A 56,291-nucleotide genomic window follows, 5' to 3' on the forward strand; every position below is an offset into this window, starting at 1 on the left:
CACTGTTGATCTGGGGATGAGTGCGGTCCGCGTAGCGGACAGAAAGCCCGTGAGCCGGGCAGCAAAAAGGGGCCTTCCGGCCCCTTGTTCATTTCCGCTTCGGCTGTGGATCACGCAAAGCCGGTCTTGGTGTACTGGCCGGCGACGCGGTAGCGCCACAGATAGGATGGCAGCACGGCGTCGACGCTTTCCGGCGTGATGCCCATGCCCTGCAAAGTGCGGCCTTCCTTGATGGCTTTTTCCGAAACCACATTGTCGAATTTCAGCAGCGTCACCTGATCGTTGGTGAGCATCGGATTCGGCAGCAGGCCGAGGATCGATGCCTGCAAACGGGCAACCCACCAGGGCATGGAAACGATGAGGCGCTTGCGGGCGATCACGCCGAGCATGTCCTTCATCCAGTTCCTGAACGGCTGCACATCGGGGCCGCCGAGTTCATAGACGCCGCCCGGCATCAGCTTGCCGTCGACGGCACGCGCCACGGCTTCCGCCACGTCGCCGACATAGACCGGCTGGAGCTTCGTTTCGCCGCCGCCGATTGCAGGCAGGAATGGCGAGAAGCGCGCCATGTTGGCGAAGCGGTTGAAGAAGCGGTCCTCGGGACCGAAAATGATCGACGGGCGCAGGATGACGCTGTCCGGCAGGAGCGAAAGAATGGCCTTTTCGCCTTCCGCCTTGGTGCGCGCATAATCCGACGGCGAATTGGCGTCGGCTGCAAGCGAGGACACATGCGTCATGCGGATGCCTGCGGCCTTGGCGGCTTCGGCAATGTTCTTCGCGCCGAGCACCTGAACCGTGTTGAAACGCTGGCGACCGCTTTCGGACAGAATGCCGACGAGGTTGACCACATGGTCGGAACCCTTGATGACATGTTCCACGGAGCCGCGATGGCGCACATTGGCCTGCACCATCTGGATCTGGCCGACATTGCCGAGCGGCGCCATGTAATAGGCAATTTCCGGCTTGCGCACGGCAACGCGCACGCGGTAGCCGCGCTTGGTGAGAGCCGCAACCACTGCGCGCCCGACAAAGCCTGAGCCGCCGAAAACGGTGACCAGTTTCGGCCTGTTATGGACTTCGTTCGGTTCGGTCTTCATCCTAAACTCCTGCATGAAAGCACGCTATTCGAGCGGTGATTTATCGCCTTTTTGCCACAAGGCAAAGGGGACTTGTTGTCACGATTGCGAAAGCTGCCGGTTTTCCCGCCTTTTGGCGCGAATACTCCTTTGAAATTTGGCGTCTTGCTGTTAAATCGCGCGCATGAGCACACCACTTGACCATATTCGCAATTTTTCGATCGTCGCCCATATCGACCACGGCAAATCGACGCTGGCCGACCGCCTCATCCAGTTGACCGGCGGGCTGGATACGCGCGAGATGAAGGATCAGGTTCTCGACTCGATGGATATCGAGCGGGAGCGCGGCATCACCATCAAGGCGCAGACCGTCCGTCTCTCCTACAAGGCGAAGAACGGCGAGGATTACGTGCTGAACCTGATCGACACGCCCGGACACGTCGACTTCGCCTATGAAGTCTCGCGCTCGCTGGCCGCGTGCGAAGGTTCGCTTCTGGTGGTGGACGCTTCCCAGGGCGTGGAAGCGCAGACGCTGGCGAACGTTTATCAGGCCATCGACAACAACCATGAGATCGTGGTCGTGCTGAACAAGATCGACCTGCCCGCCGCCGAGCCCGAGCGCGTCAAGCAGCAGATCGAGGAAGTCATCGGCATCGATGCGGCGCAGGCCGTGCACATTTCCGCCAAGACCGGCCTCGGCATCGAGGATGTGCTGGAAGCCATCGTCACCCAGCTGCCCGCGCCGAAGGAAGGCGACCGCAATGCCCCGCTCAAGGCCATGCTGGTCGACAGCTGGTATGACTCTTATCTCGGCGTCATCGTTCTGGTGCGCATCATCGATGGTGTCCTTAAAAAGGGCCAGACCATCCGCATGATGGGTACGGGCGCGAAATATCCGGTGGAGCGCACCGGTGTTTTCACGCCCAAAATGGTTCAGGTGGACGAACTCGGCCCCGGCGAGCTTGGCTTCATCACCGCTTCGATCAAGGAAGTGGCCGACACCCGCGTCGGCGATACGATCACCGAAGATCGCCGCCCGACGGAAAAGATGCTGTCCGGCTTCAAGCCCGCGCAGCCGGTGGTGTTCTGCGGCCTGTTCCCGGTCGATGCGGCTGATTTCGAGGACCTGCGCGCCGCCATGGGCAAGCTGCGCCTCAACGATGCGTCGTTCTCGTTCGAAATGGAAACATCCGCCGCGCTTGGCTTCGGCTTCCGCTGCGGTTTCCTCGGCCTTCTGCATCTGGAAATCATTCAGGAGCGTCTTGAGCGCGAGTTCAATCTCGACCTCATCACGACCGCGCCTTCGGTTGTCTACCGCCTCAACATGCAGGACGGTTCGCAGAAGGAACTGCACAATCCGGCCGATATGCCGGATATCGTGAAGATCAACGCGATTGAAGAGCCATGGATCAAGGCAACCATCATGACGCCGGATGATTATCTGGGCGCAATCATGAAGCTTTGCCAGGAGCGCCGCGGCATCCAGATCGACCTGACCTATGTCGGCCCGCGCGCCATGATCACCTATGATCTGCCGCTCAACGAAGTGGTGTTCGATTTCTACGACCGGCTGAAGTCGATCTCGAAGGGTTATGCCTCGTTCGATTACAATCTTTCGGATTACCGCGAGGGCGATCTGGTCAAGATGTCGATCCTCGTCAATGAAGAGCCGGTCGATGCGCTGTCGATGCTGGTGCACCGGACGGCAGCGGAAAAGCGCGGCCGCGCGCTGTGCGAAAAGCTGAAAGAGCTGATCCCGCAGCACATGTTCAAGATCCCGATCCAGGCGGCCATCGGTGGCCGCATCGTGGCGCGCGAGACGATCTCGGCGCTGCGCAAGGACGTGACGGCCAAGTGCTATGGCGGCGACGTGACGCGCAAGCGCAAGCTTCTGGAAAAGCAGAAGGAAGGCAAAAAGCGCATGCGCCAGTTCGGCAAGGTCGAAATCCCGCAAGAGGCCTTTATTCAGGCGCTCAAGATGGGTGATGATTGAGGCAATGGATCGTCCATTGCGTATATGAACGTCGTTCACAAATTTACCACTGGAATTTAACTTTCTTTTCCCGCACCCTATGTAAAATGATTTGGGTGCGGGCGGTGATGCTGTCTCAATTGGACAGATAGGAGTTAGCGATGACCGAAGCTTTGAAACGACTGATAGAGGCTGCTAAAACAATAGAGCAGAGTAAACAGGACTTGGAGCAACAACGTCGCAGTTTTGCCTATGGCAATACCAAGTTTGAAAACGAAATGATCACCCGGGCTATGATCGATGATCAGGCCGAAAAGTTGCGTGCTGTTGGATCGAAGTAATTAGTATTGATAAGAGTGAAGCGCTATGGCGGTAGATGAAGAGCGGGAAGAACGACATAGCGTAGCTCTTGAAGCAGAAATTATCAGTGATCCGCTTCAGAAAGCTGAGGCTGAAGCTCGAAATGGGCTGAAGCAGTATGATTTTGGCATGCAGGTTGTCCAGCAGGCGCTTGATCGCGGTTTTTTTAAACTTCGAGTATCTGTTGTTCTGGCACTTCAACGCGAAGCATTGGCGGGGATCAGTGCTTATGCTGGTAACTTTCGCCCAGCAGGTGTTGAGATACTTGGGAGTAAACATAAGCCGGTTGAAGCGCATCTTGTCGCGGAACGTATCGAAGAAATGTGTGATTATGTAAACGATCATTGGAACGATACTACTGCCATTCATTTAGCATCTTATATTATGTGGCGCCTGAACTGGATACACCCCTTTTCGGATGGTAACGGGCGCACATCGCGAATTTTATCGTATGTTATACTATGCATTAAGACAGGAAGTATACTTCCTGGAACGCCAACTATTCCAGAGCAAATTGTTGAAAATAGAAACCCTTATTTTGCGGCGCTTGATGCAGCTGATGAGGCGTTTGTTAATGGTGGGATAGACTTGTCTGTGATGGAAGAGCTTCTGTCGGGTATGCTCGCCGTTCAGCTTAAGAATGCTTACGAACGTGCTGGTGGTAAGATTTAGCTCAACATGGTAACGCGAAGTAGCATCTCCATTACCTACTGCACCCAATGCAACTGGATGCTGCGGGCAGCATGGATGGCGCAGGAGCTGTTGCAGACTTTCGGGCAGGATTTGGCGGAAGTGGCGTTGCGTCCGGGGACCGGTGGGGTTTTCGAAATCCGCGTTCATATGCCGGATGGCAGCGAAGAACTCATCTGGGAGCGCAAGCGCGATGGCGGCTTTCCGGAAGCCAAGGTGTTGAAGCAGCGCGTGCGTGATCTGGTCTGGCCGGAGCGCGATCTCGGTCATTCGGATCGGCCAGCCAATTCGTGAGGGCTTCTTACCCCTGATCCTTCGAGTCTACGCTTCGCTCCGCACCTCAGGATGAGGGCGGCAAGCCCGATGTTCTGAGGCCAACGATGTTAAACATCGATGCAAAGGATTACAAAGGCACTGATATTAACAAAGGCACCGACTTTTTGAACGAGAGCGGATACGCGCTTCCCTCATCCTGAGGAGGTGCGCAGCGGCACCTCATCCTGAGGAGGTGCGAAGCACCGTCTCGAAGGATCGAAGGATCGAAGGATGAGGGAAAAACAGGGTCAATCCTCGTCCACCACGCGCAGGCGTAGCTGGCTGGTCGAACCGTCCGCCGGTCGGGGTTGCGAGCGAGGTGTTTCCTCGGCAGGCTTTTCGCCGAATTCCAGCGCCTCGATCTTCGCGCCGCGTTTCGTGACCTTGGCTGACGACACAAGAATATCGTCAATATCCTTGTTGGCCTGCACGAAATGGGTTTGCAGCTTGCGCACGCGCTCATCCAGACGGCCGACATCTTCCATCAGGCGGATCACCTCGCCTTGAATCACATGCGCCTGCTCGCGCATCCGTGCATCTTTCAGGATGGCCTGAATGACCTGAATCGACAGCATCAGCAGCGACGGCGAGACGATGACGACCCGTGCCCGGTGCGCGCGCTGGATCAGCGCCTCGAAATGTTCGTGAATATCGGCAAAGATCGATTCCGAGGGCACGAACAGGAAAGCCGTGTCCTGCGTTTCGCCGGGGATCAGATATTTGTCGGACACGTCCTTGATATGAATTTCCATGTCGCGGCGGAACTGGGCGACTGCCGCCTTGCGCGCCTCCGGCTGTTCCGTCTCACGCATCGAATTCCAGGCTTCGAGCGGAAATTTCGCGTCGATCACCAGCGAGGGCGCATTGTTCGGCATCCGCACAAGGCAATCGGGACGGGTGCTGTTGGAAAGCGTTGCCTGGAACTCGTAGGCCCCTTGCGGCAGGCCATCGGCGATGATCGCCTCCATGCGCGACTGGCCGAAAGCGCCACGCGTCTGCTTGTTGGCGAGGATCGCCTGCAACTGCACCACCTGTCCGGCGAGCGACTGGATATTGTTCTGCGCCGTGTCGATGACGGCAAGGCGCTCCTGCAATTTGGCGAGATTCTCATGCGTCGAGCGGGTCTGCTCGGTCATGGTCTGGCCGATGCGATGCGTCATGCCGTCGAGCCGCTCGCGGATCGACTGGTTAAGCTCGGCCTGCCTTGAGCCGAACACTTCCGCCATGGTCTGCATCCGGCCCTGCATCTCGGCCTGCGCCTTGAGGATTTCCGCCATGCGATATTCCGCATCGCGGGCACGGTCCTCGGCCTGCGCTTCCGCAACCGCGCGAAGCCGGGCGGAGCGCGCTGCCGCGATCAGAAAAATGGCAAGACACAGCACCAGCACGACGATACCCGCCAGCAGGATATTGCCGAGCGTGAAGGATGTGGCGCCGAACTGCAGAAGCGGCTCATTCAAGAGATTCTGGTTTTCCATGAAGTGAGCTTAACTGATTCGTGTCGCCTTGATGAGATCAAAACGAGAACATTTTGCAAAGTGTAATTGACGATTCTCACGCGAGCCATTACGTGAAAGCCCATGTCAGTAAAACCGCTTGTCATCCTTCCCGATCCCGTCCTGCGCCAGGTTTCCAAGCCTGTGGAGCGCTTTGACGACCAGCTGCGCAAATTTGCCGGCGACATGTTCGACACCATGTATGATGCGCCGGGCATTGGCCTTGCCGCCATTCAGGTGGGCGAGCCGATCCGCATGCTCGTCATCGACCTCGCCAAGGAAGGTGAACCGAAAGCGCCGCATGTCTTCATCAATCCCGAAATCGTCGGCGTGACGGATGAAGCCAGCACCTATGAGGAAGGCTGCCTTTCGATCCCGGATTATTATGCGGAAGTTGAACGGCCAGCCGCCATCAAGGTCAATTATTTCGATGCTGACGGCAAGCCGCATGCAATAGAAGCCGACGGGCTGATGGCCACCTGCCTGCAGCATGAGATCGACCATCTGAACGGCGTGCTCTTCATCGATCATATTTCCAAGCTGAAGCGCGATATGGTCATCAAGAAATTCAAGAAGCTCGCCAGCCAGAGCGCGCCTAAGAAGGTTCTTTAATGCGTGTCGTTTTCATGGGGACGCCGGAATTTTCCGTGCCGATCCTCACCGCCATCATCGGTCACGGTTATGAGGTCGTTGCGGTCTATACGCAGCCGCCGCGTCCGGCGGGCCGTCGCGGGCTGGAGCTGACCAAGTCGCCGGTGCATGAAAAAGCCGAGCAGTTCGGCATTCCGGTGTTCACGCCGAAGAGCCTCAGAAGCGCGGAAGAGCAGGACGTTTTCGCTAGCCTCGAAGCCGATGTCGCGATTGTCGTGGCCTATGGCCTGCTGCTACCGCAAGCCATTCTGGATGCGCCGCGCCTCGGTTGCTATAACGGCCATGCCTCGCTTTTGCCGCGCTGGCGCGGTGCTGCTCCCATCCAGCGCGCCATCATGGCAGGCGATGCGGAAACCGGCATGATGATCATGAAGATGGATGCGGGGCTCGATACCGGGCCTGTTGCAATGGCTGAAAAGGTTGCCATCACGCCTGACATGACGGCAGGTGAGTTGCATGATCGCCTGAGCATGATCGGGGCCGACCTGATGATCCGTGCGCTGAGTGCGCTTGAGCGTGAAAGTCTTGCCTTGCAGCCGCAGGCGGAGGAAGGCGTGACCTATGCCGCCAAGATCGACAAGGCCGAGGCGCGCATCGACTGGTCGAAGCCTGCGAAGGACGTCCACAACACCATTCGCGGCCTGTCGCCCTTTCCGGGTGCTTGGTGCGAAATGGAAATCAACGGCGCTGTCGAGCGCGTGAAATTGCAGCGCTCCACCTTGGGCGAGGGCAGGGGCGAACCGGGCACGGTGCTGGACGATCGCCTGACGGTTGCCTGCGGCGAGGGTGCCGTTCGGCTCGTCACGCTGCAGCGTTCCGGCGGCAAGCCATTGCCTGCGCAGGAGTTTCTGCGTGGCGCACAGGTCACGAAGGTTCTGTAGGCGGTGCCGCGCTACAAGCTCACTGTCGAATATGACGGCACGCCCTATGTCGGCTGGCAGCGGCAGGAAAACGGCCATGCGGTGCAGAATGCAATCGAACTGGCGTTCAAGAAGTTCTGCGGCGAAGACCTGACGCTAAGCGCTGCGGGCCGTACCGATGCGGGCGTTCATGCGACGGCGCAGGTTGCCCATGTCGATCTCACCAAGGATTGGGACGCGGGCAAGGTGCGCGACGCGGTGAATGCGCATCTGGTCATGGCCGATGAGCGCGTCAGCATATTGAACGTCGAGAAGACGACGGACACATTCGACGCGCGTTTTTCGGCGCGTAGCAGGCATTATCTCTACCGCATCCATAATCGTCGTGCGCCTCTGGCGATCGACTACCAGCGTGCATGGTGGGTGCAGAAGCGGCTCGATGCCGAGGCAATGCATGAAGCGGCGAAGCGGCTTCTGGGTGAGCACGACTTCACGACGTTTCGCGCCACGCAATGCCAGGCCAAGAGCCCGGTCAAGACGCTCGACCGCCTCGATGTCACCCGCAATGGCGACATGATAGAGATGCGCGTTTCAGCGCGGTCCTTCCTGCACAATCAGGTGCGCTCCTTTGCCGGCAGCCTGATGGAAGTGGGCGTCGGCCGCTGGACGGCGGATGATCTGCAAGCTGCTTTGGAAGCGCGTGATCGCAAGGCCTGCGGGCAGGTTGCCCCGCCCTATGGGCTTTATCTGATTGGTGTGGACTACGCCTTTCCGTTTTAAGACCCGAAGCGCGCTCTAGGGGATCAAAAGCAAACTTCCGGATGATTTTCCCGTCTCCAGCGCACGATGGGCCTGTGCTGCTTCGGTCAGCGGATAGGTTGCCCCAATCGTTCCAGTCAGTCCCTTTTCCATGATGTCGAAAAGCTGGGAAGCGGAGTTCCGGTAATTATCCACATCGTTGATGTAAGCGATCACACTTGGCCGGACGAAAGAAAGATCTGCTTGATTGCCAAGTGCATCAATGACGGTCTGGGAGATTTTTCCACCGGCCTGACCGATGCTCGCCAGAGTTCCGAGATGGCGCACGCATTGCGCGGTTTTGGACAGAATTTCTCCGCCGATGCCGTCATAGGCGACGTGAACCCCCTGTCCGTTCGTAAGACGTCTGGTAGCGGTGATAAAATCACAATCGCGCCCAACGAGCACATGATCCGCGCCGTTCCTGCGCGCCGTTTCGGCCTTTTCTTCCGAACTGACTGTGCCAATTACCGTTGCGCCGAGAGCCTTGCCCCAGCGGGTCAACAGAGTACCCAGTCCGCCTGCGGCTGCATGCACCAGCATGACCGTATCCGGGCCAACGGGAAATGTATCAGTCAGGAGCATATGGGTGGTAAGACCGCGCAGCATTGTGGCTGCCGCCGTCTGCGCGGAAATTGTATTGGGCAGCATCAGAGCCCTTTGGGCGGGTAAAAGCCGGGTCGAGGCATAGGCACCCACGGGGAGGCCTGCATAGGCCACCCGGTCACCCGGTTTGAGATCAGTTACGCTCGATCCGACGGCTTCCACCACGCCTGCGCCTTCGACGCCGAGCACAGCCGGAAAGGACGGCAGTGGATAAAGGCCGGTACGGTGATAGATGTCGACGAAATTCACGCCGATTGCCTCGTGGCGGATGCGTATCTCACCCGCACCAGGGCTTCGGGGTGTCTGCGGGACTGTCCGAAGCAGCCCTGCTTCACCGGTCTCGTTCAGAATGATCTCGTGGTCCATCGGTTTACCCTTCGTTGCAATCCGGGGCAGTATCGGGGATAGAGAAAGGGGAAAAAATTGCTGTTTTGATCGCAACGTATGGGAAAAATTTCACAATGGTGAACTGGGAGAGCGTACGTTACTTTGTAGCTTTGGCCGATAGCGGCACTCTGTCGGGCGCGGCGCGGATGCTGAATGTAGAGCATGCGACGATAGCGCGACGTGTGGCTGCCCTGGAAAGCGAAACCAGTTTGAAATTGGTTGACCGTCGGGGACGACGTTTTCTGCTGACGGAAGACGGTGAACGGATCGCTGCAATTGCCCGCAAGATGCAAGATGAAGCGCAGGCTATCAGTCGGCTGGGCGCAGTCCGCGATACTGGTATAAGCGCTACCGTTACACTCACGGCGCCGCCCTCTTACGCGGTTGCGAGACTAGCCAGGCCGCTTGCTGCAATATCGGCGCAGTATCCGGGTATCCATATGCGTGTGATGGGGGAGGCGCGCTTCAGTTCCCTGAACCGTCGGGAAGCGGATATAGCGATACGCCTGACACGTCCGACGACCGGCGACCTCACCATTCGCAGGCTTGGCGAGGAAGCCTTTCGCCCTTACGCAAGTCGACACTATCTGGCGCGAACCCGCCCAGAGGAATGGCAGTTCATTGCCTATGATGAAAGTTTGGAGGACGCGCCGCAGCAGGCTTACCTGCTTGCCTTGGCTGGCACCCGGCCAATTGCCTTGCGCGCCAACACGCTGGAGATACAGCTTGCGCTCGTGAGCGAGAACGCAGGCATCGCCATGCTGCCGGACTTCATGGCTGAAACACAGGAGCATCTCGTGCCAGCGCTGCCGGATCATGCTCCGCTTCTGCGTGAGGTTTGGATGGTTGTTCACTCCGACATGAAGGCCGTCCCGGCTCTGCGCGCCGTCATGGCCGAGATTGGTGGTGCCCTCAATCATCACGTGCCGATATAACGGCTATCGTATTAGTAAGCGTGGGGTTCGAAGCCGATTCCGAGTAAATTCTGCAACAGGACGGTCAGGAACAGCGAGCCGAAGAAGATGCAGGCGAAGAACGGTGCTGCATAGGCATGCGGGCGCTGCAGCGCGATGAAAGTCAGCCGGTAGCTCAGCACGACGGATATGCCGAACATGATGAAGGCGAACAATGTCGCCACGTCGGTGCGTCCGGGGAAGAAAAGTTGCAGCAGCGTGATCGGCGCGAAGATCCATGAAATCAGCGCGCTGCCCCAATTGGTGGCAATCACGAACGCAGCATAACGCTTGGCGATGCCGATGCGCTTGGCGATAAGCCCGATGACGACGAGCGGCACGATCCATGCCGCTATGTCGACGAAGGCGGCGCGGGTGACGATGGCGAAGCGCAGGCCCGCCTCCTCGCGTCCTGCCGTCAGGTTCGCCGCATAAGCGACCCAGCTTGCGAACATCGGCGGCAGCGCAATGGCTATCGCATAGAAGGACGACCAGAAGCCCTCGGCGGAAATGTCGAGATGATCCAGTCCGTCCTTGCGCCCGAGCATCATTTTCCAGACGCCCCAGAAATATCTGAAAATATCGTCCAGGCTTGGCATGAGATTCCCAATTTTTCGCATAATCCGGGCGGACACGTCATGCGACTGTCCGGGGCTATGCTCTACCCAAAGAAATCGGCAATGAAGCGTTCATAAATCTGTGTCAGGCCTTCAAGGTCGGCAAGGGCCACGCGCTCATCGACCATGTGCATGGTCTGCCCGACGAGGCCGAACTCGACCACCGGGCAGTAATCCTTGATGAAGCGGGCATCGGACGTGCCGCCGGAAGTCGATAGTTCCGGGCGCTTGCCGGTGACGGCCTCCACTGATGCGGTCAGCGTGCCGATCAGCTTTTCGTCGCGGGTCAGGAACACATGGCTCGGATGCTCGCGCCATGTCAGCTCATAATTGATCGGCGTTTCACGGCCCGGGCGCAGGCGATTGTCGCGGGCGGCCTTTTCGAGGCGCGCCACGATTTCCGCTTGCAGGCTCTCCGCGGTCCATTTGTCGTTGAAGCGGATGTTGAACGAGGCGGTTGCCTTGTTCGCAATGACATTGGTGGCCGTGTTGCCCACATCGATGGTGGTGACTTCCAGATTGCTGGCCTGGAAATCGGCAGTGCCTGCGTCGAAAGCCGGGTAAAGCAGGCTGTCGACCAGCGTTGTGATGCCGCGCACCGGATTTTCGGCCAGATGCGGATAGGCCGCATGACCTTGCACGCCGTGGACGGTGATGGTGCCTGACAGCGACCCGCGCCGCCCGATCTTGATCATGTCGCCGAGCGCATTGGGATTGGTCGGCTCGCCGACGATGGACGCATCCCAGCTTTCGCCGCGCTGTTTCGCCCAGTCGAGAAGCTTGACCGTGCCATTGATGGCCGGGCCTTCCTCGTCGCCGGTGATGAGGAAGGAAACGCTGCCCTTGAGGCTACCGTGCTTTTCGATGTGGCGGGCAACGGCTGCGACGAAACAGGCGACGCCGCCCTTCATGTCCACCGCGCCGCGACCGTACATCACGCCGTCTTCGATGGCGGCGGAGAAGGGCGGGTGTTTCCAGTCGCCTTCATTGCCGGGCGGCACGACGTCGGTATGGCCCGCGAACATCAGGTGCGGGCCGTTGCCCGACTTGCGTGCATAGAGATTTTCGATGTCGGGCGTGCCTTCATCGCGGAAGACGGGCCGCTCCACCGAAAACCCCATGGGCTTCAGCATCGCTTCCAGTGCCGTCAGCGCGCCGCCTTCGGCGGGCGTCACGGATGGGCAGCGGATGAGGGCGGCGAGATTTTCGGCGGGATTGACGGCTAAGCTCATGTGATCGGGACTTTTTGAAAAGGGAATCGTCTGATGGCGAGATTATCGCGCATCCCGAAAAGTGCGAAGCGGTTTTCGGATCAAGATGCGCGAGAAAACAAAGTGGCATCCCGAAAAGTGCGAAGCGGTTTTCGGATCAAGATGCGTGTGAAGGGCGGCGGTTGTGCATGGCGATGATGTTTCGCCTTTCACTTGTTTTTCTCAACCGGTTTCAATTTGGGAACGAAATTTCCTTGACCGGAGGGCCCCTGTCATCGTTAGTTAAAAATAAGTTGATAACGAGACCCGCAAAGGGCCGGTCAACGGGGACTCTTTTAAAAATGGGAAATTGCGCATGCGTTTTGTCACTTCTGCGATAGCAGGCATGATGGTGCTCTTCGGGGCGGCGGCGATACCGGCCAAGGCCGCGCAATGGAGTGAAGCAGGCGGGCTTACGAGCATTCCTTACGGGCACAAGGATTATTGCGATCGCAACAAGCGCGATTGCGGCGCGCATCGCGTCCTGCCGCCGATGAAGCTCACCCCACAGCGCATGAAGCTGCTGCAATCGGTCAGCAGCTCCGTCAATCACCGTATCAAGCCGGTCTCCGATCAGGAGAATTACGGCAAGCGCGACTACTGGACGCTTCCCGTCAACGGCAAGGGCGATTGCGAAGACTATGTGCTGATGAAGCGGGCGCAGCTCATGGCGCGGGGCATCAGCCCGTCATTGCTGCTCATCACCATGGTGCAGGGCAGCGAGCCGCATGTCATCCTGACTGCCCGCACGGATCACGGCGATTATATCCTCGACAATCTGCGCGACGAGGTGCTGCCCGTCGAGAAGACGTCGTACCGCTATATCAAGATGCAGTCGCCAGCCAATTCCGGCCAGTGGGTTTCCATCGCCGGGCGGTCGGTCGCCGTCGCGAACAACTGACCGGGCGTACAGCGTTCAACGCCGAACGCTGCGAGGCCGTTTGAATATCATCAAGCCGCATTTCGATGCGGCTTTTTGTTTTTGCGGTTGCGCGATGCGGGGGATGGAGGGCGAAAACCGCCCCATTGTTCACTCTCATTGGACAATATATCCGGACAGACTGTTCGCGCTTCTTGAACAAAGACACCTTTGTAACAGCCGTGTGATTGCTGGTATATCAATCAATCTATTGTTTTTATTTGATTTTTCAAATCAGTTTGGCTCAAATTCAAAAAATTGGGCGCACAAATGTGTGATCAAGAAAACATTTTCGTGACTGGAACTTTTGCTCACTGTCACCCATTTCAGCTGCATCGGAACGACGAACAAACGCCGCTCCACTTTCCAAGGAGATAGGAAAATGAAGAAGATTGTTCTTGCTGCCGCTGCTCTTGCTCTTACCGCCGGTGCCGCCTTCGCAGAAAACCCGCATGTTGGCGAACCTGCCGATCTTTATGTAAACGACCGCACCCCGGTCGCTGCCCAGAAGCTCGACTACACGGCTCCTGCCTCGATCAACAAGGCAACGGTCTATCAGGATGGTTCGGCTCACCGCTTTGGTGATGCATCGCCTTCCTCTTACCAGAACTAAGAGTCCTCCCGGACTTTTGGTCTTTCCGGTCCCGATGGGCCGGGCATGAATACCCACATTGCATGTAATCCCGAAGGTGTCGGGGCATTTCCTCCCAGATGTGCCTGACACCGTAGGGCGGGCCACGAAGGCCCAGCCAACCGGCGGATTGCCGTTAGACAACCGCCAGATAACCGCCAGTTACCTACCAAGTAACCGAATGTCCCCCCTGAGCCCGAACACGAGCCCGAAATTGAGGTTCGACCGGTGAAAGCCATTGTAGGGGGACGCTATGGAAAAGGAATAGAGACATGAAAAAGTTTGCTCTTGCCGCCCTTGCTGTCGCTCTCAGCGCCGGTGCCGCCTATGCCGAAAACCCGTTTGTCGGCCAGCCTGCTGAAATGGCTGCCCAGGACAAGGCCTTCGTGCTTCCCGGCGAAACCCCGGTCGCTTCGACCCGCAGCAACATCGACTATACGGCTCCGGCTGCCATTCGCCAGTCTGCGCCGGTCAGCCAGGATGGTTCGGCTCACCGCTTCGGCGACGCTTCCCCGTCCAGCTACCAGAACTAATCGGTTCTGATAGTTGAGACTCCCGGTCGTCCTGCGTGGCTCTGCGTTCGTCCCCCTCACGCATCAGCCATGCAGGGCAACCGGAAAGCTTTAAAACTATCTCCCCGGAGGATGGCGTCAATGTCTCCCCGGATTGCCCGGATCAGAGGCATTGCGCCATCCGAAGGGGCGACCAGTTATGAAAAAGGCGACGCCAGCGGCGTCGCCTTTTTCCTTGATATGTCTGCGTTTCAAAGCGCATCCCGAAAAGTGCGGGCCGGTTTCGGCGATCCGCTCAAATGGACGATGCGTTCTAGAGCGGTTCCTATTCTAACAGAATCGCCGGAACCGCTCTAACTATTTGTTTTATCGCATTATCCAACGCATCGAAGCGGCATAAGAAATCAGTCCAGTGAACTGATTTCCCCGCGTAGACGTTTCACACTTTTGCTGGAAATGCTCTAATCTCGTCAGTTGAGCCACTTGTCACGGATCGCCTCAAAGTTGCCATCTCTTTTCGACAGGTCGATCCACTGGTCGACGAATGCGGCCCAGTATGGATCGCGCTGTATCCAGTAAGCCTTGTCGATATGGTTGAATGGCTTCTCCACATCAACAGCGCATAGAATGCCGGGATGCTGCTTCTGCTGATAGTGCGTTTCCGCACCGTCGGTAATCATCACATCGCCCTCTCCGGCGGCAAGCGCATCAAAGATGCTCTTATTGTCCTTCCACGGGATGATTTGCGCCTGTTCGATATTGTCATGGACGAAGATCGAATTCGTTCCGCCCGGGTTGGCGATAACCTTGACGCCGGGCTTATCGATCTCGGCAATTGTCCTGAATTTATACTTGTCGGCGCAGCGTGCAATCGGGGCCTTTCCATCCTCCAGATAGGGACGGGAAAACAAACCGATCTTCTGCCGCTCCAGGGTGATGGAAACACCACCCATCGCGATGTCGAACTTGTCGTCGCGAAAATCCTGCGTGAGTGTTGGCCAGGATGTTTCGACGATTTCCAGACGCACACCCAGAGCCTTTGCCAGACTTTGGGCCTGATCAATATCAAGTCCAGTGAACGCTCCGGTCTTCGGGTCCTTGAAGCTGAACGGGCTGTAATCGCCCGGTGTGCCGACTTTCAACACACCGCGGGCAATGATTTCATCCAGCCTTGATTGCGGGGACGCCGTACTGAAAGACAACCCCGAAAGAGAAAACAAAAACAAAATGAGTACGGCCTGAAAATAGCGCATATCTATCCTTTTCCGGCAATTATAAATTCAAAAATATATTGCATAATTCCACGATCATATTTCAGAATGCAAAAAGCGCCAGCCCGAATTCATCAGGCTGGCGCTTTCAACTTCATCACATGGCGGTTTTACCCGCGAAGAACGCCGCCGGTTTGCTTGGCGACGCTTGCCACGACCTGTTTCGACAGCGCTTCCAGATCTTCATCCGTCAATGTGCGGTCTTGGGGCTGCAACAGCACTTCGACCGCAATGGACTTCTTGCCTTCGCCGAGCGATGCACCCGTGAACACGTCAAAGACCTGAACGCCGACAATCAGCTTCTTGTCGGCAGTCGAGACTGCCTTCACGACATTGCCCGCCTCCACATCTGCATCCACCACGAACGCGAAATCGCGCTTGAGGCTCTGGAACTGCGAGAGGTTGAGCGCAGGCTTGGTGCGTGTGGATTTCGCCTTCGGCTCAGGGATCGCGTCGATATAGACTTCAAAGCCGCAAAGCGCGCCCGAAACATCGAGTGCTTCCAGCGTATCCGGATGGAACTCGCCGAAATAACCAAGCACGACCTTGGGCCCGAGTTTCAGCGTACCCGAGCGGCCCGGATGGAACCATTCGGGCCCGCCAGCCTCGATCTGGATGCGGTCAACCGGCGCACCGGCGGCCTCCAGTGCTGCGAGCGCGTCGGCCTTGGCGTCGAACACGCCGACGGGCGCTGCATTGCCGGCCCAGAAACGGCCCGAGCCGTCGACCTTGGCCGTGCCGCGACGCACGCCACCCGCAACGCGACGCTGGCTATCCGGTGTGTCGCCTTCATAGATGCCCGAGACCTCGAACAGCGCCGTATCGCCAAAACCGCGATCCGCGTTGCGCTGGGCAGCGGCAAGCAACCCCGGCAGCAGCGACGGGCGCATGTCCGACATATCGGCTGCGATCGGGTTCGCCAGTTTCAGTTCCGGCTTACCGCCGCCGAAGGCCTTCGCCTGCGCTTCAGAAATGAAGGAATAGGTCACAGCTTCCATCATGCCGCGCGAGGCCAGCATGCGGCGGGCATGACGCGTCCTGATCTGCAATGTCGTCAGGATACGGCCGTTGACCGCGCCGTGGCTTGGCAACGGCTGTGGTTCGATCCGGTTGATGCCGTGAATGCGCATGACTTCTTCAACGAGGTCGGCCTTGCCTTCCACATCGCCGCGCCATGACGGAACAATTGCCTTGATGACCTTGCCATCGCCTTCGACACCGAAGCCCAGGCGCTTCAGAATATCGAGCGACGTTTCGTAAGGCACGTCGATGCCCGTCAGGCGCTTGACTTCCGACACCGGGAAATCGACCACTCGCGGCTCCGGCTTGCCATAGCCGACAACATCGAGAACGGTTGGCTCGCCGCCGCACAGTTCCAGCACCAGCCTGGTCGCAATTTCTGCTCCCGGCACCATCATTTCCGGATCGACGCCACGCTCGAAGCGATAGCGCGCATCGGTAACGATGCCGAGTTCGCGACCCGTGCGCGCGATCATGCGCGGGTCCCACAGAGCGGACTCGATCAGCACATCGGTGGTGTTCTCATCGCAGCCCGAATGTTCACCGCCCATGATGCCGGCAATCGATTCGGGACCGTTTTCATCGGCGATCACATACATGCCGGGCTTGAACTTATATTCCCGCTGGTCGAGGCCGAGAATGGTTTCGCCATCCTTCGCGGCACGCACCGTCAGATTGCCCTTGACCTTGGCCGCATCGAAGACATGCAGCGGACGGCCCTGATCGAAAGTCACATAATTGGTGATGTCCACCAGCGCGTTGATCGGACGCAGGCCGATCGCCTTGAGACGCTGCTGCATCCATTTCGGGCTTGGGCCATTCTTCACGCCCTTGACCATGCGCAGCGCGAAGCCGGTGCAGAACGGGTGCTCCGCAACCTGATCCAGAATGACCTTGACCGGGGTTTCGCCCTCGCCCTTGACGGCTTCCGGCAGCGTGTTCTTGAGCGTGCCGAGACCGGCCGCTGCAAGATCGCGTGCGATGCCATGAATGCCGGTGCAGTCGGCGCGGTTTGGCGTCAGGCCAATCTCGATCACCTCATCGTCCAGCCCGGCATAGGTCGCGAAGCTGGTGCCGACCGGAGCATCCTCGGCCAAGTCAATGATGCCATTGTGTTCGTCGGAAAGCTCCAGCTCGCGCTCGGAGCACATCATGCCGAAGCTTTCGACACCGCGAATCTTGCCGACGGAAAGCGTGACGTCCAGGCCGGGAACATAGTCGCCCGGACGGCCCAGAACACCGACCAGACCGGCCCGTGCATTGGGGGCACCGCAGACCACCTGAACCGGCTTGCCGTCGCCCGCATCGACGGAAAGCACGCGCAGCTTGTCGGCATCCGGATGCTGGACTGCCGTCAAAACCCTGGCGATCTTGAAGGCCTTGAAAGCGGCGCGGTCATCGACCGATTCCACTTCCAGACCGATATCGGTCAGTTTTTCGACGATTTCGTCCAGTGTCGCATCGGTTTCAAGGTGATCCTTGAGCCAGGAAAGCGTGAATTTCATGATCGTGTTCTTTCCTAAATTTCAGCGTTTGAGCACTTCGACCACGCGAAAGCGCTCGCAAAGCAATTTCATGTCCGGAGAGAAGCCGCCGTTGCGGCGAAAATAGGCTTCGTGCCCTTTTCGCCAGTCATCCAGTGGGCCTTCCCCCTCATCTTCCGCAAAGGCGGCATCAACTTCATCAAAGCGGCGGACCGTCAGTTCGACGGTTTCTATCACCACGGCAGGGCGGCCCCGACCGTCCAGAACCACATCGCGACGTCCGATGACCGGCATCGGCTCGCCGTCTTCCCCGAATGAGGCAAGCGCGGCGCAGGTCGCAGTCTTGCGACCTGCCAATACCAGCGCAAGCAGCTCATCGGCGAGTTCCGGCGAATCGCCAAAGGCGAAGGTCACGGCATCGCGATAAGGTTCGGGCAGTTGCGTCATGCGCTCAGTCCGCCGAAAAGCGTCGGAATGTCGAGCGGACGGAAACCGTAATGTTCGATCCAGCGCACATCGGCGTCGAAGAAGGCGCGCAGATCAGGCATGCCGTATTTCAGCATTGCGATGCGGTCGATACCCATGCCCCAGGCAAATCCCTGATAGACGTCCGGGTCATAGCCGGAAGCGCGCAGCACATTGGGATGCACCATGCCGCAGCCCAGAATTTCGAGCCAGTCATTGCCTTCGCCGAACTTCACATGCGGGCCGGAACGGTCGCACTGGATGTCCACTTCAACCGATGGCTCGGTGAAGGGGAAGAAGCTCGGGCGCATGCGCATCTTGACCGAAGGCACCTCAAAGAAGGCCTTGCAGAACTCTTCCAGAACCCACTTCATGTTGGCGACATTGGCCGACTTGTCGACCACCAGCCCCTCGACCTGATGGAACATCGGCGAATGGGTCGCGTCGGAATCCATGCGGTAAGTCTTGCCGGGGATGACGATGCGGATCGGCTCGTCCCGGCCTTCCTGATCACGGATTGCGGCGAACTTCTCCATCGTGTGCACCTGCACCGGCGAGGTATGCGTGCGCAAAAGTTTGCGCTCGCCTTTCTCGTCCGCATTGAAGAAGAACGTGTCGTGCATTTCACGCGCCGGATGGCCTTCAGGGAAGTTCAGCGCGGTGAAATTATAATAGTCGGTTTCGATATCCGGGCCTTCGGCAATCGAGAACCCCATATCGGCGAAGATTGCCGTGATCTCGTCGATCACCTGCGAGATCGGATGAATGCGGCCGCGCGATGCAGCGCTTTCGCGGACAGGCAGCGTTACATCGACCTTTTCGCGCTCAAGGCGCGCTGTAATCGCCTGACGGCGCAGTTCCGTCTTGCGCTCGGTCAGCGCCTCGGTAACCCGGTTCTTCAAGCCGTTGATGGCCGGCCCCTGCGCCTGGCGTTCCTCCGGCGTCATGCTGCCCAGCGTCTTCAGCTTTTCCGAAACCGAGCCCTTCTTGCCAAGGGCCGCGACACGCACGGCTTCAATCGCCGGCTCGTCAGCCGCCACCGCGATGTCTTCGAGAATCTGCCGTTCGAGTTGTTCTAGATCACTCATTGTTTAAATCCCTGTCGCGCCTTTGGCGCTCCACGCCTCTTGGTTCAATCCCTGTCGCGCCTTTGGCGCTCCACGCCTCTTGGTTCACATCCCTGTCGTGTCTGCGGCGCTCCACGCCTCTTGGTTCACATCCCTGTCGTGTCTGCGGCGCTCCACATATTTTGCTTTGCAGCCAAAGAAGCCTTGTCGTTACTCTCTTTGACCTGATTGGTGAGACGCATCAAGATTTGCGTCAAAAAATTCCATCGCCTGCAGAAGCCGTCTTCCATCGCCGCCGAGAAAAATGCGGCGGAACAGCCGCAACGGCGCGATGGTAAATCGGAAAAATCCGACGATTTTCTTCAATTCCGGAAGCACTGCTGCCGGTGCTACCGTCCGGTAAGCCGCGAATGCCTGTTGCGGCGTCTCTGCAAGGCGCGCCTGCGCGGTGATCTGGAAGAACAGCAGCCAGACATCGCGCGCCTGCGCGGCGGCAAGCGGCATGACCGTCTCCGGCTCCTCTTCGAAATCCAGAAAACCGGCAATGCCGTTCTTCTCGAAGAAATCGCGCGGGTGCGGACGCCCGTGGCAAAGCCCGGCCGCATGCGCGTCAGCCAACGCACGCGCGCAATGGATGAGAAGCGCGTCATGTCCTTGCGGGTCATCATGGCGCAGATGGTCGAGCCGATCCTGGATGATCGGTGCAACATCGCTCAAAACCATCACCGCTCCATGGCGGTAGACGATCCTTGGCACCTGGAAGCCAGCCTGCAGGAAAGCACTCATCTTGCGCTCTTCGCGATCGGCCATGCCTGCTTCTCCGACATCCTTCGGGCTGCGCAGGAAGGGGTATGGAAGAAGCGGTGAGATCAGGCTGTGCAGACGCTTCGGGAGCGGACGCCTTTCGGCATCATAGCGTTTGATCCAGACACGATGGCCGCCGATGACAGCGCTGGAAATACGCTTGCCCTGGCTCTGGACGAGCAGAACCAGCAGGCTGCGGAGATCGTCCGCATCCAGATCCAGTCGCAGCTTGCCCGGTTCATTCTTCATGTCAGGTTTGAACTCCCCAAAAGGGAAAACCCGCGCCAGCCGAGCCAGCGCGGGTCCCCAAATTTATCGATACTGCTTGGGAAAGGCGGCTGGCTTAGCGGACAGCGCCTTCAAAAGCGTTCGGCGTCTCGGTGTTCTTGAGGTACTCGAGAGCCTTCTTTGCCGATGCAACCAGCGCACCGAACGCATCCGGTTCGTGGATTGCGATGTCGGACAGGACCTTGCGGTCGATCTCGATGCCAGCCTTGGCAAGACCGTCGATGAAACGGCCATAGGTCAGGCCCTGCTCGCGGACAGCAGCGTTGATGCGCTGGATCCAGAGAGCGCGGAACGAGCGCTTGCGGTTCTTGCGGTCGCGATAAGCATACTGCTTCGAACGGTCAACTGCAGCCTTGGCGGTGCGGATGGTGTTCTTGCGACGGCCACGGAAACCAGCAGCCTGATCCAGAACCTTCTTGTGCTTTGCGTGGGCGGTAACGCCGCGTTTTACGCGTGCCATGTTATGATCTCCTTCTCAGACTAATCTTAGAGGCCGTTCGGCAGGAACTGCTTCACGATCTTTGCATCGGCATCGGCGAGAACCATGGTGCCGCGTGCATCGCGAATGAACTTGTTCGAACGCTTGATCATGCCATGACGCTTACCAGCAGCTGCGGCCTTGATTTTGCCGGTGCCGGTGATCTTGAACCGCTTCTTGGCGGCCGATTTGGTCTTCATCTTGGGCATTTTGCTACTCCTTTGTTTAGTCCCCGTCTGCCTGCGGCACTCAACGCCTTTTGCTTCAAGCGGCATCGGTATCTGCGACCGACCGGAACTCTGTTTTCACTTCCGGACTGACCAAGCCCGAAAAGCATACGAAACCGCCACGGCATGCCCTGCCGGGCGGTTCGAACGCGGCCTTATAGGCTCAAAGACCGCAAAACGCAATGCCCGAATTGGGCTGAATCGCACTCCGGACGTCAATAAAGATGCAGAAGCACCGGCAGGACACTGGTGTCCTGCAAATATTCCACGAATTCGAAAAACGGATAGGCGACGAAAAACACCAGACCATCCGTGAACGTGCGGTAAAGCCGGTCGGGGCGGACGATCAGTTCCTTGTCGTCATGAAAAAGCGAAGGATTCGGAAAGAACCGCGGAACACTGGCGCAATAGGCTTCATAAGGCTTGCCGAAATTCTGCTTCAGGAACTTCTCTTCCGTCCGGATGACGACCGAGAAAGCGAGATAGCAAAGCACGCCGAAAGAGATCGCGATGGTGAGACTGCCGGTCTGCGCGCCAATACCCATCGCACCGATGCTGCTGAAGACATAGAGCGGATTGCGCGTGACCGAATAGGGGCCGCTCTGCACGATTTCCGCGCTCTTGCGCCCGCCGATATAGAGCGTGCACCACATGCGGCCGATAATGGCTGCAACGATCAGGCTGAGACCGAAAGCCTCGATATATTCATGAAAATGCCCGGTCGACCGCGAGCCTACAAAAAGCAGCGCCACCACCAGAAGCACGATGACCGCGCCGATCGCAAAACGCCGCCGCTGTTGATATTTCCCCAGTTCGCCCAAAGTCTTCATTGCAGTTCCATGATCCCAAAATTGTCCGGGGAAATGAAAAGCCGCCCGAAGGCGGCTTTTCCAAGGCATTTCGAAATGTTCAGCGCGGAGCGAGAACCATCATCATCTGACGGCCTTCAAGCTTCGGCTCGGACTCGACCTTGGCGATTTCAACAGTGTCTTCCTTGACGCGCTGCAAAAGCTTCATGCCAAGTTCCTGGTGCGCCATTTCGCGTCCGCGGAAACGCAAGGTAACCTTGACCTTGTCGCCTTCCTCAAAGAAACGCTGAGCAGCCTTCATCTTCACCTCATAGTCATGGGTGTCGATGTTCGGTCGCATCTTGATTTCCTTGATTTCAACCGTTTTCTGCTTCTTGCGCGCTTCGGCGGCCTTTTTCTGATTCTGATACTTCAGCTTGCCGAGGTCGACGATCTTGCAAACCGGAGGCTCGGCATTCGGCACGATCTCAACGAGATCGAGACCGGCTTCTTCCGCCATGGCCAGCGCTTCCTGAATGGAAACGTCACCATGGTTCTGGCCTTCGGCATCGATAAGCTGAACCCGGGGAACCCGGATATCACGGTTGGAGCGCGGTCCGTCTTTCTGAACCGGCGTCGCTCTAAAGGGTCGGCGAATGGTCGTTATCTCCTAATTGTTACGTCTCATGCGGTCGGATGCTTGCTGCCAGACGGCATGTCCCCGATCAAACCGCAGTTGATCGCGGAAATGTCGTCAAGCAGGCGGCGAAGTCAATAGCATCTTTGTCAGGAAAAATCACCCCCGCGTGATAAACGTTCTTTTTATCATCATTTCGCGGCGGACAAGCGGCATATCGGTCACATCTGCCGTCATTTCAAGGGCCTCGCTTCAGATGGCGGGTTTTCTCTCTTTTCCGAACATGCCAAAACAATCCCGCAAATCGAGGAGATCTGACATGAACGTTGCGGGGCCGGAATTCATCGACGTGGACGGAGCGAAAATCGCGCTGCATCACAGAGCCGGAAGCAAGTCTCCGGGTGTCGTCTGGCTCGGCGGCTATCGTTCGGACATGCTGGGCACCAAGGCTGTCGTTCTCGACGAATGGGCGGCGGAGACCGGGCACAGCGCCCTACGCCACGATTATTCCGGCCACGGCGCCTCCGGCGGCGATTTCAATCAGGGCACCATCTCGCGCTGGCTGAACGAAAGCCTCGCCGTCTATCGCAAATATGCCAAAGGTCCGCAGATTCTGGTCGGCTCCTCCATGGGCGGCTGGATTGCGCTGCGCATGGCGCAGGAACTCATGAAGGAAGGCAACCCGCCCGCCGGGGTCGTGCTGATAGCACCCGCTCCTGATTTTACCGCCGTGCTCGTTGAACCCACGCTTTCCGAAGCGCAGAAAAACGATCTTCAGGAAAAAGGCTATTTCGAAGAACCCTCCGAATATTCGCCCAATCCCTATATCTATACCCGCGCCTTGATCGAGGACGGACGAAAGAACCTGGTTCTCAACGGCATCATTGAGACCGGCTGTCCGGTCCACATCCTGCAGGGCATGCAGGACCCGGATGTTCCCTACAGGCACGCGCTGACGCTGGTGGAACACCTGCCCGTCGACGACGTGACCCTGACGCTGGTGCGCGATGGCGACCATCGCCTGTCGCGACCGCAGGATCTCGATCTCCTCATCCGCACCGTGTCCGGTCTGGCGGAACGCATCGGCGAAAAATCGTAACGGAGCACAGTCATGCGGTTTTCGGTTTTCGCTTCCTCCGCGGTCGCAGCCATTGTCGGCTTCGGCGGCACGCTGGCCCTCATCATTGCGGCCGCGCAGGTGCTGGGCGCCACACAGGCCGAAACCGCAAGCTGGGTCACGGCGATATGCCTTGCGATTGCCGCCTCATCCGCCTGGCTCAGCATCCGCTACAAGATGCCGATCATCGCAGCCTGGTCCACACCGGGCCTGGCGCTCATCGGAGCCAGCGCCGGTTTCAGCATGCCGGAAGCAGTCGGCGCATTCATCGTGACTGCACTGGCGCTCGTCGCCACCGGGCTTATCCGCCAGTTGTCGGTGCTCGTTTCGCGCATCCCGGCTTCCGTTGCGTCGGGCATGCTTGCAGGCGTGCTGCTCAGTTTCGTCATTGCCGCCGCCAAGACCGTGCCCGGCGATCCGGTGTTCGTTCTGCCGCTGGTGGCGCTGTTCTTCGTCATCCGCCTGTTCAATCCGTCGCTCGCCGTCATTGCCGTTCTGGTCATCGGCATGGTCTTTGCTCTGGTCACGGGGCGATCGCCCGCCCTGCCCGCGCCCGAGATTTCCACGCTCACCCTCATCTGGCCCGAGTTCCACATGGGTGCGATGGTCGGCATCGCGATCCCGCTCTATCTGGTGACCATGGCATCTCAGAACCTGCCGGGTTTCGCCGTGCTGCGCGCTTCAGGCTATGAGCCGCCGACCAGCGCCTGCCTGCGCGTAACCGGCCTGTTTTCCCTGCTGACGGCTCCTTTCGGCGCGTCGACCACCAATCTTGCCGCGATTTCGGCAGCGCTTTGCACCAATCCAGACGCGCATCCCGATGCCGCCAGGCGCTGGCTAACCGGCCCGGTCTATGCCGCGATCTATGTGGTGTTTGCCCTTTTCGGGGCATCACTGGTCGCGATCTTCGCCGTATTGCCGGTGACACTCATCGCCCTTGTTGCCGGTCTGGCGCTGACAGGCCCTTTCATCAATGCGATGTCACTGGCGCTCAAGGATGAACAGGAGCGGCTTGCGGCGACCATAACCTTTGCGGTGACAGCCTCCGGCATGGCATTTTTCGGCATCGGCTCCGCCTTCTGGGCGCTGATAGCCGGGCTTTGCGTGACTTTTCTCGAACATCTTCGCAAAAAAATTTCGAATTAATCACATTGGTTACGGGGCGTGCAGCCTGAATCCTCCGGTTGCATTCTTGAAAAGCCGCAATCTTTTCACCACGTCGAAGTCAAGCCGCCAGAAGAAAATCCCCGTATGGGTGGGCTGGCAGGCCCTGGTTTCGCGCATGTGGCCGGACGATTGTCGAACGGTTGAATGGCATGCGCTTTTTGACGGAGCAGACCATGACCAATACTGCATTGATCCGCCCGGCATGGACGCCAGCCACGATTGCGCTGATGGTGCTCGGCTTTTTCCTGTTCTGGCCGCTTGGCCTTGCCATGCTCGCCTATATCCTGTGGGGTGATCGCCTCGAAGGGTTCAAGCGGGGCATGAACGAGAAGACCGATTCCATGTTCGGCTCGTTCCGCAACTGCCGCAAGGGTGAAAGCTTCAACTTCGGCGGCACAACCGGCAACGAGGCTTTTGACGACTGGCGTCGCGCGGAGCTGGAGCGACTGGCCGAAGAACGCCGCAAGCTTGAAGAAGCACGCGCCGAATTCGAGGCCTATGCCGCCGAACTTCGCCGCGCCCGCGACAAGGAAGAATTCGACCGCTTCATGGCCGAGCGCCGTGCGGCCTCGAAGAAGACACCTGCCCCGCGCGCGAAAGGCGGCAAGGACGACATCACCGATCTTTGATCGATGAAACAGGTCTGAAAATCATTGGACGGCGCGGCTTGACCGCGCCGTTTTCCTGTCTTTCACAGAAATACCGGCTTTTTCAACACGTTCCACGCAAGTCGCATTCCGAAAACCGCTTTGCACTTTTCGGGATGCGCTCCGGAGCGAATCGCTTATTCTTGGACGATGGGCCTTTCCTTTCTTCGGCAAATCAGCGGTAAAGGGGCATCCGCTGGAACGACGACAGTTCGCAGCGAACGCATTCATGCGGTCGCCGGACGGGAACTTCCCTTGCGCGTTTTCGAGAATCCGCGCGCCAAAAGGCTGACCCTGCGCATAGAAGCAGGCGGCAAGGGATTGCGCGTCACGGTTCCGCCCGGACTTCCCGAGCGCGAAGTGTTGAGCTTCCTCAACCGCCACGAGGGCTGGATCGAAAGCCGTATCGCAAAACTGCCGGACCAGCCGGGCGTGCGCGCCGGTATCAAAATTCCCCTGCGCGGCGTTCCGCACAAGATCGTGCATCAGCCCGGACGCGGCACGACCGAGCTTCTCGAAGGCAATATTCTGCTCGTCCATGGTGACCCGGCACATCTGCCGCGCCGCGTTGCCGATCACATCAAGCGCGACGTGAAGCGCGAGATCGAGGCGCTTGTCGTCCGTCACACCACCATTGTAGGCCGCATGGCCAAGGCGGTGCGTTTCAAGGATACGAAAAGCCGCTGGGGATCATGCACCTCGGACGGTGTCCTTTCCTTCTCCTGGCGCATCGGCATGGCGCCTGCCCCGGTGATCAACTATCTTGTCGCCCATGAGGTGGCTCATCTCATCGAGATGAACCATGGGCCGAAATTCTGGAAACTCTGCCATGAGCTTTGCCCCGATACGGAGCGCTGCAAGGCTTGGCTGAAGCGCAATGGCAGCGCATTGCAGGCAATCGACTTCACATGAAATCATCCGTACTGAACGCCGCCCGGGTGCTGTGGGATTATCACTGCATCTATGATCCGCTTGAAACCGCCGATGTCATCATCGGGCTTGGCAGCTACGATCCGCGCGTGGCCGAAAGGGCTGCCGATCTGTTTCTGGAGGGCATGGCGACGTGGCTCGTGTTTACCGGCAAAAGCGGTCACTGGACGGAGAAACTCTATAAGAACAGCGAAGCGGAAGCCTTCGCCGAAATAGCCATCAGGCGCGGCGTGCCGGAAAAAGCTATCGCGATCGAGCCCAACGCCACCAATATCGGCGAAAACATAAGGTTCAGCCGCGAAAAACTCGCCCCCGGCGCCATCAGCGCCATCCTCGTGACCAAGCCGCAGACCCAGCGCCGCGTTCTGGCGACCGTGGCCCGGCAATGGCCGGAAGCGCGGGCAAGCATCACCGCGCCGCTCACCGCCTTCGAGGACCAGCCGACGGCTGATCATCCGGTTGAAATGCTTGTCCATGAGATGACGGGCGACCTGCAGCGTATCCTGGAATATCCCGCCAAGGGCTACCAGATCGCGCAGGCAGTTCCCCTTGAGGTCATGGAGGCGTATGATTTTCTGATCGCACAGGGTTTTGATGGCCATCCGGTCTCCGAATAGATGGGAATGGACGGAATAGCTTGAGTAGCCCCCCGATTTATGCGACGGAAAACCATGGTTCTCGATATCAAGATATGCGGGCTTAAAACCCCCGACGCCGTTGCCGCCGCCCTCGACGGCGGTGCGACGCATATCGGTTTCATCTTCTTTCCCAAAAGCCCGCGCCATATAACACCGCAGAAAGCGGCAGGCTTGCGCGGTGCGGTCAGGGGACGAGCGCTTGCGGTCGCCGTTACGGTCGACGCCGACGATGAAACGCTGGATGAGATCGTGGAAGCGGTGAAGCCCGACATTCTGCAGCTGCACGGTCATGAGACGCCGGAACGCGTAGCCTTCATCAAGGCGCGTTATGGCCTGCCGGTCATGAAGGCCTTTTCGGTGCGTGAAGCCAGCGATCTTACCGCGATTGCAGCCTATCAGGGCATAGCCGACCGCTTCCTGTTCGACGCCAAGCCGCCGAAGGGATCAGACCTTCCGGGCGGCAACGGTGTGTCATTCGACTGGGAACTTCTGGCTGCGCTTGACGCCGATATCGATTACATGCTTTCCGGTGGATTGAATGCGGACAATATCGCCGAAGCGCTGCACAAGACGCAGGCGCCGGGTATCGATATATCGTCCGGCGTCGAGCGCGCGCCCGGCGAAAAGGATGTGCGTCTCATCGAGAATTTTTTCCGGGCTGTCGCTGACGCCCGCAGACAGCCTGAAATGACGGAGCGAAAGCGTTGAACAAGCCGGTTGAACCCAATTCCTATAAAACAGGCCCGGATGAAGAGGGCATGTTCGGTATTTTCGGCGGACGCTTCGTTGCCGAAACACTGATGCCGCTGATCCTCGAATTGCAGGAAGCCTATGAAACGGCGAAGAACGACCCTGAATTCAAGGCTGAGCTTTCCGCGCTTTCCACCTATTATGCCGGTCGTCCTTCCAAGCTCTATTATGCCGAAGGCCTGACGAAGCATCTGGGCGGCGCAAAAATCTACTTCAAGCGCGAAGACCTGAACCATACCGGTAGCCACAAGATCAACAATTGTCTTGGCCAGATTCTGCTTGCCAAGCGCATGGGCAAGACCCGCATCATCGCCGAAACCGGCGCTGGCCAGCATGGCGTGGCGTCTGCCACCGTTGCAGCGCGTTTCGGCCTGCCCTGCGTCGTCTATATGGGCGCGACCGATGTCGAGCGCCAGAAGCCGAATGTGTTCCGCATGAAGCTGCTCGGTGCCGAAGTGAAGCCCGTCACCGCTGGAAACGGCACGCTGAAAGACGCGATGAACGAAGCCCTGCGTGACTGGGTGACGAATGTCGAAGACACCTATTATCTGATCGGCACCGCCGCCGGTCCGCATCCCTATCCGGAACTGGTGCGTGACTTCCAGTCCGTGATCGGCAATGAGGCGCGCCAGCAAATACTCGAACAGGAAGGACGCCTGCCGGACGTGATCGTGGCAGCGGTTGGCGGCGGCTCCAACGCCATCGGCCTGTTCCATCCTTTCCTCGACGATGGCTCCGTGAAGATCGTCGGCGTCGAAGCAGGCGGACGCGGTCTCGACGGTGACGAACATTGCGCTTCGATGAGCGCCGGCCGTCCCGGTGTGCTGCATGGCAACCGCACCTATCTTCTCCAGAACGATGACGGCCAGATTCTCGAAGGCCATTCCGTTTCTGCTGGTCTCGATTATCCGGGCGTAGGTCCCGAACATTCGTGGCTCAAGGACAGCGGGCGCGTCGACTATGTGCCAATCCTCGATGATGAGGCGCTCGACGCTTTCCAGCTTTGCACCCGCACCGAAGGCATCATCCCGGCACTCGAATCCGCCCATGCCATCGCGCAGGCCGTGAAAATGGCGCCAACCATGGGCAAGGATCAGGTCATGATCGTCAATCTGTCCGGTCGTGGCGACAAGGATGTCCACACGGTCGGCAAGCTTCTCGGCATGGACATCTGACATGGGTAGCGACGTCGCCGAAATCTCCGTCTACAAGCCGCGTTCCGCCTGGTTCGACGGCCTGGCGACGTGCGGTCCGGCGACGATCAAGCTCAATATCATCGAAGCCGATCCGGCCAACCCTGTCGCGGAAGCCGCTGTCGGCCTCGCTCGCAGACAGATCGAGACCGCCGCTGAAAAACTGGCCGCCCTGCCACATCTGGGTGTGGGTTTCGCCATTCTGCATCAAGGCGAGGAAGGCCTGTGGCTGCTCCTGCACTGGTGGCTTGAAGGCGGCATCGCGACGGAAATCCTCTGGCAGTCGGAACTCGGCGACGAGGTGGAATTCATGCCCGCACAGCCGCTTTTGATGGCCTGCGTGTGGGAACTCGGAATCATAGACTTTGAACGGCGCGCATGGATGGAAACGGCGATGGCGGGCAAGCCCGTTGCCGACTATCTGGCGCGCACTTTGCCACGGGGCACGGTATGACTACTCGCATCGACACCAAATTCGCTGAACTGAAGGCCGAGGGCCGTCCGGCGCTCGTTACCTATTTCATGGGCGGCGATCCCGATCTGGAAACCTCGCTCAAGGTGATGAAGGCCCTGCCGAAGGCCGGTGCGGACGTGATTGAACTGGGCATGCCCTTCTCCGATCCGATGGCAGACGGCCCAGCCATTCAGGCCGCTGGCCTGCGCGCCCTCAATGCCGGGCAGACGCTGGCGAAGACGCTGCACATGGCGGCAGAATTCCGCAAGGAAGACGACACCACCCCGATCGTCATGATGGGTTATTACAATCCGATCTATATCTATGGCGTGGAACGTTTTCTGGCCGACGCCAAGGCCTCCGGCGTGGACGGATTGATCGTCGTCGATCTTCCGTCCGAAATGGATGCCGAGCTTTGCATTCCTGCCATGAAGGCTGGCATCAATTTCATTCGCCTCACCACGCCGACCACCGACGACAAGCGTCTGCCGAAGGTGCTGCACAATTCATCGGGCTTCGTCTATTACGTCTCGATGAACGGCATCACCGGATCGGCCATTGCCGATACGGCAAAGGTCGGCGAAGCCGTGCGCCATATCAAGAAGAGCACCGAACTGCCGATCTGCGTCGGTTTCGGCGTCAAGACGCCCGAGCAGGCAGCAGCCATCGCCACCCATGCCGATGGCGTCGTCGTCGGCACGGCGATTGTCAACGCGATTGCCGGTGAACTGGACGAAAACGGCAAGGCGAAGGGCGATCCAGTCGCCGCCGCAACCCGGCTTGTCCACGCTCTTGCAGAGAGCGTGCGCGCCACACGCCTTGAAGCCGCCCAATAAATCGTCCATTTAAGCGCCTGACAAGCTCTTTGCCGAAGAACAAGAAACGGAACCAAACGTCATGAACTGGATCACCAACTACGTTCGTCCGAAGATCAATTCGATGCTCGGCCGCCGTGAAATGCCGGAAAACCTCTGGATCAAGGATCCGTCGACCGGTGAAATGGTGTTTCACAAGGACCTTGAGAGCAATCAGTTCGTGATCCCGTCCTCGGGCCATCACATGCGCATCAAGGCGAAGGACCGTCTGCGTTTCTTCTTCGACAATGGCGAATACACCACGCTTGAAGCGCCGAAAGTGCCGGTCGATCCGCTGAAATTCCGTGACGAGAAGAAATATATCGACCGTCTCAAGGATTACCGCACCCGCACCGGCATGGACGACGCCATCGTCAACGGCATCGGCACCATTGAAGGCCTGCCTATCGTCGCCACCGTTCAGGATTTCGGTTTCATGGGCGGTTCTCTCGGCATGGGCGCCGGCGAAGCGATCATCCAGGGCTTTGAAAAGGCTATCGAGTTGAAGCGCCCGATGGTCCTGTTCGCCGCTTCGGGTGGCGCGCGTATGCAGGAAGGCATCCTGTCGCTGATGCAGCTTCCACGCACCACGGTTGCGGTGGAAATGCTGAAAGAAGCCGGCCTGCCCTATATCGTCGTCCTCACCAATCCGACCACGGGCGGCGTGACGGCCTCCTATGCCATGCTGGGCGATATCCACATCGCGGAACCCGGTGCACTGATCGGCTTTGCCGGACCGCGCGTCATCGAGCAGACGATCCGCGAAAAGCTGCCGGAAGGCTTCCAGAGCGCCGATTATCTCATGGAACACGGCATGGTCGACATGGTCGTCTCACGCCTTGAACTGAAGAGCACGATTGCCCGCCTGCTCAAGATCATGACCAAGCAGCCCGCCAACAGCGATACTCCGGACGGCAAGAAGACGGAAGCAAACGGCAAGGCAGCCTGATCGTGACAGAAAAAGCCGCCGCCGCAATCGAGCGGCTTATGCAGTTGCATCCAAAGGGCTTTGACCTTTCCCTCGACCGCATCCGCGGTCTTCTGGAAAAGCTCGGCAATCCGCATCTGAAGCTGCCGCCGGTCATCCACATTGCCGGAACCAATGGCAAAGGATCGGCAACGGCTTTCTGCCGCGCACTTCTGGAAGCAGGCGGCTTCGACGTTCACGTCCACACCTCGCCGCATCTCGTCCATTGGCACGAGCGCTATCGTCTGGCGGCGCCCGGAGGTGGAAGGCTGGTCAGCGACGATGTTCTGGCCGACGCGATAGAGCGTGTTGCAGCGGCCAATGACGGGCAGCATATCACCGTTTTCGAAATCCTGACGGCGGTCGCCTTCGTGCTCTTTTCCGAGCATCCGGCCGATGTCGTCGTCATGGAAGTCGGTCTCGGCGGACGTTTCGACGCTACCAATGTCATTACCGATCCCGCCGTCTCGCTCATCATGCCGGTCTCCATCGACCATCAGGCCTATCTCGGTGATCGTGTGGAGCTTATCGCCGCCGAAAAGGCCGGCATCATCAAGAAGGATTGCCCGGTCGTCGTCGGCTTCCAGCCCTTCGATGCGGCGCGCGAAGTGCTTGTCTCGACAGCGGACCGGCTCGACTGTCCGGTTTCGGTCTATGGACAGGACTTCCTCGCCTTCGAGGAACACGGACGCATGGTGTTCCAGAACGAGGACGGCCTGATCGACCTGCCATTACCTCGCCTGCCGGGACGCCACCAGATTTCCAATGCCGCAGCTGCAATCGAGGCCGTGCAGATGGCTGGTTTCAGCCTGACCGACAAGGCGGTGGAAAAGGCGCTGATGGTGGTGGACTGGCCGGCTCGCATGCAGCGGCTGACCCACGGGGCGCTGGTCGACATGGCTCCGGCAGCCTCCGAAATCTGGCTCGATGGCGGTCATAATCCGGGTGCAGGCGCAGTGATCGCGGAAGCTTTCGGCGATCTTGAGGAGCGTAATGCACGCCCGCTGTTCCTCATCACCGGCATGATCAACACCAAGGATCCGGTCGGCTATTTCGAAGCTTTTTCCGGCATGGCGCGGCACGTTTTCACCGTGCCGATCCCGTCCAGCGATGCGGGCATTCCCAATGATGAGCTGGCGGTTTCAGCGCAGAAGGCCAATCTCTCGGCGGAGCCCGTTCATTCGGTTGCCAATGCGTTGAAACTTCTGCGCGACACCTGGCCCCCGGATGAAGTGCCGCCTCGTATCCTGATCGGCGGATCGCTTTACCTTGCGGGTGAAGTCCTGCGAGACAATGGAACTCCGCCTGTTTGATTGACCAGTTGCTGGCAACAAGTGGGGGATGCGGCAAAGGTTTTCCGGCAATAGAATGAATAACGAGCAATCTGTCTCGCTCCACAGGAGGAATCGAGATGAGGACGTTTGTGTTTTTAATTCTATTCCTTGCGGTTGGCGTCGCGACACCCGCTTTCGCTCAGTCCGGCGGCAATGGCGGCGATGGGGGAAGCAAGGGAAATGGAATGCCGGGATGTGATGGCGGCACCAACCCCGCCCCTGACGGAAAATTCTACGTTCCGGGACCGCATCAGGAATGCAATCCAAGCGACGACGACCGAGCCCGCGCGCAGAAAAAGTCGAAGTAAGTCCGAACTCTTTGTGCGCACCCACAAAAAACCCGGCTCGAAGGCCGGGTTTTTATTACTTTGACGCGCTGATTATGCAGCCGAAGCCTTGATCCAGTCGGCAAGGCGGCTCTTCGGAGCAGCGCCGACCATATTTGCGGCGAGCTCACCGTCCTTGAACATCAGAAGCGTCGGGATCGAACGCACGCCAAACTGCGCGGCCAGTTCCGGATTCTCGTCGATATTGACCTTGGCGATCTTGACCTGACCGGCCATTTCGGTCGCGATTTCGTCCAGAGCCGGAGCGATCATCTTGCAGGGACCGCACCATTCCGCCCAGAAATCCACCACGACAGGCTCGCTGGACTGAAGAACGTCCGACTGAAAATTGCTGTTATCGACCTTAACGGTTGCCATAGGGCTATCCTCTTTTCTCTCCAAGAACGGCAGACGTCTTTCCAGACTCACAACACATTCCGCTCTTTATTCGCTATATCATGTGGCGTGTCTGCTGCCATCCGTCAAGTTCTGGTTCGTCACCTTTACTTGAGAGTCTTTCAGTGACTGCAACGCCTCGTCCAGAATCGCATCCGGCAACGGCATCAAAAACGGACCTTCGGTGAACAGAAGCGCCGTTTCGACAATCCGCCCCGGATAGAGGGGAACCAGCAATTCCCGATAAAGCGCAAGCTGCGCCCGATAGGCGAAAGGAACCGCCTCGATGGTTTTCGGCGGCGGTCGATTGGTCTTGTAATCGACGATCAGCACCCGGTTCTCACCGACGCTGATGCGGTCGATCTGGCCTGACACGGCATGATCGCGCCCGCCAAGCTCGATCGTGCCCATAATGGCAACTTCCCCGCGTGAGCCTTGCGCAAAGACCGGCGCGTAGGTCGGATCGTCGAGAATAGTCCTGACGCTTTGCCATGCCATCTGCCGCTCCGGTTCCGGCCAGTCGGCAGCGATGCGGTCAAGATAGTCATGCGCAAGCGTTTCGCGGTCGGCCTGTGGCACATCGGGCAGATATTGCAGCAGCATATGGATCGCCGTGCCGCGCCGCAGCGCAAAGGCTGGCGACCCGTTGCCCGGTCCCAGAACCGGCGAAAACGTATCGAGCGGCGGCTCCTCGTCCGCTTCGATCAGGGCCGAAGCGCCCGACGGCGCCAGCGGACGCGGCAATCCGGTTTCCGGCTTTATCGGCCGCAAATAGTCGCGCGGCAGCGAAGGCAGCGCATGATCCTCGGTCTTGTCCTGATCGACAATCTCGACCATTCCGCGCGGCGTGTTGCGATAGCGCCGTGCCGCAAGTTTCAGCACGGGATGCACGAATGTTTCGGCCTTGGCGGCCAGCGCATCCTCGACAAGACGATGCCATGTCTCGCCGCTTTCGCGCGCGCCGCGATAGCCGCAGATGATGAGGCGATCCTCGGCCCGCGTCATGCCGACATAAAGCAGGCGGCGATATTCTTCCTCGGCCCGTGTCTTCAGCTTATCGATCTGCGCTGCCGTGAATCCGGTCTGGTATCCGGCATTGGGTTGCCAGAGATAGCCTCTCACCGGCGGATTGCCGTCTGAAAAATCAAAAGGAATGAGCTTTGGCGCGCGGCTGCCGGTCCAGACCGCGCTTCCCGGATCGACCAGGAACACCACCGCCCCTTCCAGCCCCTTGGCGGCGTGGACAGTCATGATGCGCACCTCATTGCGGCCCTGATCGAGTTCGCGCTTGATTTCCGGCGATGCCGCATCCAGCGTTTCAAGGAATGCCTGCAGGCCCGGCAGACCGGCGCGCTCGGTGGAAAGCGCATAATTCTGGAATTCATCGATGATGTCGCCAGCCTCCGGCCCCAACCGGGCCAGAAGTTTTCGCCGCGCACCATCCGCACTCAATATGCGTGCATAGAATTCGAACACCGGCATGGTGTCGGCCATGTTGCGCCAGCGGCTCAGGGTCTTGTGCACCTCGGCCAGCGCCGCATCGCCACGCGAGACCTGATAAAGCCGTTCGAACAGCGTGAGGCTTGAGCCCCGCGGGTGGGCAAGCTCGAAAAGCTGATCGTCATCCCAGCCGAACAGCGGACTTTTCAGAACCGATGCCAGCGAAAGGTCGTCCGAAGGCTGCAGCACGAAACGACCGAGCGCCATCAGGTCCTGAATGGCGATATGGCTGGTGAGCCGCAAGCGGTCGGCGCCTGCGACGGGGACGGACAGGTTTTTCAGCGCCCGCGACAAGGCGGGCATGAACTGGTCGCGCTTTCGCACCAGAACCATGATGTCGCGCGGCATGATCCGCCGGTTCTGGCCCGGAATAATTTCGCCGCTATCCAGCCAATGGCGAACGGTGGCCGCGATCTGATCCGCGAGCCGCACAGCAGGCGCCGCCAGATGATCGACAGGCTCGCGCCAGTCATCAGGCTCTTCCACCTCTTCCGGCGTCAGCATGTCCCAGATTTCCACCTCGCCCGGCGCATCGGCGCGAATGGCTGAGTGGGTTATTGCATCTCCCAGTCCACGATTAGCCTCGGGTCTGGCAAACACCTCATCCACGGCTTGAAGCACATCTGGAGCGGAACGGAAGGAAAAATTCAAGCGCACTTCTCTAAATGTGAGATCGGCATTGCGCGCTTTAGTGTCAATCACCTTGCCCTGCGCCGCGAAATCCTCCGGCACTGCGCCCTGAAACGAATAGATCGACTGTTTTTCGTCACCGACGGCAAAGAGCGTGCGGCTGATATTGCGCTGGCCGAGGCCGGAGAAAAACTCCTCCGACAGCATGCGGATCACCTGCCACTGGTCGGGGCTGGTATCCTGCGCCTCATCGACCAGAATATGGTCGATGCCGCGATCAAGCTTGTATTGCACCCATTGCCCTGCCCCGTTGCGGGCAAGCAGCGCCACGGTCCGGGTGATGAGATCCTCGAAATCGAGCAGGCCGCGCTTTCGTTTGAGATCGTGATAGCGTTGCAGCAGATTGTCAACCAGCGTCAGCGCGGCCAGATTGAGCCGCACCAGACGCAATTCCTTCAACCGGTCGAGCCCCCGTTCGACACGCGCCGCCGCCGCATCGAAATCCTCCTCGAAATCCGGCAGAAGTTTTTTCACCGCCGCCGAGCAGACATAGGAGCCGGATTTAGGCTCGCCCGTGCTTTTGAGAAATGCCGCGCGCAACACCGCTTCGCGGTCGCGCTGGCCCGTCACCTTGTCGAAACGGCGCAGTTGCAGCGCAAAATCCTGCGCACGCGACGCGCCCTTCTGGATCGACATGATGAGATCGAGCGCATCGTCGGAAAATTCCGGTATAGGCCAGAGATCGGCAAGGAGATCGTCTTCGCTGGTTTGTGGGTCAAAGCCGAATGCCCGGTGAAAAGCTTCGCTGCGATGCGCGGTAACGCCCAGTTCGGCGATATAGGTCTGCAAACCATTGCGCCGGCTTACGGCTTCATCGAGAAGCGATTGCAGGCCCATCTCGCCTGCTGCCTGTAAGACATCGGCGAAGGCAGCCGCCAGTTCCATATCGCCGCCGCCATGCGCGGTTTCGAGTAACTGACGCCGTGCTTCACCGACGAGCGCGGCCTGCATCAGATCATCCATCATCTCGAAATGACCGGCAATGTTCGCCTCAAGCGGGAACTGGTGCAGGATCGCTTCACAGAAAGCGTGGATGGTCTGGATTTTAAGCCCGCCCGGCGTTTCCAGCGCACGCGCAAACAGCCGTCGCGCCGCCGCGAGACGGGCATCGCCCGGTCTGCGGCCTTCCAGTGATTTCAGACGTTCGGCCAGTTCTTCATCGGGCAAGACGGCCCATTCGGAAAGCCGCATGAACACGCGGTTCTGCATCACCGCCGCCGCCGCCTTGGTATAGGTGAGGCAGAGAATCTTCGAAGGGTCGGTGCCTTCCAGCAGCAGGCGGATAACCCGTTCCGTCAGAACATGCGTCTTGCCGGAACCTGCATTTGCGGACACCCAGACGGAAGCCGCCGGATCGGCGGCCCTGCCCTGCGCAAACAATGTTTCCGGCGGAATATGGAGCTTCTTCTTCACGCCTCGCCCTCCCCGCCAGCATCGCCACCGGCGGACCATTCCAGCACCCGCGCCAGATGATCGTAATCGCCCGTCAGATCGGTTTCACGAAATGGTAGCGCACGGGAAAGATAACCTTTTTCCGGCTTCTGATACTCGGCCAGCAATTGCGCCAGCCGCTGCCAGGATTCCTCGCCAAGCGCCGGTGCGGTTTTCTCCGATGGCGGTCGTCCGATCTTGAGGATCGACTCCGGCTTCACCTCGCCGCCCGCCTTGAGGCGTACATAGGTGAGGTCCGAAGCACGGACCGAGCCCAGTTCCCGGAACGCGCCGCGCACCAGAAGTGCGGCTTCCAGCGCGAGCTGCGGCGACAGCAGCACATGGGCCTGTCGGGGCGACGGTGTCGAGCCGGTCTTGTAATCGATGATTTCGGCGGTCCCGTCGCGCATCAGGTCGATACGGTCAGCACGGCCCGAAAGCGTGATGCCAAGCCCTTCCACTTCGCGCTTGTCGGACGAAATCTCGGCAAACCGGGTCTGGACGTTATAGGCGCGCTCGCGCTCCCAGGCCAGAAATTGCGGGATGAGCGCCGTGAAGCGTGGCCACCACACGGCCTCGATTTCCGTCGGCAGGTCCATATCGGCAAAAAGAATGCGACCGAGTTCCATTAGGCGGTCGGCGGCATCGGGCGCCAGCGGATCGATTGCCTCTTGCGTGAAATGACCCAGAATGTCGTGGAACAAAGTGCCGCGTTCAGCCGCAGCCGGGTCGCGGATCAGAGGCTCCAGCGGCCGCAGTTTCAATATCTTCCTGGCGAAGATCGCATAAGGGTCGCGACGCAGCGTTTCGATTTCCGTCACCGAAAAATGCTTCGGCCTGGCAGCGACAGGAGGAGCGGGCTGCGGCCTTTTCACGAAAGGCACGTCTTCGGCCCGGTCGATTTCGCGTGACCACTGGATGAAACGTGACCCGCGCCTGCGCATCTGCGCAGTGACATCGGCACCCAGCACCGTTTCAAGCCGCTGCAGCCAGCGCGAGGCAACCGTGGGCGCATTGTCGGAACGCTGCGAGCGCGTCAGCACGACATGATCCATGCCCAGCGCCATCTGGAAATCGTGGGCGGCAAGGCCGGTGCGCCGTTCAGGCGGATCGAGCGCGATCATCGACTTCATCGGGCGCGACATGAACGGATCGTTACGGGTGCGGGCAGGCCAGCTCCCCTCATTGAGACCGCCGATCACCACCGTATCCATGGTTTGCAGGCGCGCTTCCAGCGCACCCCAGATGAAGAGACGCGGATGACCGCCCGGATGCGGTTTGACCGTCTCGCCCGCCATCAGCGCATTCAGCACGGCTGGCCATTCCGAAGCTTCGAAATCAAGCCCGGCTTCGCTTGAAACCAGACCGCGCAAAAAGGCGGCGAGCTGTTCCCCGCGTTCGCCGGAATAAAATGGCGCGATGCTGGCTTTTTCGTTCCGGGCAAGGTTTTCCAGCGCCTCGACCGTGGCGCGCGCGATTTCGCCGATCTCGGTTCGGCGTCCGGCGATGACGAAAGGGGCGAGCGGCGCCACCGCGTTCGACAGGCTTTCGCAAAGATTTCGTGCCGCCGCGATCATGTCCGGCGTAACCGTGTCATGCCATGCCGGTTGCCACGTCTGGCTGGCGCTTTCCTCCAGCCGCCGGTCGAAAAATGCGGGAAGATCGAGCACGGAGGCCCGGCCCGTTCCACCGCGAAAGGCGATGAGTTCAAGCGTTTCGGCGGCAAGGCGTCGTTCGATACGAGGAGCTTCCAGCCGCAGCAGCGGATGCTTGACCAGCGCCAGCAGGGCAACCGGATCGCCGGGATTGAAGACCGTCTCGACCAGCAGGCGCAGCAATGTCGTGGTTTCGACATCGCGCAGATGCCGACCGCCGGAATCGTCGGCATCGATGCCGAAGCGGGCCAGTTCGCCGACCACGCGCCGCGCCAGATTGCGGTCGGCGGTGACGAGCGCGGCCGTCTTGCCTTCTTCATTGATCGCATCGCGCAAGGCGAGAGCGACGGCCAGCGCCTCCTCCCGCTCATTGGCGGCTTCGATCAGGTCGATCGTCTTCGCGGCAGCGTGCAGGCTGTCCGTCTCCATATCGAGCTTGCCCCACGCATCGGTCGTTTCCGCCGGGCGCAGCGCCTCGCTCACCACCCGCTCGCGCAGGCGTTTGGAAGTGGGCATGTCATCCAGATGTTCCACATCTTCGCGCAAGGTCTGCATTGCATCCAGAAGCTTGCGCAAACCGAACTGCGGATGACCGTAAGTCGAGGGATCGTCGGTTGCCGATGCCAGCAGCTGCCAGGCTGCGTCGTCGAGGTCGCGATCCAGCCCCGGCAGCACCACCGCGCCATTCGGCAGTTCCGCAATGGCGGAAATCAGTTCCGCAGCGGCGGGTATGGAACCGGTGGAACCGGCAACGATGACAGGACCGGCGGGCGGATGGGTGCGCAGCCGCTTAACTTCGCTCCAGATGAGATCGTTGCGATGCGCGGCAGGGTTTGAAAGCTTGCGCTCCGCCAGAATATCCGGCCAGAGATTGGTGACGATATTGAGAAAGCCAAGCGTGACCTGCCACCAGTCGGCGAGGTCTTCCGGGGCAATCGTCGCAAGCTCGCTCCACTTCGCCCCATCGGTTTCGACCTGATCCATCAGGCCGGCCAGATCGCGGGCAAGCCAGATCGCATCGGAAGTGGTCGCCGGAACGGAAACATCGTCAACGCCAAACAAGGCACGCACATGCGAGGGCAGCGATTCCCGCCACGGACGGATCAATCGCGCCAGAAGCAGAAGCCGTTCCGCCGTGCCGATTGGCGGATTGATGTCGAACACGCCTGACGAACCGGCATTGAAGAAAGCGGCGTCCTCATCCACATCGCCCAACGGTTTTATCGTCGGCAAAATGGCGCTCTTTTTTTCCGACGCATTTCCGGATGCAAAACCGGACGCCGCTCTTGCCGGAAGTACTTTAGCCGGATTCATATCGACCAAAATGGACCGCAAAGCACGTGCGGCACGGCGCGTCGGCACATAGATGGTCGCATTGGCCAGCGCCAGCGGATCGGAAGGATTGCCGGGAAAACCGTCGACCAGCCGCCCTTCCAGAAGTGCCCTGGCAAAAGCTGGCAAAAACGGTGTGCCGGTAGGAATTGAAAACAGGCGCTGTTTCCCATCTCTGGGTCTGCGTGCGCTCATGCGCTCCACCTCCTTATGCGAATGCGGTAAGCGCCGCCTCCGCCTCGCCGATTGCGTCCGGCGTGCCGACGGTCAGCCAGTGCCCGGTCATTGGCATACCATAAAGGCGACCCGCTGCAATCGCTTCATCAAAATAACGATTGAGTGAGGACACGACCGGCTCCGCGCCATTGAAGATGCGGGGATGGATGATCCCTGCTCCGGCATAGATCACCGGCTCGCCGGAGACATCACGCGCACGGCGCAGATGCCGGTTATCGTCGGCAACGAAATCGCCCTTGCCTTCATAACCGGTTTCCTGATCGAGACGCGCCGTCATCAGCAGAATATCCATCCGCTCCGCATCCCAGGCTTCAGCCAGCGCCGTGAGGTTGGGGGCTTTCTCGTCACCGACCCAGAATGTATCGGCGTTCAGAATGAAAAACGGCTGCGTTCCTAGTATCGGCAGCGCCTTCACAATGCCGCCAGCGGAATCGAGCAGCATGTCGCGTTCATCCGAGATCACGATCTCCAGATCGTTACGGTCCCGAAGATGCTCTTCAAGCTGGTCGGCCAGATAATGCACATTGACGACTGCGGTGCGAATACCGGCTTGTGCCGCCGCATCGAGACCCCAGTCGATCAGGGGCTTACCCGCCACCTTGACCAGCGGCTTTGGAATGGTTTCGGTGATGGGGCGCATGCGCTTGCCAAGACCGGCGGCAAGAACCATAGCCGTTTTCGGGGCCATTTTCGGCGTTCTCATTGCGCGGCCTCTTCCTGCTGTATCAACCCCAATTCCTCAAACCATGCCGCCACAGGCGCCATGACCGGATGCTTCAGCACACGTCCGAGATAGTCGTGAATGCGCGGCAGATGCTCCAGATAAGCCGGCTTTCCATCACGCTCGTCAAGCCGCACGAATAGCCCCAGCAGCTTGGCATTGCGCTGCGCGCCCATGGCCGCATAGGCCTTGCGGAACGAAGCCTCATCGAAGGCATGTCCAAGCGCACGGCGCTCATCGCAATAGGCTGCGACTACGGCCTGTTCCAGCTCCGGCGAAATCGTCACCCGCGCATCGAGCGCCAGCGAAGCGACGTCATAGGCTGCGGGCCCGATCATCGCATCCTGAAAATCGATGACACCGATCCTGTCCCTGCCTTGCGCCTCCGGGAACCAGAACAGGTTCGGCGAATGATAGTCGCGCAGGAGCAGGCTCTTCTCGACATCGGCAATATCGGCGATCACGCGATCCCATGCCGCCTCGAAAGCTTGCTTTTCTGCCTCTGTCAGCTGCCTGCCCATCATGCGCGGCGCATACCACTGGCCGATCAGGCTGACCTCGATCATCATCGCCTCGCGGTCAAAACCGGCGATGATGTGATCAGGATAGCCGGCAACCGGCGCATGGTCCGGCCAGGTGATACCGTGCAGATGTGCCAGAAAGCGCCCGGCGGCTTCATAACGTTCGGCAACAGGTTCGCCAGACGCTGCCCGCACACCCTCGGTTCCAAGATTTTCAAGAATGAGAAAACCCGCATCGAGGTCGGCTTCACGCATTTGTGGCACTCGAAAGCCCTGCCCCGCAAGAAGCCCATCAATGGCGGCAAAGGCCAGAATATTTTCCGCCAGATGCGCTGTCTGTCGATAGGATTTGCCGTCGCGCAGCGGCGGATCATAAGGCATCTGCGGCGCATTCATCAGAATTTCCACACCATGGGCAGATGTGCGGATCGTCTCGTACTTGCGTGGGGACGCATCGCCCTGCAAATAGCGCCGCGTTGCATCGGAACGGCCATGGCTGTCCAGAAATGCCCGAATGGCCCGCGAACGTTCCAGACGGCTGATGGCAGATGCAGGTCCCGACACGGCAATGCGCCGCCCTGCCCCTTCATGGCTCAGTGTGACGGCAAAAGACGGTTCCGGCAAAAACCCCTCGCCCTGCTCCGGCCATTCGGCCAGAACCACGCCATCCTCCATAAATTCCGGCAGTCCCAGCTCATCCAGTTCTTCGCCATGCGAAATACGGTAAAGATCGGCATGGGCGACCGGAATCCGCAAGGCCTCGTAACTTTGCACAAGCGTGAAAGTCGGGCTTGGAACGTCCAGTCCTTCATCGTCAGCGATTGCCCGGATGATCGCACGGGCAAGCGAGGATTTTCCCGCCCCCAGATCGCCGGAAAGCGTGACAAGATCGCCCTTTTGAAGCGCAAGGGCGAAATCTTCACCAAAACGCTGCGTTGCGGTTTCGTCGGGCAAGAAATAGCTGATGCTGGATTGTGAGGCGCTCATGGGCACCCTTTATCTTATTCGGCGGCGATGCGGAAGCTGCGTGTTTCCGATGGAAAACGGCAAATCACCGTTGTTCCGCGACCGGAACCCGTGTCGATATCCACCGATCCGCCATGCAGTTCGACAAAGCTCTTGACGATGGCAAGTCCGAGTCCGGCGCCGCGGCGGCGACCGCCATTGGGATAGGACTGGAAACGCTTGAAAACCGTGTCGAGCACCTCGCCCGGCATGCCCGGACCGTCATCATGGACCGCGAAAACGATTTCCGATCCTTCGCGCGCCACCTGCAGCCGGATGCTGGAGCCTTCCGGCGCATAGTTCGTAGCGTTGGACAGGAGGTTGAAAAGCACCTGACGGACGCGGTTGGCATCGGCCTTGAACACGTCCACATCGTCGGCGATATCAATATCGAGACCGATATCGTGGTCGCGCATCCGCTCGCCTACCCGTGCGGCGGCAGCCGAAATCGCTTCCACGACGGAAACCTCACCGACCTCCAGTTCCATGATGCCAGCATCGACGGTGGCAAGATCAAGAATGTCGTTGACGATGGTCAGCAATACCGATGACGAGGTGCTGATATGGTCGAGATATTCGATCTGGCGTTCGTTGAGCGATCCGAAAGCCGGGGTCTGCAACAGTTCGGTAAAGCCGATGATGTTGGTGAGCGGCGAACGCAATTCGTAGGAAACGTGCTGGACGAAATCGTTCTTGATCTGGTCGGCCAGTTCCAGCGCCTCGTTCTTTTCCTTGAGCGCCCGTTCGACGCGCACCGTGTCGGTGACGTCGATGAAGGTCAGCATGGTCTGGCCCTTGGGCAGCGGCACCACGGCAAAGGACAGAATGGTGCCATCGTCCAGTTCCACCTGGCCCATGCGCCCGTCGCGCTTGTCGAGGAAGCCAGTGACGGTGGAAACGAAATCATCCCACAGTCCGTTGCCGCCGCGCTCGCTGCAGATCTTGGCGATAGAGGAAATATGCGTGCCTTCGACGATGAGCGGCATGGGCAGCGCCCAGAGATCGGCAAAGGACGGGTTGGAAAGCCGGATGCGGCCATCGGAGCCGAACACCGCCACGGCTTCTGCCAGATGGTCGAGCGTTTCGCCCTGCACCTTGATGAGCGTGTTGTAACGCCCTTCGAGTTCGAACTTTTCCGTCATGTTCTCGAAGAACCAGGTCACGCCGCCCTGCGGATGCGGATTGGCGACGACGCGCATGGTCCGCGTATCCGGCAGGTGCCACATATGTTCCTGCGGCTCGACGGCGCGATAGGCGGAAAGCACGGAATCCTTCCATTTGCGCCATTCCGGCTGTTCGGGCAGTTTTCCTTCCGAACGCAGGCGGTCGAGGATCAGCGTGTTGCTCGGCTGCGATTCCAGCCATGCCGTATCGAGCGACCAGAGCTTGGCAAAAGCCTGATTGAAGAATTGCAGCTTCATCTCGGGATCGAAAATCGCCACTGCCGTGGAAAGCTGGTCGAGCGTTTCCGCATGACTTTTCAGCGTGCGGTTCAGTTCCTCCCGCACCGCCTGCACTTCGGTGAGATCGACGCCGAGGCCAAGGGAACCCGTTTCCGCGCTGACATCGGTCACGTTGAAAAGGCGGCGATCCCCATGCACGACAGCGGTCAGCTGTTCCTGCAGGACAGGCTCGGCAAAACGGTCGCGCTCCAGGCGCTGGCGTGCCTGCGCCCCGAAAAGCTCGCGCCCTTCGGAAATAACCTGGCTTGCATCCGCCATGTCGACCGCCTGCGCGTAGGCCGCATTGACCCACTCCACGCGGCCACCAGCATCGCGCGCCCAGACCGGCTGGTCGATCCGGTCGAGAAGACGGCGGAAAAGCTCGATACGCTCGGAAAATTCGCGGTTCTGCGCCTGCAATGCCGCGCGTTCCGCCTGCACGCCCTGGAGGCTGAGGAAACGGGCAACGGCAAAACCGCCGGAGGTGCGTCCCCGCACATCGAGCAAGGTGCCGTTGACGGTTTCAACCGTAAGATCGAAAGACCGCGCCTGTTCGCGCAGCAGTCCAATGGCGCGCTCAAGCGCCACGACCGATTGCGGACGCAGCCAGCGGCCAAAGGCCAGAAAGGCGGAACGATCCTGCGGGGCTGCACTTTCGTCCGGCAGCAGTCCGACAACCTCGGCGCGCGTGCTGTGGCCGTCCCAGACCACGATGCGCTGATCCTTGAGGTTGAGCAGGGCTTCATTGCGCTGGGCGACGAGATTGAGATCGGCGAATTTGGAACGCAGTTCCTTGTTTTCTGCGGCAACGCGCGACCGTTCGCGGATCAGCCATCCGGCAGAAAGGAGAGCGGCGCCCATGACGCCGAGGAACATGGAAAACTGGATGACCTCGAAAGCGCCCACGCTGCCGCCGCCGAAGGGCAGGGCGATGCGGGTCGATTCCGCGCCTTGCGCGAAGGCGGGCATGGCAGCAAAAAGCGTTGCAAGAGAAACGGAAGCCTTCATCACGGCCTTTTTCGGAGAAAGCCATCCAAGCGGCTTTGCAACAAGGGCAGCAGGACGCCATTGCCTGCCAGTAACGATTGCGGAAACATTCCGCAAAATCCCCGTTGCGCCGAACTCTGGCATGTTGTCCTTTTCTCCGCCACCCGGCCATGAAAACTGCCGCAAAGGCAGACTGGCCGTATTAAAACACTTCAATACACATCAAAGCCTGACCATACGCACGCCGCCACAGTGCACGATGACCAACCCGTTTTGAGGTATTCCGGGGATGAATCGTCCTCTCGCTTCCCGCCACAACCGGCAAAAAACGCGCAACGCAAACACCCGCTCAAACACCTTGATTCGCCTACACAATACCCTTCCGGCGAATCCACGTGAAGCATCTTGCACGCAAAAAGAAAGACCGGGCGGCTTGTCAACCGCCCGGTCTCAACATGTAGTGCAATGCTTAATGTATGGTTAATACCTGTAGTGTTCCGACTTGAACGGGCCCTGTGGAGTGACGCCGATATAGGCGGCCTGTTCCTCGGAAAGCACAGTCAGCTTGGCGCCGAGCTTGTCGAGATGCAGGCGGGCGACCTTCTCGTCGAGATGTTTCGGCAGCACATAGACTTCATTCTTGTAGGCATCGGTGCGGGTGAACAGCTCGATCTGGCCCAGAACCTGATTGGTGAACGATGCCGACATGACGAAGCTCGGATGGCCGGTTGCGTTGCCCAGATTGAGCAGGCGGCCTTCGGAAAGCAGGATGATGCGCTTGCCGTCCGGGAACTCGATGAGGTCGACCTGCGGCTTCACATTGGTCCATTTCAGGTTGCGAAGTGCAGCCACCTGAATTTCATTGTCGAAGTGACCGATATTGCCGACGATCGCCATATCCTTGAACTTGCGCATATGGTCGATGGTGATCACGTCCTTGTTGCCGGTCGTGGTCACGATGATGTCGGCGGTCGAAGCGGCGTCATCGAGCGTCACGACCTCGAAACCGTCCATTGCGGCCTGCAGCGCGCAGATCGGATCGACCTCGGTAACCTTGACGCGCGCGCCTGCACCGGCGAGCGACTGGGCGGAGCCTTTGCCGACATCGCCATAACCGCACACGACGGCAACCTTGCCTGCCATCATGACGTCGGTGCCGCGACGAATGCCGTCGACGAGCGATTCCTTGCAGCCATACTTGTTGTCGAACTTCGACTTGGTGACGCTGTCATTGACGTTGATGGCCGGGAAGGGAAGGAGGCCCTTCTTCTGCAGCTGGTAAAGACGGTTGACACCGGTGGTGGTTTCCTCCGTCACACCCTTGATGGCGTCGCGCTGGCGCGTGAAGAAGCCCGGCGTTTCAGCCATGCGCTTCCTGATCTGCGCGAAAAGCACTTCCTCTTCTTCCGAACCGGGGTTCGACAGAACGTCCTCGCCCGCTTCGGCGCGCGCGCCGATGAGGATATACATGGTGGCGTCGCCGCCATCATCGAGGATCATGTTGGATGGTTCGCCATCCGGCCACTGGAAGATCTTGTCGGTATAGGTCCAGTATTCTTCAAGCGTCTCGCCCTTGATGGCGAAAACCGGCGTGCCGGTTGCGGCAATCGCGGCGGCTGCGTGATCCTGCGTGGAGAAAATATTGCAGGAAGCCCAGCGGACCTGTGCGCCGAGCGCCTGCAGCGTTTCGATCAGAACGGCGGTCTGGATCGTCATGTGCAGCGATCCGGAAATGCGCGCGCCCTTCAGCGGCTGCGACTTGCCGAATTCCTCGCGGGCAGCCATCAGGCCCGGCATTTCGGTTTCTGCGATGTCGAGTTCCTTGCGGCCCCAATCGGCCAGGCTAAGATCCTTGACGACAAAATCTTGGCTTGCGGTCATCGCGTGCTCCAATAAAAGGCAGTTCCAGCTCGATAAAGATGTAATCAGCCACCGGAATTGCATTCCAATGTGGGGCAGCTTTCCATGCGGGAAAGCGCTCCGGCTGGCGATCTGACTAGCAGATTGCGGGCCGAAGCACAACGCAATATAAAGAAATCTTTATACGTGCATATCAGGCAGGTTTGCCGGAGGCGGGGTCGACGACCGTCAAAGGAAGATCGACCTGCAATATTTCCAGCATGCGGCGAAACCCCGAAACGGGATAGGCGTCGCTTTCCGTGACAAGGGCGACCGTACGGCCTGAACCGCTCCGGGGTTGCGGGAGTGCGGCGATTACATCGTCTGCGGGGTCCAGAAACCGCCAGTCCGGGCGCGCGGTCTCGAAGAACGATCGCAGCCATGGCAGATGGGTGCTGGAGAGGGTCAGCGTGTCGATGCGCGGGTGGCTTGCGGCAATCTCATCGCAAAATGCGGCCACCTTCTGCCCGGTTTCAACCGGCTGCCGAAGAAAAGCGCCGTTTTCCACCAGTTCCACCATCGCCGACGCATTGATCAGGGCAACGTCCTCCGGACGGTCGGCCTCGGTCCGGACAAAGCGCGCGAGCTCTGCGCTTTCGATCATGGAGCGCACGCCCATGACCGCAACCTTGCCGCTGCGGCTTGCCGCAAATGCGGCGCGAACCGGCGGCGCAACACCGTGGACCGGCACGGCAAACTCACTTTTCAGGGCGTCGAGAACCATGACCGAGGGCGCATTGGAAGCAAGCACGATGGTTTGCGCGCCAAGGCCGGTCAGATAGCGGATCGTATGGCGCATGATCGAAAGCAGCTGATCGCGGCTTTTGGCGCCATAAGGAAAACTCGCCCGGTCGGCAAAATAGATGATGTCGCGCTGCGGCTGGCTGCGCCTTATCAGTTCAACCAGCGCGTAACTGCCGATCCCTGCATCGAAAACGGCCACCGGATCGTGGAGATTTCCCACGGCGGCAGCGGTTTCGTGCTTCAGCATTCTTCGCCGAACTTATCGGCAATGAGCGTCTGGAGCGCGTCGAGCACGGCATCGGCCTGCTCGCCGGAAGCGCTCACATCAATGCAGCAACCGGGCGATGCGGCAAGCATCATCAGGCCCATGATCGAGGTGCCGCCCACGGTCATGCCGTCCTTGCTCACGCGGACATGTGCGTTGTAGCCATCGACCAGCTGCACGAACTTGGCCGAGGCGCGGGCATGAAGGCCGCGCTTGTTGACGATCTCGAAGGATCGGGAAACTGCGGTTTCGGGTTCGTATTGACCGGTAACGGGCACGCTGGAGTGCATGAATTACTTTCCTGTCAGGACCTGGCTCGCAACATTGATGTATTTGCGCCCCGCATCCTGCGCCTCGCGCAGCGCCGTCTTGATGTCGCCCCCGATGCGCACGCTCGACAGCTTGATCAGCATCGGCAGATTGACACCTGCGATGACTTCGACCTTGCCTTCCTTCATGACAGAAATGGCGAGATTGGACGGCGTACCGCCGAACATATCGGTCAGAATGATGACCCCGCTGCCGTTATCGGCGCGCTCCACCGCGTCAACGATATCCCGCCGACGCTGTTCCATATCGTCTTCGGCACCGATGCATACGGTCTCGAAATTGTCCTGCGGCCCGACTACATGCTCGACAGCATGCAAAAACTCTTCGGCCAATCTTCCGTGCGTGACAAGCACGAGTCCGATCATACTATAAAAGCTCCCGTCGCGTGCCCGCCGCATCACCCCGCCAGAGTGTCAGATGGCACTGAAACCACGCCGGAAAAACGCCGGCGAGTTGTGCATCTTGGCAGCGCAAATCTTGATAGCAAGTGAAAAATTCCCACGCTGCCATGAAAAAAGCAAAATGCCGCAGTGCGGCGAAATATTAATCGATTCGTAACGAAGCCCGCTTCACCCGTCGTCAGAAGGCCATTTTTCGTAGAACAAACTGGCCTCGATGGCCCGCGAAAGCGCGTTGGAATCACCGTTCGACGATAAAGCCGGCAAAAGAAGCCGGGGCAGCGAAACGCCTTCGAATTCCCATGTCTCGCCGCTCGGATAGCGTTCCGCCTCGTCACGATCCACAAGCCTGACGACGAGATAAAGCGGCGCCGCCTCTACGAAAGCCACCTTGAAAAGCCCCGCGCCGCGAATCTCCACGCCACCGGCCAGCGCTGCGGGAACACTGGCGACCAGCCTGCCGTCTTCCACATGGAGCAATGTGCGGTCGTCGGCGACCAGCGAGGCCGCCTCGCCGCGCAGGAGCGCTCTTTCAACGAGCGTCAGCGCAAGCTCGGTCTTGCCCGCGCCCGAGCGTCCAAGGATCATGACGCCGCGACCCCGCACCTGAAGCGTCGTCGCGTGAAGTCCGCTTTTTTCCTCTTCCGGCGTCATGCGCTTGCCGGCAGATCGACGATGAAACGCGCGCCCTTGAACTGGTCGGGCTTTGCGGGATCGACGATGTTCTCAGCCGTCAGCGTGCCGCCATGCGCCTCGATGATCTGGCGGCTGATCGAAAGCCCCAGACCGGAATTCTGTCCGAAAGCTTCAGATGCCGGGCGATCCGTATAGAAGCGCTCGAAGATACGCTCGATATTTTCGATCGGAATGCCGGGGCCGTTATCCTCGACCAGCACACGCAGGCGGCTGCCTTCGCCGGAAAGCGTCACCACGATGCGGCCCGTATCGTCGGGGACGAAGGAACGGGCATTCTCGATCAGGTTGCTCACCACCTGGCCGAGACGCAGGTCGTGACCGGCAACATAAAAACCCTTCTTTCCGGCTGGCAGCTTGCCCGTATTGAAGACGATCTCGGTCCCGACCTTGTTGCGGCGCACTTCGCGCGCTGCCGTGACGAGATTGGTCAGAAGCGTCTTCATGTCCACGCGGTCGATATGTTCGCGCGCAAGTTCCGCATCCAGACGCGAGGCATCGGAAATATCGGTGATCAGGCGGTCGAGACGACGAACGTCGTGCTGGATGATGTCGAGAAGCCGTTTGCGCGATTCCTCGGTCTTGGCCAGCGGCAGCGTTTCGACGGCGCTGCGCAGCGAGGTGAGGGGGTTCTTCAACTCGTGGCTGACATCGGCGGCAAAGCTTTCGATGGCCTCGATACGCGTATAAAGCGAATCGGTCATCTCGCGGATGGACGTGGAAAGATGGCCGACTTCATCCTGACGTTCCGAGAAATCGGGAATTTCGACGCGGCTTTTTACGCCATGGCGCACGCGGTCGGCGGCGGCGGAAAGCTTGCGGAGCGGGCTTGCAATCGTCGATGCGAGGAAAAGCGACAGGATGACCATGACGAGCGACACGACGCCGAACACGCGGAAAACCGCCATGCGTTCGGCCTGCACGATCTTGTCGATATCGTCACCCTCGGTGGAAAGCAGGAGGACGCCCAGGATTGCGCGCGAACGCTGGATCGGCACGGCCACGGAGACGACCAGCTCGCCCTTTTCGTTGCGCCGCTGCGCCGTTTGCGGCGAACCGGCCAGCGCCTTGACGATTTCCGGATAGGCAAGGCCGTTGCCGCCCGGCTGTTCCTGATAGACCGGCAGGCCACCGCCGTAGAACAGGTGTGAAATCCATGTTCCGGCACGTTCCCAGATGGAAGGGGTCTCTTCCTCGATCGGCGGCAGGTCATAGCGCAGCACCGGTCCCGCCGAAGGGAAGCTCGGCGAATAGAGCGCGCGCGAATCGAGCAGCATGTTGGCATAGCGATCATAGATGCGCGCCCGCGTGCTCGTGGGCGAGATCAGCCGGCGCAGCAACGGGGAGACCTTTTCCGGATTGATGGGAAATTCCCAGTTATCCGGGGAATCCGGCGAGGGCGTCAGGCTTTGCCCGGCCTGCAGTTCCAGAAGCTTTTCCGGGTCGATCATCAGCGAATTGGTGTCGACCGTCGCCGAAGCCGAGATTGCGCCTGCGATGATCTTGCCCTGCGTGAGCAGGCTTTCGATCTTCGCGTCGATCAGTCCCTCGCGGAACTGATTCATATAAAGAATGCCGGAAACGAGAACCGCCAGCGCCGCCAGATTGAGAAACAGGATGCGGCGCGTCAGGCTCGAGAACAGATACTGGCCGAGAAACTTGCGCAGGGGCGCAAAGAAGCGACGCCAGAACACCGAGCGCTGCCGCCGGGCCCTGCGTTCGCGCAAATCCGATTTCTGGCCGACGAGGCCGTCGTTCCGGGTTTCTGCGACCATGTCGCCTGTCTGCTCTCATTAAGCTATCGCCAGGCCTCTCGGACTGGCGATATGCAATTATCTATCAGGCCTCGCGGAAGCGATAGCCGACGCCATAGAGCGTTTCGATCATTTCGAAATCGTCGTCAACCGCCTTGAACTTCTTGCGCAGGCGCTTGATATGGCTGTCGATGGTACGGTCATCCACATAGACCTGCTCATCATAGGCCGCATCCATGAGGGCGTCACGGCTTTTCACCACACCCGGACGCTGCGCCAGCGAATGAAGGATCAGGAATTCGGTGACCGTCAGCGTGACCGGTTCGCCCTTCCAGGTGCAGGTGTGGCGTTCCTGATCCATGACCAGCTGGCCGCGTTCGAGCGACTTCGCCTGCTGCCCGGTCGGCTTGGCCGTGCCGTCGCGTGCGGCAACCCGGCGAAGCACCGCCTTGACGCGCTCCACCAGAAGGCGCTGCGAGAACGGCTTGGTGATGAAATCGTCCGCGCCCATCTTGAGGCCGAAAAGCTCGTCGATCTCGTCGTCCTTGGAGGTCAGAAAGATGACGGGCAGGTCGGATTTCTGGCGCAGGCGGCGCAGAAGCTCCATGCCGTCCATGCGCGGCATCTTGATATCGAAGATCGCAAGATTGGGCGGACGCGCCAACAGACCATCCAGCGCGGATGCGCCATCGGTGTAGGTTTCAACCCGATAGCCTTCCGATTCCAGCGCAATGGACACGGAGGTCAGGATGTTGCGGTCGTCGTCGACCAGCGCAATTGTCTGCGTTGCCGAGGCTTCCTTCATGCGAACCTTTCTCCTTCAACTAAGCCGACCGGTATCTCCAGCCGGTGACGTCTGACGTTTTTCGTCTTTCGGCCGCCAGAACTGGCGAATTCCTGGATCGAACGTCCGGTTCGGCGTCGATACTAGTATAATGCGCCTGCTTGTGCAGTACAAATTAGGTACAAAATGTGGCGGCGCCCCAAGAAGCAGTGGAACTGCGTCTCACTGAATCGCCGTTTGGTTAATGGCCGCAGGGCGGACATTCCCGGAATCGAACGGCTCATAACACACAGATTAACCGATTTAAAAAAATTTCAAAAATTTTAAATCGATTAAATATTTGAATTGCCACGATTAATCTGTTTCTCACTGCCATCCTCTGTTTTGCGTTCATTCTGGTGACGCGAAAAGAGACCGATCAATTGTCAAACCACGGCGGAGACATCATGAGAGAGACCGGCATTCACAACACGGCCGCTTCCATTGCCACTTCAGGACTGAAGGAACTCTCCGCAGTCTTTTACAATCTTGGGCCTGCGCGTCTTTATGAGGAAACCGTCCGCCGGGGCGAAGCCGAACTGTCGGCGCAGGGTGCGCTCGTCGCACGCACCGGCCAGCACACGGGCCGCTCGCCGAAGGACAAGTTCGTCGTGCGCGACGCCGACACCGAAGATCACGTCTGGTGGGACAACAACAAGCCGATGAGCCGCGAGGCCTTCGACCTGCTTCATGCCGATTTCATCGAACATGCGAAGGGCAAGGAGCTGTTCGTTCAGGATCTGATCGGCGGCGCTGATGCCGACAACAAGATCAATGCCCGCGTCATTACCGAATATGCCTGGCATTCGCTGTTCATCCGCAATCTTCTGATCCGCCCCGAACAGGAAGCGCTTGCTTCCTACGTGCCGGAAATGACGATCATCGACCTGCCGTCCTTCAAGGCCGATCCGGAACGCTATGGCGTGCGCACCGAAACGGTGATCGCGGTTGACCTGACCCGTAGGATCGTGCTGATCGGCGGTACCTCCTATGCCGGCGAAATGAAGAAGTCGGTCTTCACCGCACTCAACTACATCCTGCCTGCCAAGGGCGTCATGCCGATGCACTGCTCGGCCAATGAAGGCCCGAATGGCGACACGGCCGTCTTCTTCGGCCTGTCCGGCACCGGCAAGACCACGCTTTCCGCCGACCCGACCCGCACGCTGATCGGCGATGACGAGCACGGCTGGGGCGAACACGGCATCTTCAACTTCGAAGGCGGCTGCTACGCCAAGACCATCCGCCTGTCCGCCGAAGCGGAGCCGGAAATCTATGCGACCACGCAGCGTTTCGGCACGGTTCTGGAAAATGTCGTTCTCGACGAACACCGCCAGCCGGATTTCGACGACGGCTCGCTGACCGAAAACACCCGCTGCGCCTATCCGCTCGACTTCATCCCGAACGCGTCGAAGACGGGCAAGGGCGGCCAGCCGAAGAACATCATCATGCTTACCGCCGATGCCTTCGGCGTGATGCCGCCCATCGCCAAGCTGACCCCGGCACAGGCCATGTACCACTTCCTGTCCGGCTATACGGCCAAGGTCGCCGGCACCGAAAAGGGCGTGACCGAACCGGAAGCAACCTTCTCGACCTGCTTCGGCGCACCGTTCATGCCGCGCCATCCTTCGGAATACGGCAACCTGCTGCGCAAGCTGATCGCCGAGCACAAGGTTGATTGCTGGCTGGTCAATACCGGCTGGACCGGCGGCGCCTATGGCACCGGCAAGCGCATGCCGATCAAGGCAACCCGCGCCCTGCTTGCAGCCGCGCTCGACGGCTCGCTGAACAATGCCGAATTCCGCATCGATCCGAATTTCGGTTTCGCGGTTCCGGTCGAAGTGCCGGGCGTGGACAAATCCATCCTGGATCCGCGTTCGACCTGGGCCGACAAGGCTGCCTATGACGCGCAGGCCAAAAAGCTGGTCGACATGTTCGTCACGAATTTCGAGAAGTTCGAAAGCCATGTCGATCATGAGGTGAAGGACGCGGCCCCGGCGATCCGCATCGCCGCGGAATAGCTTTTTCTACGCATGTCTTTATCCAAAAATCGGTTTCCACTTTTTGGAGACATGCTTTTACCATCCTGAGGAGGAGGGAGAGCCCGACTGAAAGGCCGGGTTTTTCTTTTGTATAAGGGATACAAAGCGGTATATCTCCTCGTCATGGAAGAGAACCGGAACATCATCCGCATCACCAATCGCCTGACGATCCGTGAAGACGATCTGGAGGAAAGTTTTATCCGTGCCTCCGGACCCGGCGGCCAGAACGTCAACAAGGTTTCCACCGCCGTGCAGCTGCGGTTTCACGCCGCACGCTCCGGCCTGCCGGAGGATATCCTGTCGCGGCTGTTCAAGCTCGCCGGACAGAAGGGCACCAAGGACGGCGATATCCTGATCGAAGCCAATCGTTTCCGCACCCAGGAGCGTAACCGCGAGGACGCCCGCGAACGGCTGATCGCGCTTATTGCCAAGGCGGCCGAACCACCGCCGCCGCCGCGCAAGAAGACCAGGCCGACAAAAGGCTCGGTCGAACGCCGCCTCAAGGCCAAATCCGGACGATCCGACATCAAGAAGGGCCGCGGAAAGGTTTCCTTCGACTAAATATCCAGACTGTGGGAACAGATGACATGACGATCAATTATCGCGAGCTTGAAACCAGCCACGGCAGAATTGCCATTCGTGAAAGCGCGGGCGAGGGGATGCCGCTTCTGATGATCCACGGCAATTCCAGCGCAGGCGCAATCTTCGCGCCCCAGCTTGAAGGCGAGATTGGCCGGAACTGGCGGATAATCGCGCCGGACCTGCCGGGCCATGGCCGGTCGGGCGATGCGCTCGATCCGGACCGCAGCTATTCCATGGAGGGCTATGCCGACGCGATGACGGAGGTTCTCGAAAAACTCGGCATTTCCGAGGCGGTCGTCTTTGGCTGGTCGCTCGGCGGCCATATCGGCATCGAGATGATCTCGCGCTTTCCCGGCATGCGCGGCCTGATGATTACCGGCACGCCGCCCGTGGCGCGGGAGGAAGTGGGGCAGGGGTTCAAGAGCGGTCCCGACATGGCGCTGGCGGGGCAGGAAGTCTTTTCCGCCCGCGATGTCGAATCCTACGCGCGCAGCACCTGCGGCGAACCGTTCGAAGAAGGGTTGCTCGATATTGTTGCCCGCACGGACGGACGCGCGCGGCGCATCATGTTCGAGAAGTTTGCAGCCGGGACCGGCGGAAACCAGCGCGATATCGTTGCCGCGGCGACGCTTCCCATAGCTGTGGTCAACGGGGGCGACGAGCCTTTCGTCGAACTGGATTTCGTCTCGAAAGTCCGGTTCGGCAATCTGTGGGAAGGCAAGGCCCACATCATCGACGGGGCAGGGCATGCCCCCTTCCGCGAGACACCAGCCGTCTTCGATGCGTATCTTGAGCGCTTCATGCGCGACTGCACCGTTTGACCCGCTGCGTTCCGCCAAAAGAAAAGGGCCGGAAACCAGCCCTTCTTCATATCTTCCTGAGCGCGACTTCCTCGATCAGGTGATCGCTGCCCTTGCGCAGGATCAGATCGGCGCGCGGGCGCGTCGGCAGGATATTATCCTTGAGGTTCTTCAGGTTGATATTGTTCCACAGCCCTTCGCCAATCGAACGCGCCGCATCTTCGGAAAGCTGCGAATAGCGATGGAAGAAGGATTCCGGATTGACGAAGGCGGTCTCCCGCAGCCGCATGAAGCGGTCGATATACCATTTGTGGATCAGTTCCGATTCCGCATCGATATAGATGGAGAAATCGAAGAAATCCGACACGAAGGGCACCATCTTGCCGTCTTCCGGCAGATCGCGCACCTGCAGCACATTGATGCCTTCAAAGATCAGGATGTCCGGCTTGTCGACGATCTGATATTCGCCCTGCAAGACGTCGTAGCTCAGATGCGAATAGAGTGGGGCGCGCACCTGGCTCATGCCGGCCTTGATCGCCGACAGGAAGCGCAAGACCGCGCCGACATCGTAGCTTTCGGGAAAGCCCTTGCGCTCCATCATGTTCTGCTCGCGCAGGACCGCATTGGGATAAAGAAAACCGTCGGTCGTCACGAGGTCGACCTTCGGGCTCGACGGCCAGCGGGCAAGAAGTTCTTTCAGGATACGTGCGGTCGTGGATTTCCCGACCGCGACCGAACCGGCAATGCCGATGATGAACGGCGTCTTGAACGACTCCTCCATGTTGAGGAACTGCTTGCGCTGCTCGAACAGAAGCTGGCTCGCCTCCACATGCGCCGACAGCAAGCGCGACAGCGACAGATAGATGCGCCGCACCTCATCGAGATCGATGGGGTCGCCCAGCGAACGCAGCCGCTTGACCTCGTCATAAGTCAGGGTGAGGGGCGTATCGGCGCGAAAGCCCGCCCATTCCTCTGCCGAAAAGAAACGGTAAGGCGAGTAACGCGACGGCGTTAGCTGATCCACTTTTTCCCACATATTGTCGCTGCT

56 protein-coding genes (1 of these 56 running past the window's edge) are annotated in these 56,291 nt (G+C 59.3%); 28 read left to right on the forward strand and 28 right to left on the reverse strand.

Features of this window, described 5'->3' with window-relative positions:
- Positions 1–20: the 3' end of an undecaprenyl-diphosphate phosphatase gene (locus tag ACS5UA_RS12435; protein ID WP_063881540.1), read on the forward strand. 787 nt of this gene lie to the left of the window's left edge; the window shows 20 of its 807 coding nt (coding positions 788–807); its start codon lies off the left edge, out of view; it ends in the stop codon at positions 18–20.
- A 90-nt stretch (positions 21–110) separates the two neighbouring features.
- Here ACS5UA_RS12435 and ACS5UA_RS12440 read toward each other — a convergent pair whose 3' ends face one another.
- A complete protein-coding gene (locus ACS5UA_RS12440) occupies positions 111–1,097 on the reverse strand; it encodes a complex I NDUFA9 subunit family protein (RefSeq protein WP_113474163.1) in 987 nt (328 codons plus the stop codon).
- A 163-nt stretch (positions 1,098–1,260) separates the two neighbouring features.
- On the opposite strand from ACS5UA_RS12440, the gene lepA reads away from it, so the two are divergent.
- The 4 genes from lepA to ACS5UA_RS12460 all read left to right on the forward strand — a co-directional run bounded on the left by lepA (position 1,261) and on the right by ACS5UA_RS12460 (position 4,392).
- Entirely contained in the window at positions 1,261–3,069 is a 1,809-nt protein-coding gene (lepA, locus tag ACS5UA_RS12445) for a translation elongation factor 4 (RefSeq protein ID WP_006467592.1), read from the forward strand.
- 140 nt (positions 3,070–3,209) lie between these two features.
- Positions 3,210–3,389, forward strand: coding sequence for a hypothetical protein (locus ACS5UA_RS12450; protein WP_443101365.1), 180 nt, complete (start codon positions 3,210–3,212; stop codon positions 3,387–3,389).
- 25 nt (positions 3,390–3,414) lie between these two features.
- A complete protein-coding gene (locus tag ACS5UA_RS12455) occupies positions 3,415–4,080 on the forward strand; it encodes a Fic family protein (RefSeq protein WP_443101366.1) in 666 nt (221 codons plus the stop codon).
- Positions 4,081–4,086: 6 nt separating this feature from the next.
- Entirely contained in the window at positions 4,087–4,392 is a 306-nt protein-coding gene (locus ACS5UA_RS12460) for a SelT/SelW/SelH family protein (RefSeq protein WP_443101367.1), read from the forward strand.
- Positions 4,393–4,661: 269 nt separating this feature from the next.
- Here the strand turns inward: ACS5UA_RS12460 and ACS5UA_RS12465 are convergent, their stop codons facing one another.
- On the reverse strand, positions 4,662–5,891 hold the full coding sequence (locus tag ACS5UA_RS12465; protein ID WP_443101368.1) for a DNA recombination protein RmuC: 1,230 nt from the start codon (positions 5,889–5,891) through the stop codon (positions 4,662–4,664).
- A gap of 102 nt (positions 5,892–5,993) precedes the next feature.
- Between ACS5UA_RS12465 and def the strand changes: the two genes are divergently transcribed.
- Genes def through truA form a run of 3 tightly spaced genes read left to right on the forward strand, consistent with a single transcriptional unit; the run spans position 5,994 to position 8,200 of the window.
- Positions 5,994–6,521: a peptide deformylase gene (def, locus tag ACS5UA_RS12470; RefSeq protein WP_021587110.1), complete on the forward strand. Its 528-nt coding sequence runs from the start codon at positions 5,994–5,996 to the stop codon at positions 6,519–6,521.
- On the forward strand, positions 6,521–7,441 hold the full coding sequence (gene fmt, locus ACS5UA_RS12475) for a methionyl-tRNA formyltransferase (RefSeq protein WP_443101369.1): 921 nt from the start codon (positions 6,521–6,523) through the stop codon (positions 7,439–7,441). Before def ends, fmt begins: the two co-directional genes overlap by 1 nt.
- Before the next feature lie 3 nt (positions 7,442–7,444).
- The gene (gene truA / locus ACS5UA_RS12480) at positions 7,445–8,200 is read left to right on the forward strand and encodes a tRNA pseudouridine(38-40) synthase TruA (protein WP_063881534.1); all 756 of its coding nucleotides are present in this window, start codon (positions 7,445–7,447) and stop codon (positions 8,198–8,200) included.
- A 15-nt stretch (positions 8,201–8,215) separates the two neighbouring features.
- Here the strand turns inward: truA and ACS5UA_RS12485 are convergent, their stop codons facing one another.
- Entirely contained in the window at positions 8,216–9,190 is a 975-nt protein-coding gene (locus ACS5UA_RS12485; protein WP_443101370.1) for a quinone oxidoreductase family protein, read from the reverse strand.
- Between the two features lie 95 nt (positions 9,191–9,285).
- On the opposite strand from ACS5UA_RS12485, the gene ACS5UA_RS12490 reads away from it, so the two are divergent.
- Positions 9,286–10,146: a LysR family transcriptional regulator gene (locus ACS5UA_RS12490; protein WP_443101371.1), complete on the forward strand. Its 861-nt coding sequence runs from the start codon at positions 9,286–9,288 to the stop codon at positions 10,144–10,146.
- 11 nt (positions 10,147–10,157) lie between these two features.
- Here ACS5UA_RS12490 and ACS5UA_RS12495 read toward each other — a convergent pair whose 3' ends face one another.
- Positions 10,158–10,763 (reverse strand): hypothetical protein, encoded by a 606-nt coding sequence (locus ACS5UA_RS12495; protein ID WP_443101372.1) that lies wholly within the window; start codon positions 10,761–10,763, stop codon positions 10,158–10,160.
- A gap of 62 nt (positions 10,764–10,825) precedes the next feature.
- A complete protein-coding gene (gene dapE / locus ACS5UA_RS12500; RefSeq protein WP_443101373.1) occupies positions 10,826–12,013 on the reverse strand; it encodes a succinyl-diaminopimelate desuccinylase in 1,188 nt (395 codons plus the stop codon).
- Between the two features lie 367 nt (positions 12,014–12,380).
- Between dapE and ACS5UA_RS12505 the strand changes: the two genes are divergently transcribed.
- The 4 genes from ACS5UA_RS12505 to ACS5UA_RS12520 all read left to right on the forward strand — a co-directional run bounded on the left by ACS5UA_RS12505 (position 12,381) and on the right by ACS5UA_RS12520 (position 14,114).
- Positions 12,381–12,932 carry a transglutaminase-like cysteine peptidase gene (locus ACS5UA_RS12505; RefSeq protein WP_006472292.1) on the forward strand — a complete coding sequence of 184 codons (552 nt, stop codon included), beginning with the start codon at positions 12,381–12,383 and terminating at the stop codon, positions 12,930–12,932.
- Positions 12,933–12,972: 40 nt separating this feature from the next.
- Positions 12,973–13,248: a hypothetical protein gene (locus ACS5UA_RS12510; RefSeq protein WP_443101374.1), complete on the forward strand. Its 276-nt coding sequence runs from the start codon at positions 12,973–12,975 to the stop codon at positions 13,246–13,248.
- Between the two features lie 84 nt (positions 13,249–13,332).
- The gene (locus ACS5UA_RS12515) at positions 13,333–13,563 is read left to right on the forward strand and encodes a hypothetical protein (RefSeq protein WP_443101375.1); all 231 of its coding nucleotides are present in this window, start codon (positions 13,333–13,335) and stop codon (positions 13,561–13,563) included.
- A 290-nt stretch (positions 13,564–13,853) separates the two neighbouring features.
- The gene (locus ACS5UA_RS12520; RefSeq protein WP_006467574.1) at positions 13,854–14,114 is read left to right on the forward strand and encodes a hypothetical protein; all 261 of its coding nucleotides are present in this window, start codon (positions 13,854–13,856) and stop codon (positions 14,112–14,114) included.
- Positions 14,115–14,563: 449 nt separating this feature from the next.
- Here ACS5UA_RS12520 and ACS5UA_RS12525 read toward each other — a convergent pair whose 3' ends face one another.
- From ACS5UA_RS12525 to infC, 9 genes are all read right to left on the reverse strand, one after another.
- On the reverse strand, positions 14,564–15,346 hold the full coding sequence (locus ACS5UA_RS12525) for a transporter substrate-binding domain-containing protein (RefSeq protein WP_112671874.1): 783 nt from the start codon (positions 15,344–15,346) through the stop codon (positions 14,564–14,566).
- A gap of 128 nt (positions 15,347–15,474) precedes the next feature.
- Positions 15,475–17,889: a phenylalanine--tRNA ligase subunit beta gene (gene pheT / locus ACS5UA_RS12530; RefSeq protein WP_112671872.1), complete on the reverse strand. Its 2,415-nt coding sequence runs from the start codon at positions 17,887–17,889 to the stop codon at positions 15,475–15,477.
- Between the two features lie 21 nt (positions 17,890–17,910).
- Positions 17,911–18,315, reverse strand: a complete 405-nt coding sequence (locus ACS5UA_RS12535; protein ID WP_006473267.1) for an ASCH domain-containing protein — start codon at positions 18,313–18,315, stop codon at positions 17,911–17,913.
- On the reverse strand, positions 18,312–19,421 hold the full coding sequence (gene pheS / locus ACS5UA_RS12540; protein ID WP_112671870.1) for a phenylalanine--tRNA ligase subunit alpha: 1,110 nt from the start codon (positions 19,419–19,421) through the stop codon (positions 18,312–18,314). Before pheS ends, ACS5UA_RS12535 begins: the two co-directional genes overlap by 4 nt.
- Positions 19,422–19,610: 189 nt before the next feature.
- Entirely contained in the window at positions 19,611–20,453 is an 843-nt protein-coding gene (locus ACS5UA_RS12545; protein ID WP_273771995.1) for a serine/threonine protein phosphatase, read from the reverse strand.
- A 94-nt stretch (positions 20,454–20,547) separates the two neighbouring features.
- Entirely contained in the window at positions 20,548–20,952 is a 405-nt protein-coding gene (gene rplT / locus ACS5UA_RS12550; protein WP_006468099.1) for a 50S ribosomal protein L20, read from the reverse strand.
- Positions 20,953–20,978: 26 nt separating this feature from the next.
- Positions 20,979–21,179: a 50S ribosomal protein L35 gene (rpmI, locus tag ACS5UA_RS12555; protein WP_006473268.1), complete on the reverse strand. Its 201-nt coding sequence runs from the start codon at positions 21,177–21,179 to the stop codon at positions 20,979–20,981.
- A 233-nt stretch (positions 21,180–21,412) separates the two neighbouring features.
- The gene (locus tag ACS5UA_RS12560) at positions 21,413–22,027 is read right to left on the reverse strand and encodes a methyltransferase family protein (RefSeq protein WP_112671866.1); all 615 of its coding nucleotides are present in this window, start codon (positions 22,025–22,027) and stop codon (positions 21,413–21,415) included.
- A 79-nt stretch (positions 22,028–22,106) separates the two neighbouring features.
- Entirely contained in the window at positions 22,107–22,643 is a 537-nt protein-coding gene (gene infC, locus ACS5UA_RS12565) for a translation initiation factor IF-3 (protein ID WP_075041821.1), read from the reverse strand.
- Between the two features lie 298 nt (positions 22,644–22,941).
- On the opposite strand from infC, the gene ACS5UA_RS12570 reads away from it, so the two are divergent.
- From ACS5UA_RS12570 to ACS5UA_RS12625, 12 genes are all read left to right on the forward strand, one after another.
- The gene (locus ACS5UA_RS12570; RefSeq protein ID WP_112671864.1) at positions 22,942–23,721 is read left to right on the forward strand and encodes an alpha/beta hydrolase; all 780 of its coding nucleotides are present in this window, start codon (positions 22,942–22,944) and stop codon (positions 23,719–23,721) included.
- Between the two features lie 12 nt (positions 23,722–23,733).
- The gene (locus ACS5UA_RS12575) at positions 23,734–24,885 is read left to right on the forward strand and encodes a benzoate/H(+) symporter BenE family transporter (RefSeq protein WP_063619830.1); all 1,152 of its coding nucleotides are present in this window, start codon (positions 23,734–23,736) and stop codon (positions 24,883–24,885) included.
- 194 nt (positions 24,886–25,079) lie between these two features.
- The gene (locus ACS5UA_RS12580; protein WP_063620054.1) at positions 25,080–25,535 is read left to right on the forward strand and encodes a DUF2852 domain-containing protein; all 456 of its coding nucleotides are present in this window, start codon (positions 25,080–25,082) and stop codon (positions 25,533–25,535) included.
- 168 nt (positions 25,536–25,703) lie between these two features.
- Positions 25,704–26,465, forward strand: coding sequence for a M48 family metallopeptidase (locus ACS5UA_RS12585; RefSeq protein WP_063619829.1), 762 nt, complete (start codon positions 25,704–25,706; stop codon positions 26,463–26,465).
- Positions 26,462–27,100 carry a YdcF family protein gene (locus ACS5UA_RS12590; protein ID WP_063619828.1) on the forward strand — a complete coding sequence of 213 codons (639 nt, stop codon included), beginning with the start codon at positions 26,462–26,464 and terminating at the stop codon, positions 27,098–27,100. The genes ACS5UA_RS12585 and ACS5UA_RS12590 overlap by 4 nt, the downstream gene beginning before the upstream one ends.
- Before the next feature lie 54 nt (positions 27,101–27,154).
- Complete coding sequence (locus tag ACS5UA_RS12595; RefSeq protein ID WP_063619827.1) at positions 27,155–27,829, forward strand: phosphoribosylanthranilate isomerase; 675 nt, start codon at positions 27,155–27,157, stop codon at positions 27,827–27,829.
- On the forward strand, positions 27,826–29,046 hold the full coding sequence (trpB, locus tag ACS5UA_RS12600; RefSeq protein WP_112671862.1) for a tryptophan synthase subunit beta: 1,221 nt from the start codon (positions 27,826–27,828) through the stop codon (positions 29,044–29,046). Before ACS5UA_RS12595 ends, trpB begins: the two co-directional genes overlap by 4 nt.
- 1 nt (position 29,047) lies before the next feature.
- On the forward strand, positions 29,048–29,518 hold the full coding sequence (locus ACS5UA_RS12605; protein WP_112671860.1) for a hypothetical protein: 471 nt from the start codon (positions 29,048–29,050) through the stop codon (positions 29,516–29,518).
- Complete coding sequence (gene trpA / locus ACS5UA_RS12610) at positions 29,515–30,354, forward strand: tryptophan synthase subunit alpha (protein WP_100647639.1); 840 nt, start codon at positions 29,515–29,517, stop codon at positions 30,352–30,354. Before ACS5UA_RS12605 ends, trpA begins: the two co-directional genes overlap by 4 nt.
- A 61-nt stretch (positions 30,355–30,415) precedes the next feature.
- Positions 30,416–31,321, forward strand: a complete 906-nt coding sequence (accD, locus tag ACS5UA_RS12615) for an acetyl-CoA carboxylase, carboxyltransferase subunit beta (protein WP_006468087.1) — start codon at positions 30,416–30,418, stop codon at positions 31,319–31,321.
- A gap of 38 nt (positions 31,322–31,359) precedes the next feature.
- Positions 31,360–32,652, forward strand: a complete 1,293-nt coding sequence (locus ACS5UA_RS12620) for a bifunctional folylpolyglutamate synthase/dihydrofolate synthase (RefSeq protein ID WP_171053464.1) — start codon at positions 31,360–31,362, stop codon at positions 32,650–32,652.
- 110 nt (positions 32,653–32,762) lie between these two features.
- Complete coding sequence (locus ACS5UA_RS12625; RefSeq protein ID WP_273771996.1) at positions 32,763–32,981, forward strand: hypothetical protein; 219 nt, start codon at positions 32,763–32,765, stop codon at positions 32,979–32,981.
- Between the two features lie 72 nt (positions 32,982–33,053).
- Here ACS5UA_RS12625 and trxA read toward each other — a convergent pair whose 3' ends face one another.
- The 13 genes from trxA to ACS5UA_RS12690 all read right to left on the reverse strand — a co-directional run bounded on the left by trxA (position 33,054) and on the right by ACS5UA_RS12690 (position 51,804).
- Positions 33,054–33,377 carry a thioredoxin gene (gene trxA / locus ACS5UA_RS12630; protein ID WP_006473274.1) on the reverse strand — a complete coding sequence of 108 codons (324 nt, stop codon included), beginning with the start codon at positions 33,375–33,377 and terminating at the stop codon, positions 33,054–33,056.
- Positions 33,378–33,455: 78 nt separating this feature from the next.
- Complete coding sequence (gene addA, locus ACS5UA_RS12635; protein WP_443101376.1) at positions 33,456–36,998, reverse strand: double-strand break repair helicase AddA; 3,543 nt, start codon at positions 36,996–36,998, stop codon at positions 33,456–33,458.
- Positions 36,995–40,198, reverse strand: coding sequence for a double-strand break repair protein AddB (gene addB / locus ACS5UA_RS12640; RefSeq protein WP_443101377.1), 3,204 nt, complete (start codon positions 40,196–40,198; stop codon positions 36,995–36,997). The genes addA and addB overlap by 4 nt, the downstream gene beginning before the upstream one ends.
- Before the next feature lie 13 nt (positions 40,199–40,211).
- Complete coding sequence (locus tag ACS5UA_RS12645) at positions 40,212–40,943, reverse strand: nucleotidyltransferase family protein (RefSeq protein WP_112671852.1); 732 nt, start codon at positions 40,941–40,943, stop codon at positions 40,212–40,214.
- Positions 40,940–42,469: a tRNA (adenosine(37)-N6)-threonylcarbamoyltransferase complex ATPase subunit type 1 TsaE gene (gene tsaE, locus ACS5UA_RS12650; protein WP_112671850.1), complete on the reverse strand. Its 1,530-nt coding sequence runs from the start codon at positions 42,467–42,469 to the stop codon at positions 40,940–40,942. The genes ACS5UA_RS12645 and tsaE overlap by 4 nt, the downstream gene beginning before the upstream one ends.
- Positions 42,470–42,483: 14 nt before the next feature.
- Positions 42,484–44,937, reverse strand: coding sequence for a sensor histidine kinase (locus ACS5UA_RS12655; RefSeq protein ID WP_253176207.1), 2,454 nt, complete (start codon positions 44,935–44,937; stop codon positions 42,484–42,486).
- A 459-nt stretch (positions 44,938–45,396) separates the two neighbouring features.
- Positions 45,397–46,797 carry an adenosylhomocysteinase gene (ahcY, locus tag ACS5UA_RS12660; RefSeq protein WP_021587566.1) on the reverse strand — a complete coding sequence of 467 codons (1,401 nt, stop codon included), beginning with the start codon at positions 46,795–46,797 and terminating at the stop codon, positions 45,397–45,399.
- A 172-nt stretch (positions 46,798–46,969) separates the two neighbouring features.
- Entirely contained in the window at positions 46,970–47,806 is an 837-nt protein-coding gene (locus tag ACS5UA_RS12665; RefSeq protein ID WP_112671846.1) for a glutamate racemase, read from the reverse strand.
- On the reverse strand, positions 47,800–48,114 hold the full coding sequence (locus tag ACS5UA_RS12670; protein ID WP_025089868.1) for an HPr family phosphocarrier protein: 315 nt from the start codon (positions 48,112–48,114) through the stop codon (positions 47,800–47,802). Before ACS5UA_RS12670 ends, ACS5UA_RS12665 begins: the two co-directional genes overlap by 7 nt.
- Positions 48,115–48,117: 3 nt before the next feature.
- Complete coding sequence (locus tag ACS5UA_RS12675) at positions 48,118–48,519, reverse strand: PTS sugar transporter subunit IIA (protein ID WP_006472522.1); 402 nt, start codon at positions 48,517–48,519, stop codon at positions 48,118–48,120.
- 204 nt (positions 48,520–48,723) lie between these two features.
- Positions 48,724–49,206 (reverse strand): HPr kinase/phosphorylase, encoded by a 483-nt coding sequence (locus ACS5UA_RS12680; protein ID WP_100647623.1) that lies wholly within the window; start codon positions 49,204–49,206, stop codon positions 48,724–48,726.
- A complete protein-coding gene (locus tag ACS5UA_RS12685; protein WP_021587562.1) occupies positions 49,203–51,020 on the reverse strand; it encodes a stimulus-sensing domain-containing protein in 1,818 nt (605 codons plus the stop codon). Before ACS5UA_RS12685 ends, ACS5UA_RS12680 begins: the two co-directional genes overlap by 4 nt.
- A 64-nt stretch (positions 51,021–51,084) precedes the next feature.
- Complete coding sequence (locus tag ACS5UA_RS12690) at positions 51,085–51,804, reverse strand: response regulator transcription factor (RefSeq protein WP_443101378.1); 720 nt, start codon at positions 51,802–51,804, stop codon at positions 51,085–51,087.
- 425 nt (positions 51,805–52,229) lie between these two features.
- Here ACS5UA_RS12690 and ACS5UA_RS12695 point away from each other — a divergent pair, with 425 nt between their 5' ends.
- The 3 genes from ACS5UA_RS12695 (at position 52,230) to ACS5UA_RS12705 (ending at position 55,264) form a co-directional block, all read left to right on the forward strand.
- Positions 52,230–53,840 (forward strand): phosphoenolpyruvate carboxykinase, encoded by a 1,611-nt coding sequence (locus ACS5UA_RS12695; RefSeq protein ID WP_112671844.1) that lies wholly within the window; start codon positions 52,230–52,232, stop codon positions 53,838–53,840.
- Positions 53,841–53,984: 144 nt separating this feature from the next.
- Entirely contained in the window at positions 53,985–54,422 is a 438-nt protein-coding gene (gene arfB / locus ACS5UA_RS12700) for an alternative ribosome rescue aminoacyl-tRNA hydrolase ArfB (RefSeq protein WP_006472525.1), read from the forward strand.
- Positions 54,423–54,448: 26 nt separating this feature from the next.
- On the forward strand, positions 54,449–55,264 hold the full coding sequence (locus ACS5UA_RS12705; protein WP_112671842.1) for an alpha/beta fold hydrolase: 816 nt from the start codon (positions 54,449–54,451) through the stop codon (positions 55,262–55,264).
- Between the two features lie 46 nt (positions 55,265–55,310).
- On the opposite strand, the gene coaA is transcribed toward ACS5UA_RS12705, so the two are convergent.
- Complete coding sequence (gene coaA / locus ACS5UA_RS12710; RefSeq protein ID WP_006472527.1) at positions 55,311–56,279, reverse strand: type I pantothenate kinase; 969 nt, start codon at positions 56,277–56,279, stop codon at positions 55,311–55,313.
- Positions 56,280–56,291 lie beyond the last annotated feature (12 nt).

The sequence above is a fragment of the Brucella sp. RRSP16 genome, from assembly GCF_052246815.1.
Taxonomy (GTDB): Bacteria; Pseudomonadota; Alphaproteobacteria; order Rhizobiales; family Rhizobiaceae; genus Brucella; species Brucella intermedia.

Excerpts from the sequence above, each read along its gene's own strand:
- ACS5UA_RS12465 (WP_443101368.1), bottom strand. The coding sequence starts at position 5,891 with ATGGAAAACCAGAATCTCTTGAATGAGCCGCTTCTGCAGTTCGGCGCC.
- ACS5UA_RS12460 (WP_443101367.1), top strand. The coding sequence starts at position 4,087 with ATGGTAACGCGAAGTAGCATCTCCATTACCTACTGCACCCAATGCAAC.
- ACS5UA_RS12695 (WP_112671844.1), top strand. The coding sequence starts at position 52,230 with ATGAGAGAGACCGGCATTCACAACACGGCCGCTTCCATTGCCACTTCA.
- ACS5UA_RS12705 (WP_112671842.1), top strand. The coding sequence starts at position 54,449 with ATGACGATCAATTATCGCGAGCTTGAAACCAGCCACGGCAGAATTGCC.
- ACS5UA_RS12490 (WP_443101371.1), top strand. The coding sequence starts at position 9,286 with ATGGTGAACTGGGAGAGCGTACGTTACTTTGTAGCTTTGGCCGATAGC.
- ACS5UA_RS12620 (WP_171053464.1), top strand. The coding sequence starts at position 31,360 with ATGCAGTTGCATCCAAAGGGCTTTGACCTTTCCCTCGACCGCATCCGC.
- ACS5UA_RS12520 (WP_006467574.1), top strand. The coding sequence starts at position 13,854 with ATGAAAAAGTTTGCTCTTGCCGCCCTTGCTGTCGCTCTCAGCGCCGGT.
- rplT (WP_006468099.1), bottom strand. The coding sequence starts at position 20,952 with ATGGCACGCGTAAAACGCGGCGTTACCGCCCACGCAAAGCACAAGAAG.
- ACS5UA_RS12570 (WP_112671864.1), top strand. The coding sequence starts at position 22,942 with ATGAACGTTGCGGGGCCGGAATTCATCGACGTGGACGGAGCGAAAATC.
- tsaE (WP_112671850.1), bottom strand. The coding sequence starts at position 42,469 with ATGAGCGCCTCACAATCCAGCATCAGCTATTTCTTGCCCGACGAAACC.
- lepA (WP_006467592.1), top strand. The coding sequence starts at position 1,261 with ATGAGCACACCACTTGACCATATTCGCAATTTTTCGATCGTCGCCCAT.
- coaA (WP_006472527.1), bottom strand. The coding sequence starts at position 56,279 with ATGTGGGAAAAAGTGGATCAGCTAACGCCGTCGCGTTACTCGCCTTAC.
- ACS5UA_RS12535 (WP_006473267.1), bottom strand. The coding sequence starts at position 18,315 with ATGACGCAACTGCCCGAACCTTATCGCGATGCCGTGACCTTCGCCTTT.
- ACS5UA_RS12680 (WP_100647623.1), bottom strand. The coding sequence starts at position 49,206 with ATGACGCCGGAAGAGGAAAAAAGCGGACTTCACGCGACGACGCTTCAG.
- ACS5UA_RS12665 (WP_112671846.1), bottom strand. The coding sequence starts at position 47,806 with ATGCTGAAGCACGAAACCGCTGCCGCCGTGGGAAATCTCCACGATCCG.
- rpmI (WP_006473268.1), bottom strand. The coding sequence starts at position 21,179 with ATGCCCAAGATGAAGACCAAATCGGCCGCCAAGAAGCGGTTCAAGATC.
- ACS5UA_RS12505 (WP_006472292.1), top strand. The coding sequence starts at position 12,381 with ATGGTGCTCTTCGGGGCGGCGGCGATACCGGCCAAGGCCGCGCAATGG.
- addB (WP_443101377.1), bottom strand. The coding sequence starts at position 40,198 with ATGAGCGCACGCAGACCCAGAGATGGGAAACAGCGCCTGTTTTCAATT.
- ACS5UA_RS12605 (WP_112671860.1), top strand. The coding sequence starts at position 29,048 with ATGGGTAGCGACGTCGCCGAAATCTCCGTCTACAAGCCGCGTTCCGCC.
- ACS5UA_RS12450 (WP_443101365.1), top strand. The coding sequence starts at position 3,210 with ATGACCGAAGCTTTGAAACGACTGATAGAGGCTGCTAAAACAATAGAG.
- ACS5UA_RS12655 (WP_253176207.1), bottom strand. The coding sequence starts at position 44,937 with ATGAAGGCTTCCGTTTCTCTTGCAACGCTTTTTGCTGCCATGCCCGCC.
- ACS5UA_RS12560 (WP_112671866.1), bottom strand. The coding sequence starts at position 22,027 with ATGAAGACTTTGGGCGAACTGGGGAAATATCAACAGCGGCGGCGTTTT.
- trpA (WP_100647639.1), top strand. The coding sequence starts at position 29,515 with ATGACTACTCGCATCGACACCAAATTCGCTGAACTGAAGGCCGAGGGC.
- ACS5UA_RS12525 (WP_112671874.1), bottom strand. The coding sequence starts at position 15,346 with ATGCGCTATTTTCAGGCCGTACTCATTTTGTTTTTGTTTTCTCTTTCG.
- ACS5UA_RS12685 (WP_021587562.1), bottom strand. The coding sequence starts at position 51,020 with ATGGTCGCAGAAACCCGGAACGACGGCCTCGTCGGCCAGAAATCGGAT.
- accD (WP_006468087.1), top strand. The coding sequence starts at position 30,416 with ATGAACTGGATCACCAACTACGTTCGTCCGAAGATCAATTCGATGCTC.
- dapE (WP_443101373.1), bottom strand. The coding sequence starts at position 12,013 with ATGAGCTTAGCCGTCAATCCCGCCGAAAATCTCGCCGCCCTCATCCGC.
- arfB (WP_006472525.1), top strand. The coding sequence starts at position 53,985 with ATGGAAGAGAACCGGAACATCATCCGCATCACCAATCGCCTGACGATC.
- ACS5UA_RS12595 (WP_063619827.1), top strand. The coding sequence starts at position 27,155 with ATGGTTCTCGATATCAAGATATGCGGGCTTAAAACCCCCGACGCCGTT.
- ACS5UA_RS12580 (WP_063620054.1), top strand. The coding sequence starts at position 25,080 with ATGACCAATACTGCATTGATCCGCCCGGCATGGACGCCAGCCACGATT.
- ACS5UA_RS12455 (WP_443101366.1), top strand. The coding sequence starts at position 3,415 with ATGGCGGTAGATGAAGAGCGGGAAGAACGACATAGCGTAGCTCTTGAA.
- trxA (WP_006473274.1), bottom strand. The coding sequence starts at position 33,377 with ATGGCAACCGTTAAGGTCGATAACAGCAATTTTCAGTCGGACGTTCTT.
- ACS5UA_RS12485 (WP_443101370.1), bottom strand. The coding sequence starts at position 9,190 with ATGGACCACGAGATCATTCTGAACGAGACCGGTGAAGCAGGGCTGCTT.
- ahcY (WP_021587566.1), bottom strand. The coding sequence starts at position 46,797 with ATGACCGCAAGCCAAGATTTTGTCGTCAAGGATCTTAGCCTGGCCGAT.
- ACS5UA_RS12675 (WP_006472522.1), bottom strand. The coding sequence starts at position 48,519 with ATGATCGGACTCGTGCTTGTCACGCACGGAAGATTGGCCGAAGAGTTT.
- ACS5UA_RS12670 (WP_025089868.1), bottom strand. The coding sequence starts at position 48,114 with ATGCACTCCAGCGTGCCCGTTACCGGTCAATACGAACCCGAAACCGCA.
- ACS5UA_RS12575 (WP_063619830.1), top strand. The coding sequence starts at position 23,734 with ATGCGGTTTTCGGTTTTCGCTTCCTCCGCGGTCGCAGCCATTGTCGGC.
- ACS5UA_RS12440 (WP_113474163.1), bottom strand. The coding sequence starts at position 1,097 with ATGAAGACCGAACCGAACGAAGTCCATAACAGGCCGAAACTGGTCACC.
- ACS5UA_RS12585 (WP_063619829.1), top strand. The coding sequence starts at position 25,704 with ATGGGCCTTTCCTTTCTTCGGCAAATCAGCGGTAAAGGGGCATCCGCT.
- ACS5UA_RS12690 (WP_443101378.1), bottom strand. The coding sequence starts at position 51,804 with ATGAAGGAAGCCTCGGCAACGCAGACAATTGCGCTGGTCGACGACGAC.
- ACS5UA_RS12645 (WP_112671852.1), bottom strand. The coding sequence starts at position 40,943 with ATGAGAACGCCGAAAATGGCCCCGAAAACGGCTATGGTTCTTGCCGCC.
- pheS (WP_112671870.1), bottom strand. The coding sequence starts at position 19,421 with ATGAGTGATCTAGAACAACTCGAACGGCAGATTCTCGAAGACATCGCG.
- def (WP_021587110.1), top strand. The coding sequence starts at position 5,994 with ATGTCAGTAAAACCGCTTGTCATCCTTCCCGATCCCGTCCTGCGCCAG.
- ACS5UA_RS12590 (WP_063619828.1), top strand. The coding sequence starts at position 26,462 with ATGAAATCATCCGTACTGAACGCCGCCCGGGTGCTGTGGGATTATCAC.
- pheT (WP_112671872.1), bottom strand. The coding sequence starts at position 17,889 with ATGAAATTCACGCTTTCCTGGCTCAAGGATCACCTTGAAACCGATGCG.
- ACS5UA_RS12545 (WP_273771995.1), bottom strand. The coding sequence starts at position 20,453 with ATGAAGAATGAACCGGGCAAGCTGCGACTGGATCTGGATGCGGACGAT.
- fmt (WP_443101369.1), top strand. The coding sequence starts at position 6,521 with ATGCGTGTCGTTTTCATGGGGACGCCGGAATTTTCCGTGCCGATCCTC.
- ACS5UA_RS12515 (WP_443101375.1), top strand. The coding sequence starts at position 13,333 with ATGAAGAAGATTGTTCTTGCTGCCGCTGCTCTTGCTCTTACCGCCGGT.
- ACS5UA_RS12495 (WP_443101372.1), bottom strand. The coding sequence starts at position 10,763 with ATGCCAAGCCTGGACGATATTTTCAGATATTTCTGGGGCGTCTGGAAA.